This window comes from Clostridium sp. UBA5712, assembly GCF_002419845.1.
Lineage (GTDB): Bacteria > Bacillota > Clostridia > Clostridiales > Clostridiaceae > Clostridium_J > Clostridium_J sulfidigenes.
In genome coordinates this window covers 173014-230684 of sequence record NZ_DIGW01000014.1, presented here as the reverse complement: position 1 = coordinate 230684, position 57671 = coordinate 173014, and the positions used below count along the sequence as shown (strand labels likewise).

At 29.5% G+C, this 57671-nt stretch carries 66 protein-coding genes; 8 read left to right on the top strand and 58 right to left on the bottom strand.

All coding sequences use genetic code 11. The features are described 5' to 3' along the window. Positions 1–236 precede the first annotated feature (236 nt). The 3 genes from B3B03_RS12160 to B3B03_RS12150 form a co-directional block, all read right to left on the bottom strand. Positions 237–1064, bottom strand: coding sequence for a CAP domain-containing protein (locus B3B03_RS12160; protein WP_346877431.1), 828 nt, complete (start codon positions 1062–1064; stop codon positions 237–239). A gap of 381 nt (positions 1065–1445) precedes the next feature. Beyond that, entirely contained in the window at positions 1446–2111 is a 666-nt protein-coding gene (locus tag B3B03_RS12155) for a CpXC domain-containing protein (RefSeq protein WP_346877430.1), read from the bottom strand. A gap of 210 nt (positions 2112–2321) precedes the next feature. Beyond that, entirely contained in the window at positions 2322–3503 is a 1182-nt protein-coding gene (locus B3B03_RS12150) for a site-2 protease family protein (protein ID WP_346877429.1), read from the bottom strand. 249 nt (positions 3504–3752) lie between these two features. Here B3B03_RS12150 and B3B03_RS12145 point away from each other — a divergent pair, with 249 nt between their 5' ends. After that, positions 3753–4154, top strand: a complete 402-nt coding sequence (locus B3B03_RS12145) for a hypothetical protein (RefSeq protein ID WP_346848000.1) — start codon at positions 3753–3755, stop codon at positions 4152–4154. A 114-nt stretch (positions 4155–4268) separates the two neighbouring features. On the opposite strand, the gene B3B03_RS12140 is transcribed toward B3B03_RS12145, so the two are convergent. Further along, on the bottom strand, positions 4269–4985 hold the full coding sequence (locus tag B3B03_RS12140; protein ID WP_346847999.1) for an EcsC family protein: 717 nt from the start codon (positions 4983–4985) through the stop codon (positions 4269–4271). A gap of 88 nt (positions 4986–5073) precedes the next feature. After that, entirely contained in the window at positions 5074–5457 is a 384-nt protein-coding gene (locus B3B03_RS12135) for a hypothetical protein (RefSeq protein WP_346847998.1), read from the bottom strand. A gap of 161 nt (positions 5458–5618) precedes the next feature. Between B3B03_RS12135 and B3B03_RS12130 the strand changes: the two genes are divergently transcribed. After that, positions 5619–7016, top strand: coding sequence for a putative DNA modification/repair radical SAM protein (locus B3B03_RS12130; RefSeq protein ID WP_346847997.1), 1398 nt, complete (start codon positions 5619–5621; stop codon positions 7014–7016). A gap of 30 nt (positions 7017–7046) precedes the next feature. Next, positions 7047–7787 (top strand): TIGR03915 family putative DNA repair protein, encoded by a 741-nt coding sequence (locus B3B03_RS12125; protein ID WP_346847996.1) that lies wholly within the window; start codon positions 7047–7049, stop codon positions 7785–7787. 66 nt (positions 7788–7853) lie between these two features. Here B3B03_RS12125 and B3B03_RS12120 read toward each other — a convergent pair whose 3' ends face one another. From B3B03_RS12120 to B3B03_RS12000, 25 genes are all read right to left on the bottom strand, one after another. After that, on the bottom strand, positions 7854–8066 hold the full coding sequence (locus B3B03_RS12120; RefSeq protein WP_150843745.1) for a hypothetical protein: 213 nt from the start codon (positions 8064–8066) through the stop codon (positions 7854–7856). 176 nt (positions 8067–8242) lie between these two features. Further along, a complete protein-coding gene (locus B3B03_RS12115) occupies positions 8243–8974 on the bottom strand; it encodes a DUF2087 domain-containing protein (RefSeq protein ID WP_346848215.1) in 732 nt (243 codons plus the stop codon). Positions 8975–9086: 112 nt separating this feature from the next. Next, entirely contained in the window at positions 9087–9350 is a 264-nt protein-coding gene (locus B3B03_RS12110) for a DUF2087 domain-containing protein (protein ID WP_242844065.1), read from the bottom strand. A gap of 250 nt (positions 9351–9600) precedes the next feature. Beyond that, positions 9601–10134 carry a putative ABC transporter permease gene (locus tag B3B03_RS12105; RefSeq protein WP_346877428.1) on the bottom strand — a complete coding sequence of 178 codons (534 nt, stop codon included), beginning with the start codon at positions 10132–10134 and terminating at the stop codon, positions 9601–9603. A 199-nt stretch (positions 10135–10333) separates the two neighbouring features. Next, entirely contained in the window at positions 10334–12298 is a 1965-nt protein-coding gene (locus B3B03_RS12100) for a hypothetical protein (RefSeq protein WP_346847994.1), read from the bottom strand. Between the two features lie 2 nt (positions 12299–12300). Next, positions 12301–14379: an efflux RND transporter permease subunit gene (locus B3B03_RS12095; RefSeq protein ID WP_346847993.1), complete on the bottom strand. Its 2079-nt coding sequence runs from the start codon at positions 14377–14379 to the stop codon at positions 12301–12303. Between the two features lie 449 nt (positions 14380–14828). After that, positions 14829–15296, bottom strand: coding sequence for a hypothetical protein (locus B3B03_RS12090; RefSeq protein WP_346847992.1), 468 nt, complete (start codon positions 15294–15296; stop codon positions 14829–14831). Positions 15297–15376: 80 nt separating this feature from the next. Continuing rightward, complete coding sequence (locus B3B03_RS12085; RefSeq protein ID WP_346877427.1) at positions 15377–15508, bottom strand: GNAT family N-acetyltransferase; 132 nt, start codon at positions 15506–15508, stop codon at positions 15377–15379. 277 nt (positions 15509–15785) lie between these two features. Beyond that, positions 15786–16181: a hypothetical protein gene (locus B3B03_RS12080; RefSeq protein WP_346847991.1), complete on the bottom strand. Its 396-nt coding sequence runs from the start codon at positions 16179–16181 to the stop codon at positions 15786–15788. 321 nt (positions 16182–16502) lie between these two features. Next, a complete protein-coding gene (locus tag B3B03_RS12075; protein WP_346847990.1) occupies positions 16503–16721 on the bottom strand; it encodes a LexA family protein in 219 nt (72 codons plus the stop codon). Positions 16722–16825: 104 nt separating this feature from the next. Then, positions 16826–17734 (bottom strand): glycoside hydrolase family 25 protein, encoded by a 909-nt coding sequence (locus B3B03_RS12070; RefSeq protein WP_346877426.1) that lies wholly within the window; start codon positions 17732–17734, stop codon positions 16826–16828. Between the two features lie 51 nt (positions 17735–17785). Next, a complete protein-coding gene (locus B3B03_RS12065) occupies positions 17786–18031 on the bottom strand; it encodes a phage holin family protein (RefSeq protein ID WP_346847988.1) in 246 nt (81 codons plus the stop codon). A 15-nt stretch (positions 18032–18046) separates the two neighbouring features. Next, positions 18047–18280, bottom strand: coding sequence for a hemolysin XhlA family protein (locus B3B03_RS12060; RefSeq protein WP_346877425.1), 234 nt, complete (start codon positions 18278–18280; stop codon positions 18047–18049). 194 nt (positions 18281–18474) lie between these two features. Next, positions 18475–18633 (bottom strand): hypothetical protein, encoded by a 159-nt coding sequence (locus tag B3B03_RS12055; RefSeq protein WP_346877424.1) that lies wholly within the window; start codon positions 18631–18633, stop codon positions 18475–18477. Between the two features lie 202 nt (positions 18634–18835). Further along, a complete protein-coding gene (locus B3B03_RS12050; RefSeq protein WP_346847985.1) occupies positions 18836–18982 on the bottom strand; it encodes an XkdX family protein in 147 nt (48 codons plus the stop codon). Beyond that, the gene (locus tag B3B03_RS12045) at positions 18983–19288 is read right to left on the bottom strand and encodes a hypothetical protein (RefSeq protein ID WP_346847984.1); all 306 of its coding nucleotides are present in this window, start codon (positions 19286–19288) and stop codon (positions 18983–18985) included. It abuts the gene before it with no gap. A gap of 16 nt (positions 19289–19304) precedes the next feature. Continuing rightward, the gene (locus tag B3B03_RS12040) at positions 19305–20492 is read right to left on the bottom strand and encodes a gp53-like domain-containing protein (RefSeq protein ID WP_346877423.1); all 1188 of its coding nucleotides are present in this window, start codon (positions 20490–20492) and stop codon (positions 19305–19307) included. Between the two features lies 1 nt (position 20493). Continuing rightward, positions 20494–21546, bottom strand: coding sequence for a siphovirus ReqiPepy6 Gp37-like family protein (locus tag B3B03_RS12035; RefSeq protein ID WP_346847982.1), 1053 nt, complete (start codon positions 21544–21546; stop codon positions 20494–20496). Positions 21547–21549: 3 nt separating this feature from the next. Beyond that, positions 21550–22404 carry a phage distal tail protein gene (locus B3B03_RS12030; protein WP_346877422.1) on the bottom strand — a complete coding sequence of 285 codons (855 nt, stop codon included), beginning with the start codon at positions 22402–22404 and terminating at the stop codon, positions 21550–21552. Then, positions 22397–24568: a phage tail protein gene (locus tag B3B03_RS12025; protein WP_346877421.1), complete on the bottom strand. Its 2172-nt coding sequence runs from the start codon at positions 24566–24568 to the stop codon at positions 22397–22399. The genes B3B03_RS12030 and B3B03_RS12025 overlap by 8 nt, the downstream gene beginning before the upstream one ends. Before the next feature lie 261 nt (positions 24569–24829). Further along, on the bottom strand, positions 24830–25426 hold the full coding sequence (locus B3B03_RS12020; RefSeq protein WP_346877420.1) for a bacteriophage Gp15 family protein: 597 nt from the start codon (positions 25424–25426) through the stop codon (positions 24830–24832). Beyond that, positions 25426–25767: a DUF6673 family protein gene (locus B3B03_RS12015; RefSeq protein WP_346847978.1), complete on the bottom strand. Its 342-nt coding sequence runs from the start codon at positions 25765–25767 to the stop codon at positions 25426–25428. Before B3B03_RS12015 ends, B3B03_RS12020 begins: the two co-directional genes overlap by 1 nt. Before the next feature lie 15 nt (positions 25768–25782). Next, complete coding sequence (locus B3B03_RS12010; protein WP_346847977.1) at positions 25783–26277, bottom strand: hypothetical protein; 495 nt, start codon at positions 26275–26277, stop codon at positions 25783–25785. Further along, complete coding sequence (locus B3B03_RS12005) at positions 26270–26710, bottom strand: chloramphenicol resistance protein (RefSeq protein ID WP_346877419.1); 441 nt, start codon at positions 26708–26710, stop codon at positions 26270–26272. Before B3B03_RS12005 ends, B3B03_RS12010 begins: the two co-directional genes overlap by 8 nt. A gap of 466 nt (positions 26711–27176) precedes the next feature. Next, complete coding sequence (locus B3B03_RS12000) at positions 27177–27611, bottom strand: sigma factor-like helix-turn-helix DNA-binding protein (RefSeq protein ID WP_346847975.1); 435 nt, start codon at positions 27609–27611, stop codon at positions 27177–27179. Positions 27612–27941: 330 nt separating this feature from the next. Between B3B03_RS12000 and B3B03_RS11995 the strand changes: the two genes are divergently transcribed. The 3 genes from B3B03_RS11995 to B3B03_RS11985 are packed head-to-tail and all read left to right on the top strand — an operon-like array spanning position 27942 to position 28866. Next, entirely contained in the window at positions 27942–28385 is a 444-nt protein-coding gene (locus B3B03_RS11995) for a helix-turn-helix domain-containing protein (RefSeq protein WP_346847974.1), read from the top strand. 53 nt (positions 28386–28438) lie between these two features. Then, entirely contained in the window at positions 28439–28690 is a 252-nt protein-coding gene (locus B3B03_RS11990; protein WP_346877418.1) for an ImmA/IrrE family metallo-endopeptidase, read from the top strand. Between the two features lie 35 nt (positions 28691–28725). Further along, a complete protein-coding gene (locus B3B03_RS11985; protein ID WP_346877417.1) occupies positions 28726–28866 on the top strand; it encodes a hypothetical protein in 141 nt (46 codons plus the stop codon). Positions 28867–28963: 97 nt separating this feature from the next. Here the strand turns inward: B3B03_RS11985 and B3B03_RS11980 are convergent, their stop codons facing one another. The 3 genes from B3B03_RS11980 to B3B03_RS11970 all read right to left on the bottom strand — a co-directional run bounded on the left by B3B03_RS11980 (position 28964) and on the right by B3B03_RS11970 (position 32458). Next, positions 28964–30241, bottom strand: coding sequence for an FAD-dependent oxidoreductase (locus B3B03_RS11980; protein ID WP_346877416.1), 1278 nt, complete (start codon positions 30239–30241; stop codon positions 28964–28966). Beyond that, the gene (locus tag B3B03_RS11975; protein ID WP_346847971.1) at positions 30238–31275 is read right to left on the bottom strand and encodes a sulfide/dihydroorotate dehydrogenase-like FAD/NAD-binding protein; all 1038 of its coding nucleotides are present in this window, start codon (positions 31273–31275) and stop codon (positions 30238–30240) included. Before B3B03_RS11975 ends, B3B03_RS11980 begins: the two co-directional genes overlap by 4 nt. 67 nt (positions 31276–31342) lie before the next feature. Beyond that, a complete protein-coding gene (locus tag B3B03_RS11970; RefSeq protein WP_346847970.1) occupies positions 31343–32458 on the bottom strand; it encodes a D-alanyl-D-alanine carboxypeptidase family protein in 1116 nt (371 codons plus the stop codon). 127 nt (positions 32459–32585) lie between these two features. On the opposite strand from B3B03_RS11970, the gene B3B03_RS11965 reads away from it, so the two are divergent. Together B3B03_RS11965 and ytfJ are read left to right on the top strand one after the other, a co-directional pair. Next, on the top strand, positions 32586–33167 hold the full coding sequence (locus B3B03_RS11965; RefSeq protein WP_346847969.1) for a DUF2953 domain-containing protein: 582 nt from the start codon (positions 32586–32588) through the stop codon (positions 33165–33167). Then, on the top strand, positions 33168–33596 hold the full coding sequence (gene ytfJ, locus B3B03_RS11960) for a GerW family sporulation protein (protein ID WP_346847968.1): 429 nt from the start codon (positions 33168–33170) through the stop codon (positions 33594–33596). A 133-nt stretch (positions 33597–33729) separates the two neighbouring features. Here the strand turns inward: ytfJ and scpB are convergent, their stop codons facing one another. The 25 genes from scpB to spoIIIAG form a co-directional block, all read right to left on the bottom strand. Then, positions 33730–34464 (bottom strand): SMC-Scp complex subunit ScpB, encoded by a 735-nt coding sequence (gene scpB, locus B3B03_RS11955; RefSeq protein WP_346847967.1) that lies wholly within the window; start codon positions 34462–34464, stop codon positions 33730–33732. Continuing rightward, positions 34457–35203: a segregation/condensation protein A gene (locus B3B03_RS11950; RefSeq protein ID WP_035129401.1), complete on the bottom strand. Its 747-nt coding sequence runs from the start codon at positions 35201–35203 to the stop codon at positions 34457–34459. Before B3B03_RS11950 ends, scpB begins: the two co-directional genes overlap by 8 nt. A 361-nt stretch (positions 35204–35564) precedes the next feature. Then, entirely contained in the window at positions 35565–36761 is a 1197-nt protein-coding gene (locus B3B03_RS11945) for a D-alanyl-D-alanine carboxypeptidase family protein (protein WP_346877415.1), read from the bottom strand. 210 nt (positions 36762–36971) lie between these two features. Then, a complete protein-coding gene (locus tag B3B03_RS11940) occupies positions 36972–38276 on the bottom strand; it encodes a pyrimidine-nucleoside phosphorylase (RefSeq protein WP_346847965.1) in 1305 nt (434 codons plus the stop codon). 55 nt (positions 38277–38331) lie between these two features. Next, positions 38332–39147, bottom strand: a complete 816-nt coding sequence (locus B3B03_RS11935) for a purine-nucleoside phosphorylase (protein WP_346877414.1) — start codon at positions 39145–39147, stop codon at positions 38332–38334. 248 nt (positions 39148–39395) lie between these two features. Continuing rightward, complete coding sequence (locus B3B03_RS11930) at positions 39396–40568, bottom strand: phosphopentomutase (RefSeq protein WP_346847964.1); 1173 nt, start codon at positions 40566–40568, stop codon at positions 39396–39398. Between the two features lie 195 nt (positions 40569–40763). Next, complete coding sequence (locus tag B3B03_RS11925) at positions 40764–40982, bottom strand: hypothetical protein (RefSeq protein WP_346847963.1); 219 nt, start codon at positions 40980–40982, stop codon at positions 40764–40766. Positions 40983–40986: 4 nt separating this feature from the next. Further along, on the bottom strand, positions 40987–41625 hold the full coding sequence (gene spoIIM / locus B3B03_RS11920; protein ID WP_346847962.1) for a stage II sporulation protein M: 639 nt from the start codon (positions 41623–41625) through the stop codon (positions 40987–40989). Positions 41626–41705: 80 nt separating this feature from the next. Then, a complete protein-coding gene (locus B3B03_RS11915) occupies positions 41706–42224 on the bottom strand; it encodes an NUDIX hydrolase (RefSeq protein WP_346847961.1) in 519 nt (172 codons plus the stop codon). Between the two features lie 182 nt (positions 42225–42406). Further along, positions 42407–43240: a sporulation transcription factor Spo0A gene (spo0A, locus tag B3B03_RS11910; RefSeq protein ID WP_150844952.1), complete on the bottom strand. Its 834-nt coding sequence runs from the start codon at positions 43238–43240 to the stop codon at positions 42407–42409. A 252-nt stretch (positions 43241–43492) separates the two neighbouring features. Next, a complete protein-coding gene (gene spoIVB / locus B3B03_RS11905; protein WP_414632284.1) occupies positions 43493–44647 on the bottom strand; it encodes a SpoIVB peptidase in 1155 nt (384 codons plus the stop codon). 236 nt (positions 44648–44883) lie between these two features. Beyond that, entirely contained in the window at positions 44884–46581 is a 1698-nt protein-coding gene (recN, locus tag B3B03_RS11900) for a DNA repair protein RecN (RefSeq protein WP_346847959.1), read from the bottom strand. A 16-nt stretch (positions 46582–46597) separates the two neighbouring features. Continuing rightward, positions 46598–47047: an arginine repressor gene (locus B3B03_RS11895; protein ID WP_346847958.1), complete on the bottom strand. Its 450-nt coding sequence runs from the start codon at positions 47045–47047 to the stop codon at positions 46598–46600. After that, a complete protein-coding gene (locus tag B3B03_RS11890; protein ID WP_346847957.1) occupies positions 47028–47897 on the bottom strand; it encodes an NAD(+)/NADH kinase in 870 nt (289 codons plus the stop codon). The genes B3B03_RS11895 and B3B03_RS11890 overlap by 20 nt, the downstream gene beginning before the upstream one ends. Further along, positions 47894–48718, bottom strand: coding sequence for a TlyA family RNA methyltransferase (locus B3B03_RS11885; protein ID WP_346877413.1), 825 nt, complete (start codon positions 48716–48718; stop codon positions 47894–47896). The genes B3B03_RS11890 and B3B03_RS11885 overlap by 4 nt, the downstream gene beginning before the upstream one ends. Before the next feature lie 2 nt (positions 48719–48720). Then, entirely contained in the window at positions 48721–50598 is a 1878-nt protein-coding gene (dxs, locus tag B3B03_RS11880) for a 1-deoxy-D-xylulose-5-phosphate synthase (protein ID WP_346847955.1), read from the bottom strand. Between the two features lie 5 nt (positions 50599–50603). Further along, positions 50604–51188 (bottom strand): hypothetical protein, encoded by a 585-nt coding sequence (locus tag B3B03_RS11875; protein WP_346847954.1) that lies wholly within the window; start codon positions 51186–51188, stop codon positions 50604–50606. An 857-nt stretch (positions 51189–52045) separates the two neighbouring features. Next, entirely contained in the window at positions 52046–52912 is an 867-nt protein-coding gene (locus B3B03_RS11870) for a polyprenyl synthetase family protein (RefSeq protein WP_346847953.1), read from the bottom strand. 23 nt (positions 52913–52935) lie between these two features. Continuing rightward, positions 52936–53154, bottom strand: coding sequence for an exodeoxyribonuclease VII small subunit (xseB, locus tag B3B03_RS11865; protein ID WP_035129370.1), 219 nt, complete (start codon positions 53152–53154; stop codon positions 52936–52938). A 1-nt stretch (position 53155) separates the two neighbouring features. Next, positions 53156–54358, bottom strand: a complete 1203-nt coding sequence (xseA, locus tag B3B03_RS11860; protein WP_346877412.1) for an exodeoxyribonuclease VII large subunit — start codon at positions 54356–54358, stop codon at positions 53156–53158. Beyond that, on the bottom strand, positions 54348–55193 hold the full coding sequence (locus tag B3B03_RS11855) for a bifunctional 5,10-methylenetetrahydrofolate dehydrogenase/5,10-methenyltetrahydrofolate cyclohydrolase (RefSeq protein WP_346847951.1): 846 nt from the start codon (positions 55191–55193) through the stop codon (positions 54348–54350). The genes xseA and B3B03_RS11855 overlap by 11 nt, the downstream gene beginning before the upstream one ends. 8 nt (positions 55194–55201) lie before the next feature. Beyond that, positions 55202–55603, bottom strand: coding sequence for a transcription antitermination factor NusB (gene nusB / locus B3B03_RS11850; RefSeq protein WP_346847950.1), 402 nt, complete (start codon positions 55601–55603; stop codon positions 55202–55204). 237 nt (positions 55604–55840) lie between these two features. Then, positions 55841–56239 (bottom strand): Asp23/Gls24 family envelope stress response protein, encoded by a 399-nt coding sequence (locus B3B03_RS11845; protein ID WP_035129363.1) that lies wholly within the window; start codon positions 56237–56239, stop codon positions 55841–55843. A 187-nt stretch (positions 56240–56426) separates the two neighbouring features. Further along, positions 56427–56915 carry a SpoIIIAH-like family protein gene (locus tag B3B03_RS11840; protein ID WP_346847949.1) on the bottom strand — a complete coding sequence of 163 codons (489 nt, stop codon included), beginning with the start codon at positions 56913–56915 and terminating at the stop codon, positions 56427–56429. A 42-nt stretch (positions 56916–56957) separates the two neighbouring features. Beyond that, a complete protein-coding gene (spoIIIAG, locus tag B3B03_RS11835; RefSeq protein ID WP_346847948.1) occupies positions 56958–57662 on the bottom strand; it encodes a stage III sporulation protein AG in 705 nt (234 codons plus the stop codon). Positions 57663–57671 lie beyond the last annotated feature (9 nt).

Below are 57671 nucleotides of genomic sequence, written 5' to 3'. Positions count from 1 at the left end.
TTTTATCCTCCTTACCCCTACCTCTAGACATATCTTCCTCCTAAATTAATAATTTATATAGTAAAATATATTAATCTTCATAGAGAAATATACTGAATTTACTACTACAAGAAATAAAAACTAGTAAAATTAAAGTTAATAAAAATATCCCTCATTGCAGCTTTACTATCTGCAATAAGGGACATTTTTTAATTTTATGGGAAAATGTATATTTGATTTTTAAAATTTATCTGTTATTATTTATAGAACTCTTGAGTTGCATAAACTCTATTACCAGCTTTATATACACCTACACCTATACTTTCAAAATTAGTTGATAATATATTTTTTCTATGACCTTCTGAATTCATCCAGTTAGTCATAAATTGATTAGCTAATGCAGTTGGGTCAGATACGCCCCCTATATATGCTATATTTTCTCCCCAAGCTCTATATGAAACTCCATCAGCCTTCATTTTAGTTGTTATAAGATTTCCACTTAAGTCTTGGTGACTAAAATAATTTTTATCTCCCATATCTTGAGATTTAATTCTAGCATATTTTTCCATAGTCTTGTTATAAGTTAAAGGCGCTACTCCAGCTTTAGATCTCTCTTCGTTTACTTTATTAAATATAGCTTGTTCAACTTGAGCCATAAACTTCTCATTAACAACTGGTGCCTCTGGTACTACTGGTGTTTCAGGCACAACTGGTGCTTCAGTAACAGGAGTTTTAGTTGCCGTATCCTGTCCTGTTGTTGGTTGTGTCGTTGGCTTGGTAGTTGGTTCTGTTGTTGGTTGTTCCACTACTGGTTCCTTTACTTGGTCTTTTGACGGTGTACTTGGTACTGTAGTACAATTATTTTGATTTATTATAATCTTTTTCATAGCTTCAAAGTCAGTTGTAAAGTTTCCACTCATAAATTTAGTATAATCTACATTGCCATATTGATTGTTACTTATAGTTCTATAACTCACAGTTTTCACTTGACTTCTAGTCTTTACAGCAGCTTCAGCTTGTACTCCACCTACGAATGTACTTCCTACTAATAATAATGTTAATATTGATAATGTTCTCGATTTCATTTCCATTCCTCCTATATTTGGACTTAATAACTTGTCCACTTTTCTAGTAGTTAATGTACTTTTACGTCTAACCACCTTGTCCTATATTTATAACATATAAATTTTAGTTTTATAATGGTTGATAATTTCTAATGAATGATACATTATCCTCCAAAGGTAACCATTATCCATAATGGATTTATTAACCAAACCCAAAATAAGAATATTACTGGATTTCAGGATTTTTGTAAAAATATCCATAGATAAAATTACTAAAAATAATTTTATAAGATTTATGAATATCTGAATGTTTTTCATTATAATTTTCCACATTTTTTAAATATCTTTGAAGAATTAATAATAAAAAGGCGGTATTTATACCGCCTTAATTATACTAAATCATTAATTATTATATTCATTAATCCCAATTGCCCACTGTTCATCAATAACTTGAAAACCCTTGTATACCTTTTTCTCTATATTATTTAAGTATTTATCTCTTATAAAATTATATATTTTCATATCTATATTGTACAATGGTGTTTCCCCTTTTTCATCTATAAGTATAAAAATCATACTATCTTTAATAATATCATAATCAAAATATATCTTTTTAGTACAAAAATCCAAATTAGTGTCTACTAAATTAGTAATATAATATAATTTATATATTTCCATAACTCTATCATCTAAATTACAGTCTAAAATTTTAATTTTTTCTATTAAATCATAGTTACTAGTTACAATTCTAAGTTTATAATCATTACCAAATTGAGGCAAGATTTCATCTGATAATGCTTCTAGCTCTTTAGCTAATTCATCGTTATCTCTACTATAATTTGTTATTAAATATATCATCTCTCTTTTATTCATATCATGATACAAACAATCATATTCAAAGGTTGATACATGTCCACATATAGGACATTTAAATTTAAAAAAGTCATTATCTAATACTTTCTCTTTTATTCTTTCATCTATAGTTACATTAATACTATTCCATAACTTAATGTTGCTTTTTATCAAACAATTTGGACAGGTTACTTCCACATTCCTCTTTAAAGCCATAAGTATCCCCCTCTTTTTATTAATATCCTTAGAAAAAGTTTTATATCTATATTGTATATTTTATCACATTACGTTGTAAATGTAACTGCATTATTTTCTAAATATTAAAACTTTTATCTCCAATTTTATTCTTTTTCTATAAATACAACAGAAAAAGCTACATCTTATATAGACATAGCTTTCAACTCCACTTGAACTGGTAGTCATGGATTAAATATTCTTCATCTCCTTAATCCAATTTACTAACATTAACTCCATTTCTGCATCCCCTTTAACTGGATACTTCTCAGATAGCTTTATGGCCTCTTCATAATAACCTAATGCTTTTTCATTATTATTATTATAGAAAGCTTCATAAGCCATCATTATTCTCTTTTTTCCTATCATAAATTTAGAAGCTTTTATATATTTTTTAAGATTTTTATCATATATGCTATCAATAAACTCCTTATTACAATCACCTATGAGTTCTAAAAAAATTTTTTCGCAATTTATTTCATTCTTATACAATGGGATTATCTTATTAAGCCATGGTGTAAAATCTTCAATACACCTTCTTGCCCTTGCAAAGTCCATATTATCCAAATACCAGTTGTACTCCATAAGTTTAAGTGAAGAATTAAGTGGATTCACTAAGTTACTTCCTTCATTTAACTTAAATTCTTCCAATTCCATATCTTTAATTCGCATTCCTTGTGATTGTAATCCATTAACCCTAAGCTGTAAATAAAACCCTCTTCTTGCATCTTCATCTTTCAACATGGATATAACATTATATCCATCATTAGAAATTCCTCCAACCTTTAAAGGAATTATGTTAGTAAGGGCTGCAAATATACCTGCTCCACTAATCAATATTAGTATTGTTGAAATCCAAACAGGAATTCCTTCTATTAAAACAACTAGTAGTATCCCCACTCCTGCTACTATTAAATTCATTATTCCTCCGCCATAGTTATACATTATGAAGGGATATCTTCCATCCTTTATTTCTGGAGACATCATAAGACACTGACCTGCTGTGCCTGGTATACCAAACTTTTTATAGCTTATTTTATCTTTGTCTTTAATTATAGTTAAAGATCCTATCCTAAAGGATACAAAAGAATATCCTGTCATAAATCCAAATAAAAGATGTCCTGCTTCATGAATAATAATATGAATTATATACCCTAAGAAAAATATTAGTATAAGTCCATAGTATTTAAGTAATTCAAAAAGAAAATTATCACTTTTGATATAGGTATTCATAAAACCTTTAAAGTAACTTGCAGATAAAAACCCTATACCAGCTCCAATAGCTCCGCAAACTACTAAAAACATAAGCCCAGATAAAAAGTTGCCTTTCTTTTTATTTCCCTTTTTAGTTATTTCTTTTTTTTCATTAATCATTAAAAACCTCCGTTTTATTAACATTTAATATGAAAACAAGTTTGTATTTATATTAAATTATATATTATCTTGTCTACATATACTATGATTTATATAGATAATATATAGTACATATGTTTCTTTTAAAGTATATTATGTACTTTTAGTAAATAGCTCTCTTAAAATTTAAAAATATAATTTATAGATAATTTAGGCATAATTTTTTATTATTTTTATATAATATATTAGATGTGTATGTGGAGGTTATTTATGGCTAAAAAAACTAAACTCCTACTACTCCTATGTATATTAATTACTATTGTGCTACTCAACAAATGTTCAACCACTGATGGCAACTACAAAACTAGTAAAGCTAAGGAACACTCTTCAGATAGTTCTATAGAAATGACCTACAAAAGCTTTAAGGGTTATAAATATAAAATTCTTAAGTTAGACATGGATGACCAGTTAACTCTTAATATAAAGGTTGAAAATGAAAGTGGAAACTTGGCTATATTGCTAATTGATGAGGATGATCACACATTATATAAAACTGAAAACATAGATAATTCTTTAATTCAAACTATAGTCATACCTCATGATGGGAAATATAAAATACAAGTTGAAGGAGATCATAGCGGGAGTTTTAAAATAAGTTGGGATGTAGATTAAACTTCACATTCCGACTTTTTTTTCTTTAACTTAAACTATGCTACAACAATATAATATTTAAGAGGTGTTCTCTTAAGATATTTTATTGAAATTAGAATTGTAAATTTTGCTGCTCTAATGAAAATACCTTAATCTATATCCATTCATAGCAGTATCACCTAGCTTTTCTACTAACTTATAATTAGCTACAGCTCCTACTGCTCCTCCTATAACTGGTACAAGCTGAAAAAACTTAGCTAAATCTATATAATCCCTATACTCCTGTTGAAAGATCCTCCAATCAAAGTTTTCTTTATCCAAAGGCAACTTATCTGAATAGGATTTCCAATTATTTAATATGTGAAATACTTCTATTCTTCTTTTATCACTACAGAAAGCAATTTGAAATATGTAAAGAAGATGTAATCTTTCTCTATAATCTTTTGTGTCATAACCGTATATACTAGCAATCTCATATAACAGCTTAATTTTTATACTTAGCAAAATAGGAAAATCAGCTAGCCCTATAAAAAAACCACCAAATCCTGTGCTAGCTCCACTTACTGTTGCTACCTTTCTATATAATTGAATCTTTTCCTTTACTAACATTTCTCTTTCTATTATTGACATATATGTTATAGGTTCCAATGTAGTATATTCAGACCCTAAAATAACTACTTTAACCATATTTTTTATAACTTCTGTAACCATAACATGAAATTTTTCTGGAATAAATCCGTTCATTTTATCTTGTATATTTTTAGAAAGCTTATTTCCAATAGTAGGTTTCCTCATCATTTCTCTTTTCCACTCTATTAGCTCTCCATATATTATATCTTCGTACATATCCATCTCATCACCTTATTTCTTAAATATATACTTTATTTTATCACACTTCATATATTTTTAACCAATTGTAAAAGAGCAGATTACTCTGCTCTTATTTACGATTTCTTTGATTAGCACAACAATCTACTATGCTATCTACTAAGTTCTGAGACATACATAAAATTGTACACATTAACTGACGATTTGAGCACATCATGTAATTTAGCATTTGACTATTAATACATCTATAGTATTGAGAGTTTGTATATACATTTTGACAATAAAGAAGTATTAATATTAATATTAGTAGTCTATCTTCCTTTCTTTGACATCTAACTTCCTTCGCATCAACAACTCCACCTACTCCACCGTCAGTGGAATCACAATCACAATCACAATCGCACTCATAATTGCAATCATATTTACAATCATCGTTGCAATTGTCATTGCAATCACATTTATCCTTACAATTATAGTTATCTTTACAATTGTTCATTTAATAACTCCATAATTCTTGCTATATTTTATGTTATGTATGATGCTTCAAATAAGTCACACTATATTACAAAAAATAAATTTTATTTTGTTGACCGCGAACAAATGTTCTGTTATAATTCTTATATGGATTATCTATTTTATTGTAGAAGGTGAGTTTAAATGGAGATTAGTAAAAAGCTTAGGATATTAAGTGGGGCAGCAAAATATGATGTATCATGCTCCTCATCTGGTTCTAATCGTCGAGGAATCAAAGGTGCTTTAGGTTCTTCTGCTCCTAGTGGTATATGTCACTCCTTTACTCCAGATGGAAGATGTATATCTCTTTTAAAAATTTTATTAACTAATTACTGCATATACGATTGTGCCTATTGTATTAATAGGCGGACTAATGATGTAGAAAGAGCTGCCTTTACCGTAGATGAAGTGATAAACTTAACTATGAACTTTTATAGAAGAAACTATATTGAAGGATTATTTTTAAGCTCAGCAGTAATTAAAAATCCTAATTACACTATGGAACTATTAACATCAGTTGTAAAAAGGCTAAGAAATCATTTTAACTTTCGTGGATATATTCATCTTAAAGCTATTCCAGGAGCTGATGAAGATCTAATAAAAGAAGCTGGCCAATATGTAGATAGAATGAGTGTTAATATTGAACTTCCATCTAATAATTCCCTAAAACTTCTAGCCCCTGAAAAAAATAAACAGGATATATTTACCCCTATGAAATCCATAAAAAATAACATAATTATAAGTAATGGAGAGAGAAAGCTGTCTAAAAAAGCTCCTTTATTTGTACCTGGTGGACAAAGCACTCAATTAATCGTAGGTGCAACTAAAGAAGATGATTTAGATATTTTAAATCTTACAGAAAATCTATATAACAACTTCTTACTAAAAAGGGTCTATTATTCAGCCTACATTCCAGTGAATAATGGTAAAAATTTACCCAATTTCAAAACCCCACCTACCCTTAGAGAGCATAGACTTTATCAAGGAGATTGGTTACTACGGGTATATGGTTTTAAAGCTGAAGAACTTCTTAATAAACAAAATCCAAATTTTGATATAAATTTTGATCCTAAAACTAATTGGGCTCTAAATAATCTTCATATCTTTCCTTTAGAAATTAATACAGCTTCCTATGAACTATTAATTCGAATACCTGGTATAGGTATTCGAGGCGCTAAAAAGATAATTAGTGCTCGAAGAATTGGTTTTCTCACCTTTCAGGATTTAAAAAAATTAGGAGTTGTTTTAAAACGAGCTCAATACTTTATAATATGTAAGGGTAAGTATTACGGTTCTGTGGATTTAGATGAAGAAAAAGTAAGATCTGTGCTAAAACCTAAAATTGACTTAAACTATATTGAAAATGAAAGGTATGAACAATTAAGCTTTCTTGGCTTTAACTATAATAACAGTTCTATACCAATTTTAGGTAATGAATATAATAAACTTATATTATCCTCATCCTCCCAAGATGATATAAACTCCTTAGATAAAACTTTACTTCTAGAGGATAGAGGTTCCTATATAACTGGAGAACTATAAATATAATAAAGTTATAGGTGGTGTTACAACATGAAAGAATTTTTATACGATGGTTCCTTTGAGGGACTTTTAACTACAATTTTCTATGCCTATAGTTATAAAGAGGAAGTGAAAATTACCAAGTCTTCCTCATATGTTCCTAGCTTAATTACAACAACAGAAGAAATAACTACTGAAGAAGACAAATTTAATAGAGTATATTCTAGTATAAAAGATAACCTTAGCTACTTAACACTTAAAAATATATACTATTTATATTTAAGTGCTCTCCCCTCTTCTGAGGATTTAATATTTAAATACATTAAACTTTGTTACAAATTTGGAGATAGCATTAATTTAGCTAAAAATAATGACATTATCTTAACTGTAGATAAATATTGCAGAAGAGTCTCTTTAGAAGCTCATAGATTTACTGGATTTGTTAGATTTAAAGAAATAGCTCCCTTTACCTTTTACTCAGTTATAGAGCCTGATCATAATATTCTTCCCCTTATTCAGACTCATTTTATAGAAAGATTTTCTGACCAAAATTTTATAATTCATGATATAAAGAGAGAGCTTGCTTTAATATATAATAAAAAAGACGGTATTATCTCATCTTTTTCTAAAGCTAATGGTGAATATCTAGAAACTTCCTCTCTTAATGATAATTTTGAAAGCCTTTGGAAAGAATTCTACAATGCTATAAATATAAAGGAACGAGAAAATCTTAAATTAACACGTAGAAGTATGCCCACCAGATATTGGAATCACCTACCTGAAGTAAAATAAGGTCATATACAAAGTTTATTCTTTGTATATGACCTTATTTCCATGCAATAGAAACTCTACCTTCCATTACTTTATTTTTTCTAGAAATTTGTACTCTCCTTGAGCATGTACTTGTTCAAGTAAATTATTATATAAGTCTTTTAATTCTTCAGGAGTAGTCATACCTATTTTATCTATTTCATTGGTATGCTCCTTAAAATATAACTTTGTGCTTATATATTTACCATGAATACTGTCTAATACATAAAGTATATTTTTATCATCTAATTCTATTTTCATATTGTCACCCAGTATAGATAAATTTATATAAATTTTCTATACCATTTCCTTTCTATAAATTACTAATTAAAATCTACTTCTATTTAAGTTTATACTGTAATCTAATAATAATGTATATTCTATATAAATACTATTTTTCCTTCAATTTAATTTAAAGTATTCACACTTATAGTATTTTATTCTTTCACCCAATATTTTTTACAATCATTAGATCTGCTTAAAAATCCATATTCAATTAATGCTCTTCTTACAGTGGCATAGTCTTCATATATCCTAGCCAATATTCTATTTATTTCTTTCTCTGGATAAGTTTTTCCTATAGTAAAATTTCTTGTTATTTGCTCTAAAACTATAATCTTTTTCTTTTCCTTAGATGGATATCTTTTCAAACTACCATCTTCATTAATATAATTTTGTATAACTTGAAGCTTTTCTTCAGTAGTTATATTAAATCTATCATCTAAAGTAGTAGCAGTCTTATGAGCATCACAAATAATTCCCTCTTCTAATTTATTTATCTTCTTATTAGTACTTTCATTTAATAATTCCATCATTGCTAAATATAGCTTTGCCTGCTTTTCTTTTTCCCTTAACTTATATCGATGATTTCTTATAGTAGAAGTGGCAACTCCTAATCTACTGGCTATTTCTTTATCTGATATACCTTCTGCAAAAAGCTTTAATACTTCCCTCTGTGCATCTGTAACCCCAGTAAAAATTCCATTCATATTTAGTAGATATTCCAACATGGAATTATGAGCATTCTGAATATGAAGCTCTGCTGCTTTCCATGATTCATAAAATTCTTCATCTATTCTATATACTTTTCCATTTTGGAATGTTTTACCACAAATTAAACATTTAATAATATCTCCTTCTTGAATATATCCCTTTTTAAGCTCTTCCATGGTTGAATTCCAGAATATTTCATTAGATTTTACTTCTAAAACTCCACTGTTTTTAATATCTTTATTTTCTGTATCAACACTCTTTATATTACTTTTTTTTATATCTATTTTATTATTCATGGGTTTCCTCACTATTTCTCCAATATTCTGATCCATCCTTTTTTCTACATAAAAATTTATAATCTATTAAACTTCTACGCAGCAAAAAATAATCTTCAAAAGTATGCCATTTTTTAATAATATCATTAACTTCCTTCTCATTATATAAACAGTCATACTTAAACTTAGTAGCTAAATATTTCAGAATCTCAATTTTTACTTCTTTCTTCTTTGGCCATATTTTTATTCTACCTTCATCATCAATAAATCTATCCATCTTTTCCACTATAATACCTCCCTTAATCAAATATTATTCAATTATTCTATAATATAATAATATGATATATTCAAGTTTTTGTCTATGTATTTATAGATATATTATAATTTTGTTTGTACTTATACTTTTGTCTTATAGATTAAACAAACTATTATTAGGATTTATTGAAAAATAAACAGGCAGTTATACTAACTACCTGTTTATATAATACTTTATAAATATAGACCTTATTCTACTACTATGTCTTAATTTAATTTTGGATAATTTTTCCCTTTTCTCTAAACTCTCTAAAAGTAATAATCTCATCAATAAGTAAAATTATTAGTAAAATCGTAGAACAAATTGGCCATATTGGATAAATTATTTCATATGCTTGATTTATCACTACCTGCAAATACTTTACTCCAATAAAGCTTAATAAAGTCCAAGCTATAGAAAACTCTAAACATATAATTCCCTTAAAATTATACTTAAGATCAGTATAGTCCCAGTAATTTTTGTTAAAATGATTTCTCATTATTATTCCCGTTAAATATTCCACAGTAGTTGGAATTATAAAACATAATGGCATTAAATAATAAACATTAATTGTAAAAGTAGATTCTATTACTACTAAAATGCTCATAGCTATGGCATACATAGGTTTAAATGGTCCACTTAGAAAGCCATCCTTTTGAAAGTGACCTCTAATACAATAGCAAAACAAATTCTCAATTATCCACCCTACAAATCCATAGAAAAAGAAATTAAATGTAAAATATAATAAAAAACTTACAATATCCATAAATACTCCTCCTTCGGTAGTATTTTTACCTACATTTATGAAATTATTCTAAGTTTTTCTACATTATTATTAGAATTTTTCTTAATAATCTTTCATTTAAAATACATACTATTAGTTAACACTGATAATATATTTTAAATATAAATATAAGGGAGGTTCTTAAGAACCTCTCTTGTTTTTAATATTACTATACATAAATCTATTTTTTAAATATATCTAATAAACTTTTAAAGAAACCTTTTTCCTCTTTAACTTCTTCTTTTACTACTACCTTCTCTTTATCTCCCTTATTATCTGCCTCTGCTTTAACTTCCTCTGTTCTCATAACAAATTTAACTTTTCCATTCATAGAATTATTCATACCTGAAAAAGCACCATATTCCTTAGAAAGTTTTACAAGCTCGTCCTTAGCTTCAACTACCCCTTGTATATCCTTTATAGCAGTATTACCTTTTTCATTTAACTTATCTAAGCCTTCTTCTTTTAATTTAACAACACCCTTATAAAGTTCTGTGTTTCCTTCTTTTAATTGATTTATACCTTTTAATAATTTCCCTGAATTATCATATAGTTCATTACTTCCATTTAATAATGATGAACCTCCAGCTCTTAACTTATTAGTACCATTTACTAAAGAACCAATTCCTTGAGATAGTGCTGTACTTCCATTATACAACTCTGTTGAAGCTCCATTAAGTTTTGCTGAACTTTCCTTTAAAGTGTTAGTACCTTGTAATAAAAGTTGCCCTTTATTTTTAAACTCATTTGACCCCTTAGATAATCCATTTAATCCTTCTTCAAGGTCACCTGCACCAATAGAAGCACCTTTCATTCCTTGTTGTAGTTTTCCTATGCCATCCTTTTGTCCCTGAGATACAGCTTTAATTCCACCACTTGCCTTTGCAATATTATTTGCTAATTCAGGATTAACCTTTGCAACTGAAGCACTCATTGCATCTAATTGAGCTGCTATTGTATCTAAATTTGCTGTAGAATTATTTAGATTAGTTAAACCTTCATTACCTGCAGCTAATCCTTCTTTTAGCTTTGTTGAACCAGTTAAACATGAATTTATCCCTTTATCTATGGAATTATAGGCTGTAAATAATTTAGAAGCGTTGTCTTCATAAGTTTCTATTCCTTTAGAAAATTGTCCTTGAGCATCTTTTAATTGTGAAAGTCCATTTTGTAGCTTATCAGCTCCAGCTTTTAAAGTAGGAGTATTATTAGATAAGCTGTCTATTCCATTACTTAAATCAGCAACTCCATTTTTTAAAGTTCCTACTCCATCATTAAATTTAGCATAGTTGGAACTTAACTGCCCTTGACCATCTACTAGCTTTTTAGAACCTTCTAACAATTCATCCCCACCATTTTGAAGTTGAACAAGGGAATCTTTCAAACTATCTAAACTATCATCATCACTAATATTTTCTAAATCTAGTGCTTCTGTAGTTGCAACCATCATAATAGCTGGTACACTAAAGTTTGTAGTTGTTCCTTCTATTACTAAAGTATCTTTAATATCTAATATACTTCCTAAATTTAAAGACTCTTTTAATCCTGGTGCAGAAACAAAGGTAATTGAGGAATTATTTCCATCTTGAATAAGTTTACCATTATCCACCTTTACGTCCTTAAATTTATCATTAGATAACATAATTTCTGAAACTGTGACAAAAGGAACATACAAAGTTCTATTTTCTCCATTGATTTTAACTGTTCGTGATTCATTATTTTTTACTGTTAAAGTTATTTTAAAATTACCTGATTGTCCTAAAGCTTCCTTAGGCTCTACTTTTTTTCCATTAATCTCATAGTTTAGACTAACTGATAAAGGTAATTCTCTCTTACTTTCTCCTTCATAATAAAGATCTTTTCCATCTACCTTCCAAGTTAGTTCCTCTCCACTTATAGTTGGAGTTTCTTCACCCTTAACATTTTTTATATTATCTAAATTACACTTGTCCTTAAATTCTCCTAGATTTTCTTCACCATTTATCCAAGTGGATACTATCTTTTGTTCTGGTTTTCCATTACTATCTAAAATTACATATACTGTTTCATCCTTATTTATTTCTTGTGCCATTGCCACTGTAGAAGTCATCATAGCTGCTACTGTAGCTAACACTATAACTCTCTTAGATAATGCTTTTCTTTTCATTTTTATGCAGCCTCCTCAACATTTTTTATAAAACCTTTACTTGTTTTTATTATTACTTTCTCACTAATTAGCAGAATCCCTGGTAATACAAATAAAATTACAAACATACTTATAATTGCTCCTCTAGCCATTAATGTACATAGAGAACTTACCATTTCCAGTTTAGATATAATACCAACTCCAGCTGTAGCCCCAAAGAATGTCAAAGCGCTAGTAATAATTGATCTAGATGAGCTTTGAACAGCTATTCTCATAGCATCCATTTTGTTTGATGACATTTCAAGTTCTTCTTTAAATCTAGAGGTTAATAATATAGCATAATCCACTGTAGCACCTAATTGTATTGTTCCTATCACTATTGACGCTATGAAAGGAATTACACTACCTGTATAGAAAGGAATACCTAAATTTATAAATATAGCAAGCTCAATAGCAATAACTAAAATTATCGGCAAACTTAATGACATAAATACTAGTGCTATAATTATAAATATAGCTACTATAGATGCAATACTAACATTTTTAAAGTCTATATCTGAAATTTTGATTAAGTCATTAGTCAATGGAGCTTCTCCACTTACTAATCCATCAGAATCATATTTTTTTACTATGTCGTTTATTTTTACAAGTTGTTCCTTTACCTCATCAGTTGCTGCCTTATATTCTGAGTTTACTACAAAAAGCTCATAGCCTCCTGATCTTATCTTTTCTAATAAATCTTTTGGTATAAAGCTCTCTGGTACCCTTGGTCCTAATATTTTCTCTAGGGCAATTACTGAGGATACCCCATCTACCTGTTCTAGTTCATCAGCCATGGCTTTAACTTTATAGTTATCAAGGCTATCTTTAATTAAAATCATGTTTGTAGATGTCATTCCGTAGTCATTCTTCAACTTATTGGTTCCCACGATAGATGGTAAATCCTTTGGAAGGGACTCATCTAAATTGTAATATACTTTAGCATTAACCTTACCTATAAATGCAGGAATAAATACTAAAATTCCTATTAGTACACAGGCTTTATGGTGTTTTACCACAAATTCAGAAGTCTTCTCAAAGGTTGGTAGTAAAGTTTTATGTCTGTATTTATGAATAACCCTATCAAATGTAAGAATTAAAGCAGGTAAAACAGTTACTGTACATATAACTCCAAGTAATACTCCTTTAGCCATAACTAGCCCTATATCTTTACCAAGAGCTAAGTCCATTGTACAAAGAGCTAAAAATCCAGCTATTGTAGTTAATGAACTTCCTGCTACAGAAGTCATTGTATTTGCTATAGCATTTGCCATAGCTATTACTTTGTCCTTTTGAACTTCTCTTTCTTCATCATATCTGTGAAGTAAGAAAATTGAATAATCCATAGTTACTCCAAGTTGCAATATTGCTGACAGAGCCTTAGTTATATAGGATATCTCTCCGAAAATAATATTACTTCCCATATTATAAATTACTGCAATTCCTATACTCCCTAAGAATATAACTGGTATTACCACTGAATCCATAGTCAGTGCTAGAACTATTAAAGATAATACTACTGCTATTAATACATAAAATGGAGTTTCCTTATCTGATAAGTCCTTAGTATCTTTAACTATTCCAGCCATCCCACTTAGAAAGCTTTGTTCTCCAGCAACCTTTCTTATATCTTCTACAGCACTTTGTGTAATAATATTAGCACTACCTTCCTCTAGCATTATTACCATCATAGTTGAATCCTTAGCATAAAACACATCTTGTATGCTACTAGGAAGTATATCCTTAGGAATTGGTGAATCCAAAACATCATTTATCCATAATACCTTTTGTACTCCTTGAATTTTTTCCACCTTTTCCTTTATTTTTGCTACATCCTTATCTTCCATACCTTCTACTATCAGCATACTAAGTGATCCACAATCAAAATCTCTTTTTAGAATCTCTTCTGCTCTTACAGTTTCTAAATCATCTGGTAAATAGCTTAGTATATCGTAATTAATTTTAGTCTTAATAAACCCCAATACAGATGGAATAAGTAATAAAAATGCTAAAACTAAAATTATAACTCTACTCTCAGCTATCTTCTTAGATATCTTTGCCATAGTTCATGTCCATCTCCCTTTCATTAATATCTCTCAATTTTATACCGACTAGTCAGTTTCATCAATTGTCACTTACCTTAGTTTTCTTCAACTTCCCACTATTTAAAACGTTTTCATGGCACATTATCTTAATTTATCTTCACTTTTCATAGCATAATCTCTTTTTAAAGTAATATTTTTACAACAATGAATTTCTAATCCTATTTTCCTTCAATAAAAATTAACTTTATTCTTTATCTCCATTGAGAATCGTCATTCTGATCCCAATGAAATTTTCTGAAAATTGAACCTACATTTCATATATATAAATATCTTCATTAAAAGGAAAAAGTACATTAACAAATTATTTACTTATTAACAATTAGTAACAACATATGCTTACTATTAATATCTATTTTCTTTATAAAAATAAAAATAGCAAGAATTAATTTCTTGCTATTTTGCATACACTACATTGCCAAATCTATGAGAGAAGATTTAATTATTGGCATACCTTTTTCATTTTCCCCTTCTAATACCCCATAAATCCTAACTACATCTCCGTCTGATATTTTTAAACTTTTAAAATTAAGTTTTCCTAATTCCCATGTAACTACATAAGACTTGGCCTCTTCTCCTTCATTTTGTGTGATTATGAAATTAGTTTTGTCTATATTCTCCCCTAAAGAATCTATTGAAGATACAACTCCTACTGCAAATACTTTTTCTCCTTCTAATTCTCCACTTTCTACTTGTGAACTTTGAACTTGTATTGCAGTATCTCTTATATCTATGTTTACATTATTATCTTCTACTGGTTCCTCAATTTGAGTTCCATTGCTTTCATCTTTGTTAGAGTTTTTAATAGACTTATTGCATCCTACCATGGAAGTAACGACAACACCTAAACACATTATAATCAACAATACTTTTTTCATTTTTTCATCTCCTATATTTTCTCTATAAGCTATATATATCAATGTCAACGTGAAAATAATACATTATTTTTAAAGATAAATTATGTATATGTATCATAATGTTCATATTTTACAACTTTGGAATTAGATAAATATTCATATAAATCCTCATGGTCATCTATTGTAAACTTACGCAGTAAAAGCCTATCAGTATATAAATATTGTTGCTCCATTTTGTAACCCTCCATTTAAAATTATTATTACAATATTATGGTACCTAACTCCCACCGCTTGGTCAACATTTTTTTCTAAATTTTCTATTATTTCCATAAACAATTTTATACTCAATTTAAATGAAATAAAAATAAGGCTAGTAAGACTTTCTTCAGTCTACTGCCCTTAATTTCACTTTTGGTAAATTATATAAATATATTTTATAATTAAAACATTTTTAATTTAGCTAATTTAAAAATTTATCTTGAAAATATGATAGTAGCACTTTTAGAATCACTAACCAATTCCTAATGCTACGTTTACCATTTTATTTGTCCTTGTAGATGCTGCTATTATCTTTTCATAGAGTTCATTGTCATTATATCCTTGATTTAAATATTTATTTTCATAATACTCAAAAGGTAGATTAGTATTATTAATACTTAATTTTTCTGCCAACATTCTATCTGCCATTAGCTTTCTAGCTTGTGCTCTATACTTATTTCTTAAAAAGTGAGCTTGCTTTGCTTGTTCTTTTATTGATAATGATTTATCTATTTCATTAATAATGTTTTTATCACGTTTATTATACCATATTCTTACTTCTAAATTGTTTAATTTCCCTATTAATTCCGTGTATCTATTAAAATTATTTGCTGTTCTTACCGCTTTAACCTTTCTTATATATTTCATTCTTTACCATTATATCATATTTGTTAAAATCTTTCAAATTGCACCTTTATATACCCCCTTTACTCACATCACCTATAATCTGAATTCCTTCAAACCTGCATGAATAAAACAACTATTTAAATAGTTAAATAGTTTCCTATATAAATTATAAAGTCAGTTAACATTCATTTAGTCATTTCTTTGTACTACTTATAAATATCTAATGTAGTTTCTTTTAAAAACCACATATAAACTTAACATCTATATTTCATATTTAAAAGACTAGGTCTCAGTATAATTAACCTAATCTTTACTCGTATAAAATACAATCCTATTAAAAGTCTATATGTTGTATTCTTTTACTACTCTTATACTCCTTGGAGATTCTCTTTTTCTTGTTATATATCCCTTTTCTTCAAGCTTATTTAAATGTGCATGAACTGTAGATGTAGATGTTATACCTACAATATCACATAACTCTCTAACTGTTGGTGAAATACTCTCCCTCTGTACATATTCATTTATGGCATTAAGAACTATCCTTTGCTTTTTAGTCAACATTTTATAACCCCCTATAAATACATTTTGTCAAACATTTGTTCCCTTTTCAATTATGTGTTTATAATAAGACTAATAAATATTTTACTCCCTACTAGCCTTAAATATTATTTACCTAACTTCTTACAATAATCTATAGCCTTATCTAATGTTTCCTCTCTATTCTTACCCTGGATAAGTACATTTGTATAACCACTCTTATTCTTAGCCTCTCCTACTGCAATAACTGTTTTATATTGTCCATAATGTGCATATGGTCTTAAACAGTTTATTGTTGGACAGTTAATCCTATCAGCTATTACCTCAGCTATTGCCTGGTCTGTTGCATTTGAATATTGTATAATATAATCCATTTTATTTTCCTCTTTACTATCTGTATTAAGTTTTGGTTTTTCTGGTTTATCTATGTTATCTTTAGAATTAATTAGTCCAGGATAATCAACATAGCAATAGTTCATATCTACATTACCACTAATGCCATTTACTCTTCCATCACTAACATATTGCCACATATCATGTTTACCTTTATAGGTACAAGTCGTATTATATTGAGCCACCCACTTAACCCATTTATTAAACCTGTTATCTGTTAGCTTATTATTAAACCAGGATGTATTAGCATAAATACCTGCCCAATAACCAGTCTTTTCTATAGCATTGCAAAATACCTCCGCCATATCTGCTATAATTTTATTAGAGCACTTTCCTGTAGTTCCTGCATCTTCCAAATCATAATAAACTGGATAATCTAATTTATAACCTTTTAATAATCTTAATACATGATCTGCCTCAGACTTAGCTTGAACTGTTGATGTTGCATAAGAATAAATATAAACTCCAAATGGTATTCCAAGTCTTGTGCATTCCTTAGCATTTCTATGGAATTGCTTGTCATCCTGGCTTGTTATGTCATCACCATAACCTACACTTAAAATTGCATAATCTATTTGTCCTTTAACTTTATTCCAGTCTACATTCCCTTGATGATGTGATACATCTATACCTCTTAATTTCATAATCCATTCCTCCTTAAATATAAAAGAGTGAGATTGCTTCTATTCTGTAAACTACTTATTAATTTGTTTTATAAGTTGATTTGTATAAACACTAACACCTACTACTAGAACACCTTGAATTATAGCATTTATATTAATGCCCATAAGTGCCATAGCTAGACCTATACCTATAGGTAATAGTATTAATGGTATATATTTATCTTTTATTCTTTCAATTCCTTTTAAAATCATACCTATAATATAAAGTACTGGTATTAAAATTAAAGCATTTTCTGTAATGTAATTAATAATATTCATAATTATCTCTCCTTCCTATTTAAATAAATTAGTTTGAATTGCATGAAAAAAGAACCCTAGCAAACTTGTAGCCATAAGTCCTATTAACCAATTTATACTCTTTGTCTGTGCCTCAAGCTTTTCGCAGAGGTTATCCATCTTAACATCTGTAGCAGCTCTTCCTCTTTCAAGTTCATCAATACGCTCGCTATGATTATTAATTCTTTTCTCATGTATTTCTAACTTATGCTTTATTAATTCATCATTCATATTTCACCTTCCTAATTTTAAACTTATTCTTATGCTTATTTCTATTATCTATATACAAACCCTATACCTATAATTAATTTATACACGCCCTGCGTTATTACTGATATATTCATACTTAAATATTTTACTACTACATCTTTTATTTTGTGTGATATAAGTAACCTCCCCTCGCAATTCTCTAATAATTAAATACTTTAATTATCTAAATAAAAATAGCATACAAGAGCTCTAGATATCCTTGTACTAGCATTCAAAAGTCCATCCAATAATACTTTAACTATAAATATAACAGATTTTCTAACAACACCTTTAAATACAACATCACCTAATACCTTTTTGTAAGATAAACTCATATTCCTTATCTATTAGAATTATTACAATATTTAATGTTCCTAATAGCCATGTTATTCCAATTCCTATGCCTACTAATATAATCTTTATATAATTTTCACTTATATATCTATCTTTTAACTATACTTATATACTTTGTTATAAGCAAAAGAGACTAGAATTAAATCTAATCTCTTTTCTATTAAATCATTTCACAATATACTTCTATTGCTCCTGAACTTGTTTCATTGCTACTATTTCATTATACTCTTCCTGGGTTATTTGATTCTTACCAACTCTAGCTTGAAGATACTCTTCATCAGCTTTTCTCATAATCCACATATTTTTTAAAAAGTTATAAAAAGGATTCATCTATATCACTCCCATCATTAACGTTTCAAGAGCAGCAAGCCTTTCTTCTAGTAAAGGTTGTTGAGGTTTAGTATCTACTGGTTGTATTATTTTCTCAAATAAATCTTTATCTAAAATAGTATATTCTCTTTGTTCTACTGTACCGATAAATTTACATTCTTCTACAACTAACAGATGCTGCCATAGTTCTTCATCTACTAATAGTCCCCCTTGTGCTAGTATAGTTTCACATTTTTCTATCCCATGTATATCTTCTGTATAAAATCCATTATTTTTTTTTTCAATATCCAAATCCATATACAACATATTATTACCTCCCCCTTTAATATCCTATCGCTATCCAATGAAACGGCCTTGTGGAATCACTAGGACCATTAGCAACACAGCAACCTTCTGCATTAAATTGAGTTTTGCCTGTATTTGCTATTGATAGCGTATATTCTCTAAATCCTGATACAGCTACTACATTTAAACACGTATTAGGAAAAGCAATAGGAAAATACCCCACACCTGTTTTAAATGAAGCTCCATTTGAAGAATAATTTGTTGCTAATAAATTGCTAGTACCCCATTGTAATATCATTCCATTAGAGATTTTTGTGTACCCATTAGTTTTCCTACTGTAATTTCCCATATATAAATCTTTTCCCACTTCTATATACCCATCTTTTTCCATCATTATATCATAATCCCAAGAACCATTAGCTAAATATTTTTGTATTTTGAATTTTCCATCAACTCCAGTTGAAAGTACTATTGCATTTCCATCATCTTGTTTAACTGTAATTCCATTTGTACTTACCTTACCTGATACTCTTCCACCATTATTAAAGAAACTCATGAAATCTTCCAATTCCGAAGTATGTGTATCAATCTGTTTCTGTAAATTTCCAGCTGCATCAGTACTTAACTGATCTTTAACATGTTGAAACCATACTTCAAAGGAATTATCATATTGAGCAAATAAATCCGTAGTATCTATATTTTGCATTGGATTATATACATAACCACAATATTCTTGTATAGGTCTCAAGTCTGTTATATTTGCTTGTACTATTTGAGTTATCCCCTTTTTAACTAATACATCTGCAAGTCCTAACTCCCATATATCATCATCTCTTTGTAGGCTAGGTGCTGAATATGAAACAGTTCCATAGGCACCCTTTTTTACTTCTATAGATATTTTTCTATTTATCCTATCTAATCTTGTTACAATTCTATCTATTCTATTTAAATCTGAACTTGCTGGCTCAAGAATTATTTCTCCATCAAAATTATCATAGGCATAATAACCATTTATAAAACAGCTACCTGCCTTTACTTTCAATTTCATCAAGTCATTAACCATTACTTGAAAATTATTTGATGGATTGGCATATACCCCATTACTTAAAAATTCACTATGATATTTTGCAAAATATTCTTCATCCACAGCCCTATCATAAATAGGAAGCCCACTTTCGTCTATATCTACAATTTCGCTAGGAAATATTCCACTTATAATTGACATTTTATTTCACCTCTCTATTTAATTTTTGCATTATTGTTTTTTCTTCTTTACCAAATACTATAGAAATATCGTGCTTATTATTTTCATATACTTCAGTTATTTCAGTAATTCGCTGATTAACTACTATATCTAACTCATTATCCACATAACTACATAAATCACCTAAATCATAATCTACTTTATATTTAAGATTAGATAGAGAATTAACTGTCGTATTAACATTTTCAACAACTCCATAATCATATAGTTTTTCAATTCCCTTTTGATATAATACTTTTTTATACTCCTCTAGTGTCAATTCATCTTGTTTATCTCTGACTTCAAGGAAAATCTCTCTACGCTCATTACCATTGGTTAAATCTATAGCAATAATTACTTTAATACCTTCCTCTCCTTCACCAACTACATAAGCAAAGTTTTTATATTCTTTATGATTACACTCATAGGTAGACGTAGAAATGTTCTCATATTCATCACTAAATACAACAATTGAATTTGAACTTTGATTTTCCGTTCTATCTATTCCTTGCCACACTTCAAAATACATTTTATCCTCTTCATAATTGTATTTAACTCTTATAGATAAATCCTGAGTAGCTACAATATCATATATTTTTTCGCATAGATTTTCATATTCAACTTGTAATGCAATACTTGCACCTAGTCCATTCGCATTACCTAATTGAAGTTTATTTATAGGTTTATTAACAATTGCAAAGTTGTTTACAAGATTTCTAACAATATTTTCAGCTGTTCCATTCAGATTTTGTATTTTATCTATAACTCTATAACTAAGTAAAGCCTCTATAAATCTACCTTTAATAGTACATTGACTATCTTCCTTTATATAAGAATAAGTTTCTATAATTCCAACTTCTCTGAAGCTAGAACTATAAATATATCCTCCCTTTCTTAATAACTGAAAATATTTTGAATCTATATATAACTCATACTCCCCAACATTGTAATATCTTCTAGTCCATATAAGAGATGTGAACTCATCTATAAATCCTATTGGTTGAAATTTGTTATTTAGTATAATTAGTTCTATCATGTCCTACACCCCAAAGAATTCAGCTGTCCACTTTGGATAAACATTAAGATTTGTATATCCTTTATCAGCACTATATTTTAATATATTTTCTCCTACCTGCATGTCAATAAAAGAGCTAGAACGATCCATTTTTTGAGAAATATTTTTCCCATTTAGTTCTATCATCTTATTCCCTTTATTCGTATTAATTGTGAGAATATCACCAGGCATCAAGTCCACTACTATCCTTAAAAATTTTCCTGTAGTTAAGTTTTCTATCTTTGGGTTGCTCACCTCACCCTTTGCTATAAATGAGATAATCAGCCCTGTATCTTTATCTCCATTATTAATTATTGTAGCCTCTTGTCTCAATACTTTAGCCGACATAATCATACCACTTGCCGGAATAGTGAAAGGTACAGTAATACTATTAATTTTACCAGCCATATTTTTACTAAACTCTCTCTCATCTTTAAAAAATGGATTAGGACATATCAGATTAATAATAAATTTAAGTGGATCATATAAATTCTCTCTACTATCTTTAAATCCTGCTACCTCATAATTAATTACCCTCTTAATTCCAGAGTAGTTTACATATAACTTTCCAGTTAAATAAGGATTAAAAAATCTAATTAGGTTTTGTCTTCTAGTTTCTGTATCTTCTGTTGATGGATATTCTGCTGTAATAGTTATAAGTCTTGATTCTACTCTTTTACTTTTAACAGTCCCACCATCAAATTGTGCATTATTTACAATATCTACACTATATTCTGAGCTAGAGATTCCTTCTATATTTATTAATTTGTATAATTTATCCTTGCCAATCTCTAAAATCTTGCCATTACATTCTAATTTAATATCTATATACTTATCCAAATGCAAGCTCCTTTCTTTGTATTTTTATTGCTCTTGCAACTTCAGATGGTGATTTTACTGGTTGGTATATATTAATAATTTCATTTACACCGTTATCATTATTATTTACTATGGAATATGGAGTTTCCATAGCAGCTCTATAACTAGAGTTCATTGCCATATTGCCAGAAACCTTAGTAGTTTCAAAATCAATTGTAGCTCTCATTTTTCTTGTTAGATCCTCTAGATTACCACCTATTTCTTTTTCAAGATTTGGAGTTTCTATATCAATACCTAAACCGATACCTTTAACAAGGTTTTTACCTATCATATCTCTAAATAGAGTAGATGGTGAATGGATTCCAAAAAAGTCTTTAAATCCATTTGCTATACTACTGGCTACATTTCTTACTGTATCAACTACTGCACTAACCCCTGCTATAAGACCATTTTTTAAGCCCTCCAAACAGTTTGTACCAATTTGTTTCCAATCAGCTTTAGCAAAAGCTCCTATAATTGCAGCTATTATAGTGGGTATATTACCTATTAACGTAGGAATTGCTATAATTAGTCCTTGTATTAAAGCCATTATTATTTGAATTGCCGCACTTATAATTGCTGGCAAATTATTTATGACTGCTAATACTATTCCATTTATTATCTTTGGTATTTCCATAATTAATTGTGGTAATGCTCCAATTATTCCTTGTATTAAAGCCATTATTATTTTAATAGCTGCATCTATAACTTGTGGAAGATTTACTATGAGGGTATCTACTATATTTAACAAAGCTTGTACAGCCATTGGAATTAACTCTGGCAACATTGCTGCTATTCCATTAATAAGTGCCACAAGAATATCTATACCACTCTGAAGTATAAGTGGTAAATTTTCTCCTATAGATGTAATAATAGTTGTTATGGCTTGTATTACTAGCGGTATTAACTCTGGCAACATTTCAGATATTCCATTTATAAGTGCTAAAACAATTTGAAATCCACTTTCCATAATTAATGGCAAATTTTCCGTTATCAATGTCATAATACTTATAATAGATTCTTGTGCTAAAGTTATTAACTGTGGAATAGCTTCTACTAATCCTAATAACAATTCAGATATTAAAGTAATTCCTAGCTCAAATATACTAGGTAATATGGTAATAATACCCTCAGCTAGCTGCATTATTATCTGTATTGATGATTCTGCTATTAACGGCATATTTTCTTGGAATCCAGCTATTAATGATTCTATAATCAAAACTGCAATATTCATAAATTCAGGAGCCTTGTCAGCTATGCCTGTAATTGCTTGAGTAAATACATCTCCAACACTACCTGCAAGTCCTTCAAATCCACCTTCTTGGAATGCTGAAGATAGCTGTCCAATCATCCCTGTTGCTGAAGCTGTTATTTCTTTTAATGGGCCATCTATGCTATCACCCATATCTTTTCCAAGACTCATAAGTGAGCTTTTAAATATAGTAACTTCACGGCCTAATCCATCTTCCATAGTTGCTGCTGATACATTTAAGTCTTCTATTTCTTTCCCTGCATTTTGACTAAAATCAGCTATTTTAGATACTCCTTGTGCAAACTGTTCTCCAGCCTTTATTCCATAAGATCCAACTTTTCCAATAGCTTTAATAGTACCACTAAAAGCCGTTGATGCTACCTTTCCAACTTTAGATGATATATTTATAAGCGCACTTGCTCCTTCTTTACCGACCCCAGTAGCAATCTTTAGAAAAGCTCCTTTTCCTGATATTCCTACTTCAGAGCCTATTCTTTCAAAAGCCTTTTTAGCACTATCTATAGTTGAAGATGCCATTTTAAACCACTTTGTTTCTTTCATTACATCTGTTACTAATATTGTACAAAGCTTAATATCAGTTTTTAGTGTATTAAAAGTTCTTCTTACTTTTTCTGAAAGCCCTCCTACTTTTTCTTCAAAAGTTTTCGCTATAGACTCAAAGAAATTTATCTTAGAAAACCCTTTGTTTAACCCTTGTCCAATTTTACCCATAGCAACGGAGTTAGCCTTAATTATTTCTTTTCCTGCTCCAGTAACTAATTTAGAAATGATTTTTGTACTTTTCTCTTTAGCTTCTTCACCTTGTGATTCTAAATTTTCTAATATACTTTTTAATGTTAAATTTATCTCTTCATTTATACTTGTATTTGACATAATATCACCTGCCTTTTATAAAGCAGGCTATGGCTCACTACTCTATGGTGTGGCTCTAAGCTCTGGCTTTTTTATTTCTATATTTATTAACCTCTTACATCTACTACATTTTATTTCTCCTTTGATGTAATCAGCTTTAATTAATAATTTATTACAAAATGGACATTTTACTTTTACTATGCAAATCACCTACCTTTACTAATAAAAAGTGCCTAGTTTTATAAGCACTTTTTATTAGTTTTTATAGTTAGAATACTAAAATCAAAGTATTCCCCTTAAGTCTCCATTTTCCATAAGAGCATTTTCAATTTCTGTTACCTTTTGTTTTTTAGATTTACTCATTGGAATAGCATAAATTCTCTTCATATTACTATAAAAATCCTTTTGTTCTTTGCTCATATTGGTATTTATAGTCATAGATCTATATCCCATAATCTTAACTATTTCATTGTTTTCCTTTAAAGCTCTAAACATGGCTTTAAATTTCCACCAATGTAAATCTTCTATATCCTGAAGGTCTATGCCATATTGGGTTAGAAAAGCGGAGTAAATATAGTCATCGTCATATTCAAAACTATATGCTCTTGTACTCTTGCCCATAGATACTCCACTACTTCCTTCATTAATATCTTTTCCACCTCTATAAAACCAAAGAATTTGTTTAATTGCTTCTTCTAAATTATCTGGTATTACTGGATAATATAGAAGAAGAGCATTATATATTTTTTCTTTATCATCAAGCTCATCATCCTGAATCATTATCTCAAACAAAATGGATGTACGAAAATCGTAATTAATCTTATACTCTCTATTATCTATTTCAACTTTTCGAGGTAAAATATCAATTAAAATATTCATTATTTTTTAGAACGTCTTTGAATTCTATTAGAAGAATACTTATTAGCAATGAGTTCAATTTCTTTATTTTTCTCATTTATGCCTGTTATTAGAGCCTCAAAAGCCTTTAAACATTCAAGTAAGTTAACTTTATCTCCAAATACTCTTTCATGAGTACCTTGTCCAAAAAGTTCATCAAAAACTTTAAAGATGGCTTTGCACTGAGTTCTTATCCCTTCTCCAATTGACATACCCTTTGTTTCTTCTTCTATATTCATTACTTTTTTTATTGCTTTATCATATTTTTCTGCAACATCGGCATCAAATATATCTAATTCTAGCTCAATTCCATTAATATTCATTAAATATTCCTCCTACTAAATTGCAGTAAATGTTTTTGTTGCAGTATTGAATGTACCTTCTATAAAATCTCCTACTGCATTTAAGTTTCCTGATACCACAATAGTTTCTCCGCCTGCTCCAGCTAATCCAGCAACTTCACAACTTACTATAAATTTTCTAGCCTTATAAGTATTCTCACTTCCTTCTATTGGTTGAAATAGTTCAACTTTAACATAGTCAAATTGTGCATCTGCACCTGTAAGATGATTTCTTCCAACATTGTATAATGCCATTACTGCCCCTTCACTTTTAATTAAATCTGATGTGAATGGGAATTGTGTTTGGTATGACTTAATTGTAGTTGACGATGATTTATCGTTAATATAAACTTTAGTATCAAGTTGAGCTGCTGGATTTTCATCTAATGTATTAAATCCAGCTCCCATTAATTCATATTTTTCTACACCTGTTGATCCACCTATATTTATATAATCTGCTATTTGATGTCTTTGTATTGATTCTCTACTCATTATTTTTTCCTCCTTCTTGGTAATATACCAATCTACATTCTATTTTATATTGTGCTTTATCTAGATTTTTTTCGAAAACATAACCACTTGTTAATGCTTCTATTTTTTGTGCCACTCTCCCCCTATCTAGTACTGGTAGATTATTAAGCTCTGATTGAAGTTCTAGCCACTTAGCAAAGTTTTCATAGAATTTACTATTAGCTATATTTTGTACTACATCTTGTCCGCATACTTCCCTACTGACAAACATGAAACAGTATTGTCTAAGACTAGTTCCATCAATATACTTTTTTAAAATTTGTTCTCTAGGAAGTTCTTCTATCATATAGGATACTGTATTTTCACCTAAGTAATTAATATTAATACCATCATTAATATTTGCTAGATAAGGACAGGTTCCTATATATTCTTTGATACTTTCTACTATATTCATTTCTACCTCCTCTACTGATTTATATATTTTTAATATCTATTAGCTATTTATTAAAATCATTGTCACAGTTTAAGACTTTGGTTACTAGTTTTTAAAATTGAAATGGTTTATCTAGATCCTATTTAGCTAATAAAATTTAAATATATATTTTTATTTACTTTAAATTAGAGGCTATTCTTTCTTTTTGAATTATCCTAATGTATTTCAAAGAATTTATAAATCTTAATATGAAAGTCACCGCATTGTTATCACCCCTTTCCTTTAGCTCCATTTCTTATTTGTTAATAAAACTTTTTAACCATAACTCATAGTGATAAATTAGTAATCTAAACTTTATTATTCTTATTTTAAAATTTAAAACTAATTTATTATCTTAAGACTCAACTTTTAATAACTTATCACCACTGCGATGATATTATTCTAGCACCGCTTTAACCCGATTATATAAAGAGAGTTTAAAAGGAATTTATAAAGAATTTATAAAGAATATATTTGCAAGAGATTTAATAGCTTTTGACTTTATTGCTGATACATATTCTTCTGTAATATAAAGCTTTGCTGAAATATTTCTATTACTTTCCTTCTGAAAATATCTCATTTCAATAATACTTCTTTCTCTATCTGTAAGAATTTCTAGAGCATTTTCAATCTTTTTTATTTCAGCTTCTTTAACTTTTATAGCATAATTTAATCTGTTAATTTGAGCCTCTTTTCTTATTATCATGTTTTCCACTGTTGAAGTAATTTTATTAGTTTTTCCTGTCTTCTCCACGTAATTTACACCAATTCCGTCATCATATTCATTTTCTAATAACTCTATATCTAGTTTTATATTTTTAATTTCTGCTTTCGTTTGATTAAAGTTATAAAGCATAGTTTCAATTTTTTTATTCATATTCATACCGATCCCCCTTGAATTTAATTCAATTTTTATTATTTGTTGTTGAAATATTATATTGATTTAAATTCAATATAATATTTCATTTGTTAAAGACATATTTCAGCCTGCACTCTAATTATAACGTGATTTACTATTATTGAGTTATTTCTCTAAATATACTTCATTTCTTATACAACCCCCATATTTGAATTTAATTCAATATTCATATTTTGATTTTATTGAATTAAATTCAAATTGTCAAGTCATATTGAATTTTTTTTGATTTTATTTCAACTTATATTGATTTTACTTCAAATATGGTTATAATATAATTATAGGAGGTGTAAATATATGAATACACTGGGTATTAGGTTAAAAGAACTTCGAAAAAAACATGGATTAACACAAAAATCATTAGCAGATATTCTTTTAATAGATAATAGCTCAATTTCTAAATATGAGAATGATAAAGCAATACCAGAAAATGAATTGCTTCAAAGAATTGCCGATTTTTTTTCCGTATCTGTAGACTACTTACTTGGTAGAAGTGATATATCATCACCTAAAAAATCAACTTTTGATGATTTAGAATTAAATCCCAAAGATAAAAAAGATATTGAGAAAATTTTTAACAGTACCTTGGAGTCTTTAGAAAATCAAGAAGGACTTATGCTTTCCGGTAATCCTATTAATGATGAAGACTGGGAATTATTAAAATCTGCTATTCAAAATGGAATTGAGTATGCTAAGAAAATGAATAAGATAAAATATACCCCTAAAAAATATAAAAAATAATTTCAAACTTTATTTCGTAAAATTTGATGATGTTTTTGTGGGGGAATATAATTTTGGAAATTTCAAATTTAGTAAATAACTTAGTAAAAAAATATAAAACTAATGATCCTCGAGAATTATGTGATGCTCTTGGAATAAATGTTATGTACGAAGATTTAGGATCTATTCATGGATTTTATCAATATGCTCCAAAAAATAAAATAATTCACTTAAATATTAGATTAAGTGAAATCGATATGTTATTTACTTGTGCTCATGAACTTGGCCACGCTATATTGCATAGTAATCTAAATATACTTTTTTAGAAAGTAAAACTACTCAAGTTAAAGGTAAATATGAAATGCAAGCTGATCAATTTGCAGCTGAGCTGTTGATTGATAAGTCAATAATACTTAATTACGAAGGTTTATCTATAAACACTATTGCTAAATGCGAAAATATAGATATAAAATTTTTAAAACATAAATTTTTATATAAATAAATTATTGAAAATTCATCAATAAAACCATCAGGATATACTAAATCATATATCTTGATGGTTACTGTTAAATAGATTTATATTCTAAATTTGATGTATTCTATACTAATTTTTGATTAAAAATATTATCTAACTCCAACTTCCTCACCTTTTTTTGAATTTCTTCTGACTCTAAAATATAAAGTTCATTATCCTTCATTCTCTTAAAGTACTCGGCTCCTGCAAAGGTATATCTATTTCTTCTACCTTCTGTAGTTTGAACCTTTTCATTAGCATAAGCTATAATGTCTCCAGTAGCTAAATTTCTTGGAAGGGTTAAAAGTGGCATTCCAAGCTCATTTCTAACAGCATTATGTCCTGCTAATGAACCAGTTGTTATAGCTTCTGTATGTCCTACAAAAAGCCCACTTTTTTCTCCAGCACAGAATAAATTATCAAGTCCTACAACTTTCATCTGATTACTTCTTGGTGCAACTGATAAATATCTAATGGAGTTTCCTTTACCACCTGCATATGGATCTACAAATTTTGCCTCTTCAAGACCTTCAATTTTTCTAAGTTTATCTAAGGGATAATAAGAAGTCATTAACTTAGCATGACCAGTATCTAAAAGTACTATATTTTCCGCAAATTCCTTTAGTGCATATTGTTGACAAACCTTTTGCTTTAACTTATCCGTATTTATATCTTCTGGTGGAACCTTTAATACTACTACTCCTGTTTCATCTAACTGTTTTACTATTTTCTCTGATAAGCTATCCTTCTCCAACTTGCATGATCCACTGAAAGCACCAAATACATCTTCCTGTCTTTCACCTTTTATATCTTCTATACCTGCTCTATAACTAATACTTACTCTTGGTCCAAAGGCTGGGCATCTTAAAATACACATAGAACAACCATTTCCATAGCGTAAGCAATTTCCCATAGGTCCTGTAGAACCAGTAGTTTCTACAAAGGCATCTGCTTCTATATATTCACCATTACTAAGATAAATTCCCTTTATATTAATCCCTTCCATATTTACATCTACTACACGGCTTACAAATCTAACTTTTATTCCCATTTTTTCAATGTGTCTTCTTACCGCTGGCTCTATTCTATTTACATTGTAAAGCCATGCATGTTCATGTCCTGGAAAATCTATATTTTTGTGGAGTGTATTAGCATCAGTTATGTTGATTAAATCTCCAGCTCCTAGAGCTATAAGCTCCTCTGCTGCAGTATACCTTCCATTATTCCTCATAATTCCGCCAACATTTCCAAGTCCTAGTAATAAATCTGTTTTTTCAAATATTTCAACTTCAGCTCCGGCTTTACGTGCAGAAATTGCAGCTGCACAACCAGACCAGCCTCCCCCTATTATAACTATCTTCAATACAATCTTCTCCCTTCAAATATATATTTAGGACTGGTTTGCATCTTACACAGTCTTCTCAATTTTTCATCATCATTCATAATTGTACAGCAACCACAAACCCCTTCCCCACAACACATTTTTGCATTATTGGAACAAGAAAATTCAATATTCTTATCGTAAGCTTCTACTATTTTCATGATTTGATGACTAAGCACATCTGCACTGTCACAATGCACTAAAGCAACATTACCCTTAGTTAAAATTCCTTCTAAAATCTTTCTACACTTACAATCAAGAATTCCACCCATAAGCAGTGTATTGGTTTTAATTATTTCTGTAGCAAATTTTTTCAATTCCTTTTCTATAAATATTGTATCTAAAGTTCCTTCATCAATAATTACTGTAATTGTATTTTCATTATTGTATAATTTCTCCATAACAGGTACCATAGGTGCTTGACCTATACCTCTACATACTAAAACACAATGATTTCTTTTAATGGTATTCACTGAATTAAGTCCTAAAATTCCATTCCAAAAAGGACCTTTAATTAAAACATATTCATTGATATTTACATCTTTAAGTATCTTTGTTTTAAGTCCCTTTAATTCAATAGCCAAGGTAATAACATCATTTCCCGTATCACTATCCATTACACAAATTGGGGTATCAAAGGCTTGTTCACAATCCTCTTTTCTAATAAATACAAAGGAACCAGGACCAACTAATTCGCTAGCTAGTTTTTGAGTAACTTTAATCTTTAATATCATAAGCTTTTCATTTATTAGTTCTTTATCTATAATTTGAAATCTTTGATGTTTCCTTCCTTCCTTTGCCTTAAAATTGTTTTGCATAAATTCCTGATATATACATACTCCATTCCAATTTACGCAATCACAAAAGTCTTTGCCATCTAAGTGAGAACAAAGAATGCAATTTCCTGACTCAGCTAAATGACATGGACAGTATTCACTTCCACAATCTATACAGTTATATGGTTCATAGCCCATTACCTGTGCCTCCAAAATTACTATATTATCAGAATATTTCACAATAAGTTATTTGCTACTATTTCCATGAAAAAAACCAAGGTTTTTACCTTGGTTTATATTATTTATTCTATTCATCTTTATTAATCATGTATTTAATGTAATCCCATATTCCAATTTTTTCAATATCTTCTTTGAGATGAAGGGTTATTGCGTATTTAGAGTTTAATTCATTGGTTATGGTAAGCATTCCTATATCATCTGTAGTTCTAATTGGTGTAGTTAACTCATAATTAGGTAGAACAATATCTTTGACTATTTTTTCTTCATTTCTAACAGGAAAAATTAAATCTTCTTCAGCAACTAATGGTATTCCCTTGTCTTTTCCTTTAACTTTTATATCTCCTATAACTTCACCAGCTTCTATAACTTTTTTATATTCATAATTATCTTTTACATATTCATAAATTCTCTGACTTTCTTTCCATCTTGGAACACAATTTAATGTTACTACAATTATTTCATTTTTATCTAGTTTAAAGGAACTAACAAGACATTTTCCAGCCTGTCCTGTATATCCAGTCTTAACTCCAGTACAATTAGGCTCTGAATATAAAAGTTTATTTATATTATTAAATTGTTTTGTAAATTCTATTCCTTCTTCTCCCGAGATTAATTTAGTAGACACAATTTTATTAAATTCTTCAATCTCCTTAGCTTTTTTAGTTGCTATAGCTAAATCATAGGCTGAAGAGTAATGGGAGTTACTATCTAGACCATGAGGTGATTCAAAATGACTATCTAACAAACCTATTGATACTGCAAATTCATTCATGACTTCACAGAACTTTTCTACAGTCCCACTAGTTCCTTCAGCAATAGCAATGGCACAGTCGTTACCTGACTTGAGCATAAGACCATATAAAAGTTCTCTTATGGTTACCTTATCTCCAGCCTTATATCCTACTTTAGAGCCTCTTATAGATGCTGCATTTTTAGATATTTCCACAACTCTATCTATATCTCCATACTGTAAAGTAACCAGAGCAGTTATTATCTTTGTTGTACTTGCCATAGGTATAACTTTATGGGCATTTTGATCAAATAAAATAGTTCCAGTAGCTGAATCTATAGCTATGGCAGATACTGCATCTACTCTTATTGGAGCTGCATCTACGTTTTTCATAGGAATACTCACTATAATAAATAAAAATATTAATAGGAAACAACATACTCTTCTTTTCATCCTTTTACACTCCCAACTTAAATTTGTGACTTATTCTCAAATAGTTTTATTTTTTTATTTACCATGAATATATAAATCATAGTTGGATAGAATTGCAGATATAAAACTATGGAGGTTTAGTATACTAATGAAATGTTTTTTATGGATTTTAGCCATAGTTACACTGGTCTTATTATTTCCTATTCCAATAAAAATAACACTTATATATGCTAATGAAATTTTTACCTTAAAAATATATAATAAAGTAATAATTCCATCAAAAACTAAAAAAAATAGGGCTAAAAATGAAAACAAATGGAGTGATTATGTAAAAACTCCTAACGAAGAAAAAATTTCAAAATTAAAATTTAAAGATTTGAAAGGAATAATAGAACTCTTTGTTAATTCTAAATTTAAATTTACTATACGCACTAAATTTAGAGTGGATTACTCTATAGAAGATGCTGCTATAAACGCTATTACTTACGGCTTTTTATATCAAATTACAGCATTTATTTCAACAATTTTAAATCTATTTTTTAAAGTTAAAAATTTTACTCCTACTATCAATATTAAATATAATAAAAATTTCTTTAAATTTGAAAGTACTAGTATAATTTTTATAAATATAGCAAAAATTATATACATGGTTATTGTAATTTTTTATCACCTTATCAAAGTACGAAAAACTTCTTCCTTTGATAAAGTGAATTTAAAGGAGGAATTTTAGATGGACGGTCATCCAATAGAAAATTTAATGAAGTCGACTATGGAAAATATTAAAAATATGATTGATGTGGATACAGTTATCGGTAATCCTGTAAGTGCACCTGATGGTACCACAATCATTCCAATTTCAAAGGTATCCTTTGGTTTTGCCTCAGGTGGAAGTGAATTTAAGGATACTAACTTAGATTCCTCTAACAGGCATCCCTTTGCTGGTGGATCTGGTGCTGGAATCTCCTTAAAACCAGTGGGGTTCTTAGTAGTACACAAAAATACCATAAGATTTCTTTCCGTGACTGAGTATAATCCATACGATAAGATAATGGATGCAATGCCTCAAGCCATTGATATGATTTCTGGGCTATTTAACAAAGATAAAGTCAATGGTGATAATTATTCTGAAGTCTATAACCCATGCGACCCTTGTGATTAACTCTAAGAAAAAAGGCTATCTTAAAATAATTCATTAATCTTTTTATAATATTGAGGTGTATTTTAATACTATAAGTACATCCTCAATATTTATTTAAGATTTAGATTTTATTTTAAATATAGCCATAATATTATTAGAACTTCTTTTCTTCAATATCCTTTTCCTCTAATTCTACTAGCTCTTCATCTTCAATAAAATTATCTAAAGATGGTAACTCTCCTAAAGATGTAAAATCAAAATGCTTTAAGAATTCGTCAGTAGTAGCATAAAGATTTGGTCTTCCTATAACACTTTTCTTTCCTGATTCCTTTATAAGTCCTTTTTCTACTAAAGTACTAATAGCTCTATCACTTTTAACTCCTCTTATGTCTTCAATTTCTATTCTAGTTATTGGTTGTTTATAAGCAATTATAGATAGGGTTTCAAGAGCAGCCCTAGATAAGGATTGTCTAATATTTGTCTTTAACAGCATTTGAAGATAATCACTATTTATAGGTTTTGTACCAAGCTGATAAGCCTTATTGATACATATTAGTTTTATCCCCCTAGACTCATCTCTTTCATATACCTTTTCTAAAACCTTTAAAAGTTCTGTAGCAAATTCTACTGAACATTCTAAAATACTTGCTATAGTGTCTACTTCCAATGGGTCTCCAGTTACATATAATAAAGACTCTATTATAGAAAAATATCTTTCATATTTAGATTCATCTATAAGATAATTTAACTGATGTTCTGATTCTTGAAGAACCTCTTCTATTTTATTTCTAGGATCAATATCTATGCTTCCATCTTCTTTATTTACTCTACTTAAAATTTTATCATTAACTTCTACATCTTCATGATTTAAATTAGTATGTTCATTCATCCCCCATCACTCCTTCTAAATATATTTCACCAAAGTTACCATGTTGAACTACTCGTACATCCTTAAGCTTTATTAACTCTAACAAGGCTAAGAAGGTTACAATGATTTCCGTTTTACTTTTGCTCTCCTTTATTATACTAGTGAAGGTAGTATTTTTACTATGCACTAATACGTCTTTTAAGTAATCCATCTTATCTTCTATTTTAAATAACTCAACCTGTACTCTGTCTTCTATGTTGAAGGTTTCATTCATCTTATTTTTATATATTTCCATAAGTTCAATATACATATTATATAAATCCATCATGGTTATGCCCTTAAGTAGCTCTTTGGCATCTTGCTTTTTTTCTCTGGTATCTTCAATTATTTCAGGCCTTTTAGTAAATATAATGCCTGTATTCATTTGTCTCTTGCCCAAAAATTCAGCTATATTTTTAAATTTTTTATATTGAACTAATTTATCTATAAGCTCTTGTGTATCATCAACCTCTTCAATCTCTGGTTCCTTATTTTTAGGAAGTAATACCTTAGATTTTAATTCAATTAATGTAGTAGCCATAACAATAAACTCTGATGCAATATCTAAATCCAATTCCTTCATTTCATTTAGATATCCTATATATTGATTTGTTATATCTAAAATACTTATATTATATATATCCATTTGGTTCTTTTTTATTAAGTGTAATAAAAGGTCAAAGGGCCCCTCAAAGTTTGAAGTTTTAATTGTTAATGCCATGATTTCACCTTCCTTACAACAAATTTATCTGCATACTAAAAACTTCAATATATATTTTAGCATGAAAACACTCATTTTAAATTATACTCTAAATTTAGTTAAATTTACAATAGTAAAAACCACATCTTTCAATTATGACAATTGTTATTTTGGAATCAAAAATTACTGTAGTTCATTTAAAAATAAAAAATCACCCTAAAAATTTTAGAGTGACTTTTTATATCAGCATTATACATTTGGGGTTGTATATTGTAACTGATAACTATAGCATTAAACTGAATTTTAAATTAACCTTTATATATATTTTTTACAGATATTTATTTTTTATTCTATATTATTAATATTTAAAGATTTAATATACTTATATTGAATGATCAAATATATTTGAAAATATATCTTTAACATTTTTAAAGAACTGAGATTGTTTTACTTCCCTATCACTATATAATTCTACTTTTCCTAGTAATTCATCTCCATTATAAACTTCACAATATCCAACAACATCACCAGCATTTATTTTTTTCAGTTCAGGATTAATATTTACTTTCTTTGTTAATTCTTCCTCAGTGCCTTTTTCTATGGTTACTTTTAAATCATCTTTTGCTTTTGCTATAAAGAAAGAATCACCTTTTTTATTTAATGGTATTTGTTGCACATCTACATTTTTAGCTACTATAGTTTTACTTTGGTATTTAGAAAATCCAAAATCCATAAGCTTACTTGCATCTGCATTTCTTTGTTTATATGTAGGTGCTCCCATTATTACTGCAAGCATCCTTACATTGTCTCTAGTTGATGTAGCAGATATACAATACATAGCTTCTTGTGTAAATCCTGTTTTTAGTCCATCACACCCTTTGTAAAATCTCACCAACTTATTATGATTAACTAATTCAATTGGTGTTTTTCTACCTTCTGATATAGTTTCCATATATATAGATGAATATTTTAATATTATTGGGTGTTTTAAAAGCTCTCTAGACATTATGGAAATATCTCTAGCAGTACTTAAATGTCCTGGAGCACTAAGACCTGTAGCATTTTCAAAGTGAGTATTAGTCATTCCAAGTTCCTTAGCTCTTTCATTCATTTTTACTGCAAAAGCTTCTTCACTGCCTTCTAAAAACTCCGCCATTGCAACTGCTGCATCATTTCCTGATGCTATAGCTATACCTTTTAGAATTTCTTCCACAGTTCTTACTTCTCCTGTGTCCAATATCATACTACTACCGCCCATGGATTTAACCTTTTCACTACAAACTATTTTATCTTGAAGAGTTATTCTTCCATCATCTAAGGCTTCCATAGCAAGTAGCATAGTCATTATCTTAGTAACCGAAGCAGGTGCAAACTGTTCATCTGCGTTTTTTTCATAAATAACTTTACCTGAATTAGGCTCTAATAGTATTACAGATTTTGCCTGTGGCTCAAATCCTATTACATTATCTGCAGGCTCATTTTTTATTTCATCATCAGCAAAGGCTGTTGGAAGGATTATAGCCTGCAATGAAAGTAGTACGGATAATAATAAAGTTAAAACAAATTTATTCTTTTTCATAACCGACCTCCAAAACAATTATTATGAGGTTATTTTTACCTCAATCTTAAAAATTATCCTAGAAATTTAGAAATTTTATTTTCTAAATTTCTTCCTATTTAGAGTTCCCTAATATAGAATTTATATCCTCAAGGTGCATATATTACTTTAAAAATAAAATGAAGCTATATAAAATNNATTTTATATAGCTTCATTTTATATTAATATATACTAACTAATTACTTCATGGATTAGTGGTATGTCATTTTTATAGCCTTCAACTATTTCATAGTTTTTTAAGATACCCTCATTAGCTTTTTCAATAAGGCTTTCATTATTACTATGAATATATGCTATGGTGTCACCCTTTTCTACTTTATCACCACGTTTTTTATTTAAAACTATTCCCACTGCTAAATCTATTTTACTTTCTTTAGTGGCCCTTCCTGCTCCAAGTTCCATTGCAACTATTCCTAAGTTTTCAGCATGGATTTTTTTAACCACTCCACTATTTTCTACAATTACCGGTACTACATACTTAGCTTTAGGTAATAAATTTGTATTATCGATACAGTCTATATCTCCACCTTGAGCTTTAACAAACTCTTTGAGTTTTTCTATAGCTGCTCCTGAAGTTATAGTCTCTTTTAACATAGCTTCAGCTTCCTCCGCAGTACTTGCTTTTCCTGCTAACATTACCATACGACTTCCCAAAACTAAAGAAAGTTGTAATAAGTCCTCGGGACCATTTCCCTTTAATGTATTTATGGCTTCTTCTACTTCTAAAGCATTACCTATAGCTAAACCTAATGGTTGGTCCATATCAGAAATTACTGCCATAGTATTACGCCCAATATGTTTTCCTATAGAAACCATTTCTGTAGCCAATTCCTTAGCAGATTCTGTATTTTTCATGAAAGCTCCATCTCCAACCTTAACATCTAAAACTATAGCATCAGCTCCTGAAGCTATTTTTTTGCTCATAATGCTAGATGCAATTAAAGAAACATTATCAACGGTTGCTGTAACATCTCTTAAGGCATATAACTTCTTATCAGCTGGTGCTAAGTCTCCAGTCTGTCCTCCCACAGCAATTTTAATAGTGTTAACATTATTAATGAATTTTTCTGTTGGCATCTCCACTGAAAAACCTTTGAAAGCTTCTAACTTATCTATGGTTCCTCCAGTATGCCCTAGGCCTCTCCCTGACATCTTAGCTACTGGTATCCCCAATGCTGCTACCATAGGTGTAAGCACTAAAGTCGTAGTATCTCCTACTCCACCTGTACTGTGCTTATCTACCTTAACGCCTTGAATTTCACTTAAATCTAACATATCTCCAGAATGTACCATTGCCATTGTTAAGTCTGAAGTTTCTCTCTTATTCATCTTTTGAAAATATATAGCCATCAAAAGAGCTGATACTTGATAATCTGGAATTTCTCCCTTTGTATAGCTCTCTACAAAATAATTTATTTCCTCTGTAGAAAGCTCTCCACCATTTCTCTTTTTTAGAATCAAATCATACATTCTCATAAATCACACCCCGCTCTATACCTTTATATTTAATTTTGTTTGTAATGGCCCACTATTATAATTCTCTAACTATTCCTTTCACTAAAGAAACAAATTTTGATTTTACTTTAGCAGAAGTTTCTATTACTTCTTCATGATTTAATGGTTGGTCTAAGATTCCAGCTGCCATGTTAGTTATGCATGAAATTCCTAGTATTCTAAGACCACAATGATTAGCTGCAAGAACTTCAGGAACTGTTGACATTCCAACTGCATCAGCACCTAGTATTCTTGCCATTCTTACCTCTGCTGGAGTTTCATATACTGGACCTGTAAACATCATATAAACCCCTTCTTTTAATTCTATATTAAGAGATGCTCCAACTTCTTTTGCTAGTTTTAAATATTCTCTATCATAAGCTGTAGACATATCTGGGAATCTTGCTCCTATTTCTTCTTCATTTTTACCTATAAGTGGATTTGTACCTGCAAAGTTTATATGATCTGTAATCATCATTAAATCACCTGGTACAAAGCTAGTATTAACACCACCACAAGCATTAGTTACTATCAAGGACTTAACACCCAAATATTTCATGATATGGATTGGAAGTGCTAATACGCTCATAGGATGGCCTTCGTAATAATGAAATCTACCTTGCATCATGATAACCTTTTTACCTTCTAAAGTTCCGCATACAAATTGTCCTGCATGACCTTGTACTGTAGATACCGGAAGATTAGGTACTTCTGAATACTTTACTACCACCCTATCTTCAACCTTGTCAGCCATATCACCAAGACCAGAGCCTAAGATAATACCTATTTCTGGTTGGAAGCTTAACTTAGCCTTTATGTATTCTACACTCTCATTAATTAATTTAATATCCATTATAATTTCTCCTCTTCTTCACAGTTATATAATTTTATTTAGTTATACTCTATATTATCAGCTTATTAATTTATCTTAATGTTATTTGTTTGACTAGTTAGTTAAATAAATAATATTAACAACAAATTACAATATATTATTACCTTTAAGGAATTTATATATTGTAATTTGTGTATTAAAATTTTTATTATTCTTATTGTCTTTATATTTTTATACTATCTAAAACTCTTTTAAACCTAGATTACTAGCTATACAATTAAATCTTTGAAGCTTTTTCCTACTAAATCATTTTCAATATCAAGTAAATCTAATACAGTTTTACCTATATCGCAGAATCCATTTCTAGTTCCAAGATTTATATCTTCCTTAAGATTTCTTCCATATACAAGTACAGGCACATATTCTCTGGAATGATCTGTACCTTCTGTAGTTGGATCACATCCATGATCTGCAGTAATGATTAATACATCATTATCTCCTAAAGCTTCTTTAATTTCTGGTAATCTATCATCAAATTCTTCTAAAGCCTTAGCATATCCTTCTACATCATTTCTATGTCCAAATTTCATATCAAAATCTACTAAGTTTGTAAATATGAATCCATTAGAATGAGACTTCATCATTTGTAAAGTTTTATCAACCCCATCCATATTGTCCTTTATAGATACTGATTCTGTAACACCTTTTCCTGTAAATATATCTTTAATCTTACCTACAGCTGCCATAGGTAAGCCAGCTTCACTGACATACTCAAGAGCAGTCTTATTAAAAGGCTCTAGTGCATAATCATGTCTATTAGCTGTTCTTACAAACTCACCTTTTTTCATACCTTTAAATGGTCTGGCAATTACTCTACCTACCATCTTATCTCCAACTAACATTTCTCTTGCAATTTTGCACATATTATATAATTCTTCTAAAGGTATTACATCTTCGTTAGCTGCAATTTGGAATACACTATCTGCAGAAGTGTAGATTATAGGGTATCCAGTTCTTATATGTTCTTCCCCTAATTCCTCAATGATGGCTGTACCAGAAGCAACTACATTTCCTAAAGTCTTTCTTCCTATCTTAGCTTCAAATTCATCCATAATTTCTCTTGGAAAACCATTAGGATAAGTTTGAAGAGGTGTTTCTAAAATTACTCCTGCCATTTCCCAATGTCCTGTAATAGTATCCTTTCCTTTTGAAAGTTCACTACATCTTCCATAAATTCCTTCTGGATTTTCGCACTTAATAAGGTTTTCCACGCCTTCTATGGAACCAATTCCTAAAGCTTCTAAGTTTGGAATAGAAAAACCTTTAACATGTTTTGCTATATTACCTAAAGTATTACTACCTTTATCTCCATAAAGCTCTGCATCTGGAAGTTCTCCAATACCAACACTATCAAGCACAACTAAAACTACTTTTCTATCCATGATATACTTCCTTTCTTCTTAGTCACTGATATATTATATTTTACCACAGTTGTTTCAAAATATATAACTAAATAAAATAAATTATGTGTCACTGCTAAACTTCCATCTTTTTTAGCAATGGCACATAATATAATAGTACATTATTATTGAAATATGTCAATTTATTAGTTGAATTTATTTATCTATATTATTCCTTTATCTCAATATGGAATTAAATATATGAATATAATTATATAATATTTCTAAAGGTTTTATTAGTTCATTGCCAACTAAAATACTATTTTCATAAATTCCAGGTTTATAAAAATAATTCAGTACATAATCTAATATATTAGGCAGTACTCCCCCCATGACAAATATAATTATAAAGCACTCTGCGTATATAATTAAGAACTTTTTAATGTCATCTTTCATACTTTTATGCCCCTAACCCCTTTAGTGCAAAATTTATAAGTATAGGCGTTATAAAAGACTCAAATAAAAATCCAATGAACATAACTCCTGTGACAATTAAAAACATCATAGTATAATTTTTTACTGAACCAGTATTAGGTGAATATTTCTTTGTAAATTTTTCTTTTACTATACCTATAGAAAATTCAATAGATAATACTGATAAAAATATTAAACATGGTATATATATAAGGTTTTGTGGTAAAACACCTAAAAGTGATAAGAGTAATCCTTTTTCTTTTAATCCATATATAAAAAAACTAAAAGTAAATCCTAAAGAAAATCCTTTGTAAATATTAATCAAAATAATTATTGGAAGTCCTACCACTGTTAATCCCAAGAACCAAAATCCAATTATAATGGGTATATTATTTTTTAAAGTACCCATTAATATTTCTTTATTAGATAATCCATCTAAGGTCGATGATGATCCAAAAGCAGTTATATAGTTAATTAAGGTACTCTTGTCCACATCCCCCATATATTTAACACAATAGAGACCTAGAATCATCCCAGTGGCAATAAATAATATTGTTAATAAATACATCCAAATATTTTCATAAAAATGTTTATTAAAACTATCTATTATGCTTCTTAATGTCATACATATTCCCCCTTAGTTTATTTAAGAATTAATTTATATTTATGCCTAACCCAAGGGTAATATTCCATTTTGTTTAATTTTTACAAGTATGCTAAAGCTGCAATGGTCTTTCCGTCTATAACTTCTCCACTTTTAACCATTTCTTTAATTTTATCTATACTATATAATTTTACATTTATAAATTCATCATCATCTCTATTAACTTTCCCTTTATATAACTCAGTAGCCTTATATAAATATATATATTCATCTGAAAATCCAGGTGCTGTAGCTATTTTACCTAAGAACTGAAATTTTTTAGCCCTATATCCAGTTTCTTCTTCCAATTCTCTAATGCCACATAGTTTAATATCTTCTCCCTTTTCTATTTTTCCAGCTGGTATTTCTAAAATTGCTCTATCTAATGCTTTTCTAAACTGTTCCACAATAAGTATAGTATCTGAATTCAAATAAGCTACTATACCAACTGCTCCTGGATGTTCTACAAGTTCTCTTTTTCCCACTTTTCCATTAGGAAGTTCCACTTGTTGCACTTTTAAATTTATTACTGTTCCTTTAAACTTATATTCTTCACTAATAGTTTTCTCAAAAAGTTTCATCATCACCACTCCTCACAATATATAATAACCTATCATACATAAAATAGACACCTTCAATTTTTTCAAATTAAAAGATGTCTATAATTTTTAATTATATATTGTTGGTGTAAAAACAATTTGTTGCCTTAGCTTTAATAATTAATCGACTTAAATTTTACTATAAACCTAATAATATTAAACTTCTAGCATACTTTATTTTTAAGTCTTAGCTTGTCTGCTACCATTGCAATGAACTCTGAATTTGTTGGTTTACCCTTTTCATTATGAATAGTGTATCCAAATAACTTATTAATAGTATCAACCTGTCCTCTACCCCATGCAACTTCTATAGCATGTCTTATAGCTCTTTCTACTCTACTTGCAGTAGTATTGTATTTCTTAGCTATTGCTGGATATAGTTCTTTAGTTACTGCTGACAATAATTCTATGTCATTTACCACTAAAGTTATGGCTTCTCTTAAATACATATACCCTTTAATATGAGCTGGTACACCAATTTCATGAATAATATTAGTAATTTCTGATTCTAAATCCATAGATCCACTATTTGATTTGGGTTTAGCATCCATCATTAATGATGAAGAACTAGTTGTATTAGTAACTGGTGTTTTTCTAACTGTATCACTTGAAATTGAATTATTAAACATATCTCTAATTCTATTAGATAATACGTCCATATCAAAAGGCTTAACTACATAATAATCAGCTCCTAAAGATATAGCTCTTTGAGTTATTTTGTCTTGACCTACTGCTGATAATATAATTATTCTAGGCATTGGATTTAAATTCATTGTATTTAATCTCTCAAGAACTCCTAATCCATCTAAATGAGGCATTATAATGTCTAGAACTACTAAATCAGGGTTAGTTTGTTCAATAAGTTCTAAAACCTCTACTCCATCTTTTGCTACACCAACTACGTTGATGTCCTTTTGACTTAAAAAATAATCACTTAAAATATTGCAAAACTCCTTATTATCATCTGCAATTAGCACATTAATGCTTCTTTGCTCCATTCCACAACTCCCCTTTTTGTAATTTTTACCATATCATAGATATATAATTTCGACAAAAGTAATAAAACTCCTTCTACTACCTAAAAAAAAATAAATTTTTTTAAAATTCAACCTTTTCTTATATTATAACATCATTTTGAGTCAAATAAAAACAACCTATTGTAATTTTATATAAATAGATTGTTTTTATTTAATTATTTATGATTATTATATAGCCTTTTGTATTTTTTAAGTGTAATTGATAATATTTATTTATTTCCTAATGTCTGCTTCATTTATCATCCAATCCATATATATTCCATATCCTGTATCAGGCTTATTGACAAGAACATGGGTTACTGCACCTACTATTTTGTTATTTTGAATTATTGGACTTCCACTCATACCTTGAATAATCCCACCTGTTTTCTCTATGCACAATGGATCTGTAACTTTTATTATCATACTTTTACCATTTGGTTCTTGTTGATTTAATAATTTTTCTATTACTATGTCAAATAATTGAGGCTCTTCTCCATCTATAGTTGTAAGAATTTGTGCTTTTCCTACCTTAACTTCATCTTTAAATCCTACCTTCATAGGCTTATTATAATTATTGCATATTAAATTATCATTACCTTCTCCAAATACTCCAACAGGGGTATTTAATCTAATTATTCCTAAGGTCTTATTACTATCTGTAAAAATCCCCCTAAGTTCACCTGGACTACCTTTAGCTCCTTTCCTAACTGACACTATATTAGAATCTACAATTTCACCTTTCCCAACACTCATAATAGTATTGGTATCCATATCTGTTATAGGATGTCCTAGTGCTCCAAACTTCCCACTTTCTTTATGATAAAATGTTAAAGTTCCCACACCTGCCACAGAATCCCTAACCCATAATCCAATTTTATAGTTTTCATCCTTCTTACTGACCACTGGATTAACTACAAAATTCATTTCTTCGCCTTTTCTATTTACTGTAATTTTAACCTGCCCTCCCTTTGCTCTATTTACATAAGTAGCTATATCTTCGGCACTTTTTATTGTTTCATTGTTAATTTTTGTAATACTATCTCCTATAGCTATTCCAGAAATAGCAGCTGGGCTTTGAACCTTATTACCATCTACCTCAATATCTGACAAAGCAATAACAAGGGCTCCTTTTGTATTAATTTTAATTCCTAAAGGTTTTCCTCCTGGGTAAACCATTATGTCGGAGGTTTTAGCATAATTAACCTTTTTTAGACTAGTAGCTTCTGAAAAATTTAATTTATAGTCCATAGCACTTGAATAATTATTTATTGAAGGCACTGCTTCATTAAAATATCTATTAATTATATCAGTATAGCAATTTATAGATATTAGTATGAAGGTTGTAGTAAATATCAAGAATAAAATATTACTAAATTTTTTCATAATGCTTTACCTCCTGTAAAGAATGTTTAACTTTAATTTTCCCCTATGAGAAATTTTTATGTTAGAGTTCTTTTTCTTTTAAACCCAAAAAGATTTCCTAATTGAATTTTTTAGAACATGAAAATAAAACACTATAAACTAAAGTTATACTTAGTTTATAGTGTTAAACATTTTTATAGTATATATTCACATTTTAATTTTTATTTTTTAAAATTTATAATAAAATCTAAGAACTCTGTTTATTGTCTTAAATCACTTTTTATTTCTTTTGCTTTTGAAATCATCTCTCTTGCATTTTCAATAGTTATAGCCGTAACTTCGCTACCACCAATTATTCTAGCTACTTCTTGTTCCACTTCATCATCCTTCAGCTTCTTAACTTTTGTAAACGTATTTACTTCATCGCTGTTTTTTTCAATTAAATAATTCACATCTGCTAGTGCTGCAATTTGAGGTAAATGAGTTATACAAAATACTTGATGAGCTTCAGAAATAAGCACCATTTTTTCTCCTACTCTTTGAGCTATCCTACCACTTATTCCAGTATCTACCTCGTCAAATATTACAGATGGAATTTGGTCTTTATCTACAAACACAGTTTTAAGTGCTAGCATAATCCTTGATAATTCTCCACCCGAAACCACTTCTTCTAAAGGCTGTAATGGCTGTCCAGGGTTAGTGGAAATGTTGAACTGTATCTTGTCTCTACCTTTATAATTAAGATTATCTGTATATGCTACCTCTATTTTAAATCTACTTTTTTCAAGACCTACATAATCTAATTCTTTTTTTATTTCTTTTTCTAGTACTTCACTTATTTCTAATCTTAAATTATGTAATTCCTGTGCTATTCCTTCTAATTTTTCATATAACTTTTTCTTTTGTTTTAATAATTCTTCTATAATCTCTCCACTGTTTATTAATTCGAAATATTGTTCTTCTATATTATTTTTATACACTAGCACATCTTCTAAAGTAGGTCCATATTTCTTTTTACAAGCAGATAATTGATACATTCTAGAATTTATAAATTCCAATTCACCTATATCATAGTCTGTATTATCCTTTAAGTCACTAAGAGTTCTAGTATTATCCTCTAACAAGTAATATGATTCCTCCAGAGAATCTACTATGGATTTAACTTCTTCATGATGAGCTTCAATAGACTTAAGTTCTCTAATAACATACATTAAGGAATCTATAATAGAAATCCTACTTTCATCATTCTCTTTAAGTAGCATATAACTTTTTTCTAACGCCTTTTTGATTTTTTCTCCATTAGATAACATATTAAATTTTTTTGATAACTCTTCATCTTCACCTATTTTAGGTTTTATGCTATTAATTTCATCTATTTGAAACTTTAGAAAATCTATTTTTTTCTCTCTTTCTCCATCGTTTCCTTGAAGTCTATTTATTTTTTCTTCAACTTCACCATATTTTAAATAAAATTTATCGTATTCTTCAAGCTTATTCACCAATAAATCTTGGCCAAATGAGTCTACATAATTTATGTGCTTTGAACTATCTAATAAATTTTGGTTTTCATGTTGACCATGAATATCAATTAAAGTTTCACTAACCTGCTTTATTTTAGATAGCAATAAGGTTTTATTATTTACTTTTGCTATGGTTTTACCTGAGTGAAAGCTTTCCCTACTGAGTATTACTATTCCCTCATCAATAATATCTAATTCTTCTAAAATAGCCTTAGTTCTTTGATTTTCAATAGAAAAAACTGCTTCTACTACAGTTTTATCTTCTCCTACCCTTATTAAATTCTTATTAAATTTACCTCCAAGAACAAAGCTAATAGCATCAATTAATATAGATTTACCTGCTCCTGTTTCTCCTGATAAAACATTAAATCCCTTAGAAAAATCTATGGATAGTTTTTCTATAAGAGCAAAGTTCATAATATTAAGTTGTAAAAGCATTTATACCATTCCTCATTTACTTTATTAATTTTTCTATTTCTAATTTAAGTTCCTCGGCTTTTTCGTCAGTCCTTACCAAGATAAAAATAGTATTATCTCCAGCTATCGTTCCTGCAATTCCTTCTAATTTAAAAGAGTCAATTGCTTCAGCTGCAACTTGAGCTGATGCTGTAATTGTTCTAACAACCAAAATTTTATCTACTTTTTCAACAGATATAGCTGTATTTGAAAATATGTATGCCAATGCACTAATAGTTGAGTTGTTATTTGAATTTACTTGTGCATACTTGTATCTTCCTGTATGAGATAAGGTTTTAATTAAGTTTAATTCCTTTATATCTCTAGATACAGTTGCCTGAGTTACATTTATATTTTTAGCTCTTAATCTATCAGCTAAATCTTCTTGAGTTTCAATATCTTCATTTTTTATTATATCCAATATTATACTATGGCGATTTTCTTTCATATATTTTCTCCTCACAATCCATAGATCTTGAAATTATTTTCGTTCTTAATATTTTAAAATAATCATAATCCTTAAATTGAACAATCTTACACTTATCTTCAATTGTTTCAATTATCATCTCATTGTATTTATCTGATTCTAATTCTAAATGCCCATCACAGGTTAAGAATACGTTATCTTCATTAGTATTTAATATTATTTTTATCTTGTTATGAGGATCTAAAATAATCGTCTTTACTCCATTAGATATAGGACAAATAGGAGTTAAACTTATTAGCTCCATAGTTGGATAGATTATTGGCCCCCCCGCTGATAAAGAATAGGCTGTAGAGCCTGTAGGGGTAGATACTATTAACCCATCAGCTTTATAGCTACTATAAAAGCTTCCATCTACAAATATATTATAAGTCAACATTCTGCTTAGAATCCCTTTGGTTATAACTATATCATTTAAAGCTACATGGACATTTTCACTATCTTTTTTAGGAATAGTAACCTTTATCATCATTCTTTCCATGATTTTAAATTCATTATTTTTAAGTTTTTTAATAGCTTCACTAACTTCTGTTAGTTCTACACTAGTTAAAAAACCTAAATGGCCTATATTAACTCCAAGAATTGGTACTCCATATTTATATATCTTTCTTGCTGCTCTTAAGATAGTTCCATCCCCACCTAAGGTAACGAGTAAATCTAATTTTTTGTTTTCTTCTAGCTCCAATCCCTCAGCATCTTTAAATATGTGTAATTCACTTTCAGGAAATTCTTCCTTTATTAGATCATGAACATAGTTTAGTATTGTATTCTTCTTATCTTTAGATGAATTTATGTTAATACCTATACTCTTCATATATCCTCCACAGTAAGTTTTTCATGAGCATTTTTTACAATGTTTCCTATACTATTGCTGTTAAAATTTCCAATTCTATTAAAATCTTTAGTAAAATTAATCAGATATTCTATATTTCCATTAGGACCCTTAATGCCTGAATAAGTTAAATTTAATATATTAATGTGACTCTCCTTCAAAAAAGTTACTACATTTAAAATAACCTCTTCATGGATTTTACTATCCCTTACTACCCCTTTTTTAGAAACTTTTCCTCTACCAGCTTCAAACTGAGGTTTTATAAGTGCTACCACTTCTCCCACGTCCTTCAAAAGTGGAATAACATGAGGTATTACTTTATCTAATGAAATAAAAGATACATCTATAGATGCAAAATCACAGGATTCACCAATTTGTTCTATTGTAAGATTTCTTACATTTGTGCTTTCCATAGAAACAACTCTTTTATCCCCTTTAAGTTTGTCTGCCAATTGATCTTTACCTACATCTATTGCATATACCTTAATGACTCCACTAGTAAGCATACATTCTGTAAATCCTCCAGTAGATGCTCCTATATCTAAGCATTTAAGCCCTTTAAGATTTATATTAAAATCTTTAAGGGCTTTTTCTAATTTAAGTCCACCTCTACTTACATAGGGAATTACTTCCCCACACATTTCAACTTCAGCAGTTTCTTCAACTTTTAGCCCGCATTTTCTTTCTTCTTTTCCATTGACATATATTTTTCCAGATAAAATATATTCTCTAGCTTTTTCACGAGAAATTGCTAATTGCTTTTTTACTACTAATAAATCTAATCTAACTCTTTCCTTTAACATGCTTACTCCTTAGTTAAAAATTCCTCTACACTACTACAAATTCCTTCTGGGTCTAATTTGTTAAGATTATATAATATATTAACATCTCCATGCTGTATAAATTTATCCTTAAATCCTAATGTTAAAATATTATTCTTAAGTAACCCTTCCCTATTTAAATACTCTAATATCTCACTTCCAAGACCACCAGATATCATATTATCTTCTACAGTAACTAAATCATATCCTGACTGTACTAGTTCTTTTATCAATTCAGTGTCTATAGGTTTTACAAAACAGCTATTTACTATTGTACAATCTATATTTTTCTCCTTTAACATTTCTTTAGCAATAATTACATTCTGAACCATTTTACCTACTGCTATTATTGCCACTTTTCCAGATTTATTACCTAAAACTTCCCACTTACCTTTTCTAAAGAAAGTCATAGGTGAAAGTTTAATATTAGATAAGTCTCCACCCCTTGGATATCTTATAGCTATAGGATAGTTTTGTGTAACTGCAAACTGTAGCATATACCTTAACTCTTCAGTACATTTAGGACTCATTATTGTCATATCTGGTATGTGTGTTAAGTAAGATAAATCAAATACCCCTTGGTGAGTTTCTCCATCTTGACCTACAATACCCGCTCTATCTATAGCAATTACCACTGGCAATTTTTGTATTGCTACATCATGAATAACTTGATCATAGGCTCTTTGAAGAAAAGTAGAATACACTGCAAATACAGGCTTTAATCCTTGTGATGCCATACCTGCTGCCATGGTTACCGCATGTTGCTCTGCTATACCTACGTCAAAAAATCTCTTTGGGAATTCCTTAGAAAATCCCTCAAGTCCTGTTCCCTCTGGCATAGCTGCAGTTATAGCTACTAATTTTCTGTTTTTTTCTGCTAATTTTACCATAGTATCACCAAAAATTTCTGAATAGGATTTGCTAGCCTTTGAAGGTTGCTGTCCATTTTCACAATTAAAAGGTCCTACTCCATGAAATTTATCTGGGAACTCCTCTGCATACTCATAACCTTTACCTTTTTTAGTTATTACATGAATAATTACTGGGCCTTCTACCTGTTGAGCTTTTTTTAGTACCTTACTCATCTCTTTAATATCATGGCCATCTATTGGTCCATAATATTTTAAACCCATATTTTCAAAAAGCATTCCAGGAACCATAAGTTGCTTTACAGAATCCTTCATCTTATTTATAGAATTAATCATACTTTTTCCTACCTTTGGTATCTTCTCCAAAGTAGCATTTACATCACTTTTAACTCTATTATAAGCATTTCCCATCCTTAAATCATTTAGATATGTGGATATTCCTCCAACATTTGGTGAAATAGACATTTGATTATCATTTAATACTACTATCATCTTAGTTTTATTATATCCTATATCATTTAAAGCCTCCATAGCCATTCCGCCAGTAAGGGCTCCATCTCCAATTACAGCTACCACATCATGTTTCTCATTTTTTATGTCTCTAGCCCTTGCCATCCCTGCCGCTGCCGATATAGATGTACTACTATGTCCTGTATTGAACATATCATACTTACTTTCTTCTGTTTTAGGAAATCCACTAAGACCTTTATATTGTCTAAGGGTATCAAATTTTTCTTTACGTCCTGTTAATATTTTATGAACATAAGATTGATGTCCTACATCCCAAATTATCTTATCCTTGTTAAAATCAAATACGTTAAATAAACTCATAGTCAATTCAACTACACCTAAATTAGATGATAAGTGTCCTCCCGTCTTGGAGACTTGAGTGATCAGAAATTGACGTATTTCTTCTGCAAATTCTTCCAATTCATTTATTTTCATGTTTCTTATTTCATTAAAATCTTCATATCTATCTAAATACTTTGACATTTGCCTTAACCTCGTTTTATAAAATATATTACTTTTGCAACTGCATATAATATATTATTACTATTTGTAATTGCGAATTTTTTTCCTATTGCTTTTCCACCAACAGTAGCTCCTGCTATCATTGCACTAATACCAGATGCTATTAATATTTCAGAACCATAAGGGTAAAGTTGCAATATTTTTGCTACTATTACTACACCTACAGCTCCACTTATAATACCACACACATCTCCTACCACGTCGTTACAAAAGTTTGAAACCTTACTTGCATTTCTTATCATCTTCACTGCTATCTTTGCTTCTTTTATCTTCTTTGCAGCCATGGCATGAAATGGAATTTCATTTGCTGCCGTAACCGCTGTACCTATCACATCAAAAATTACGCCTAAAAAAATAATCAACACTAATATGGTAAACGCTAAGGAAGCATTAACCCTTGGAAGTGTAGATTCTGATAAAAGTGAAGCAGTTCCACTAATAATTATAGTATAAATTGTAATTTTAGTTATCCATAATGCTTCTTTTGTATTTTTTTTCTTACATTCTTTGTTTTTGGCTTTTTTATTCCGCCTACTACTATCGCTTTCCAATTTTACCCTCCAAAATAGATAAAGGTGGTAGCATACTAAGTAAAATTTGCGGCTTAGGTCTAGCAGGATTTCCCATAGAGTAATCAAGATGTCGCCATCTTGACGGTTTCCCTTTAATGCTCTATCTATAGTGTTTCCAACTACAGGGCTAGATTACCACTTAGTCCACACTGCAATCCTTAATATGCTTCACATGGAACAGTCTAGGAGATTTCCTCGACAGTTAGGTACTCTCTTATCCTCTTTTGCAACATGGGTTTTAGCAAGCAATAGCCCCATTACCCTGGCCGGGGTAACAAGATTTGTTCTCACCTCTACCCACCTCACTCAAGGCAGGCTACTCTGCACATAGCTCGTTTACCACAATGCAGGTTTAATCCAGTGCCGTACCGTGGGTATCTCTCCCAAAGCACAAACATTGGTCTCCACGATTGTAGGGTCGATGTCGCATGCCTTTGCGGTCGCCCCACAACCTTACTCCCAGCACAAGCCCACAACTGGGCGTTACAGGCCAGCACAAGGAACTTCATCGATGTGCCCTTCAACGGATTTTTAGCCCCGTCCTCAAAAGTACTTACCTGACTAGAATACTGCACCACCTCATTAAATTAATTATAGCATAACTATAATTAATTGACATTACTTTTTTTATTAACAGATTTCTTAGCTTCCTTGAAACTTACTAACAGAATTCTAAGTGTCAATTAATTTGATACTTAGAATTCGTTGTCCTTTAGGAGAAATCGTTATCCAGAGACGTACCAGCTCTTAACTCCCGATTTGAAAAAGATGGGAGTATTAGAGCTGGTAGTCATCGGATAAAGTTAAATGTGCTTAGAGTCATTTGTTTTAGTAGATTAGTATTCTCTCTCCAACAAAAACTTAGTTATATCTTCTAGTTCTTTTGTATCTCTTTCTATGCTACTTAAAAGCTCATAACATTCTTGAGTTAAATTGTTACAAAACTCTTTACACTTATTAATTCCATACATGGTAATAAAATTCGCTTTATCATTTTCTCCATCACTTTGAGTTTTACCTAGTAATTTCGAATCTCCTTCAACATCTAAAATATCATCTTTAATTTGGAATGCAAGACCTAGTTTTTCTCCAAAAGATTTAAGAGTTTCCAAATCTTTTTCTGGAGCCTCTCCCATTGTAGCCCCTGCAATAATAGAAGCTGATATTAGCTGACCTGTTTTATTCTTGTGCATCTCTAAAAGAATTTCTTCATTTATTTTTTGACCTTCACTTCTTATATCTATAATTTGACCCTTTATCATACCATCTATACCTGATGACTTTGAAATAATCGCTGCTGCTCTAATTTTTTTCAATTCCCCACTTAGACATTGTGAAAACATAACATTCATAGCCTCATTTAGTAAACTATCTCCAGCTAAAGTAGCCATAGCTTCTCCATACACCTTATGATTTGTTGGTTTACCTCTTCTTAAATCATCATCATCCATACATGGAAGATCATCGTGTATTAATGAATAGGTGTGTATCATCTCCATAGATGCAGCAAAAGGAAGGATTTCATCTATACTATTATTATACATATTATAAGTACAAATCATAAGAATAGGTCTTATTCTTTTACCCCCAACCTTTAAGCTATATATTATAGGTTCTAACATGGAACTATCACCAACATCTTTAGTTTTAAAATAGTTTTCCATCCAACTTTCTATTTTTTCCTTATAGATATTAATATTCATATTTAATCCCTCACAAAATACAATTAATCTTCCTGATGAAAATCTTCTTCACCTTTATCTGTCAATATCTTTATTTTTCCTTCTGCTTCTTGAAGAGTCTTATATAAATCACTATAAAGCTTCATTCCCTCTTCATATTTACAAATAGCCTCATCTAAAGTAACTTCTCTATTTTCCATTTCAAGCAATATTTCCTCTAACTTGAGGACCTTACTCTCATAAGTTTCTTTTTTCTTAGCCATGTTATTCCTCCACCTGTTCTATTTTAAATAGTCCATGACCATCTTTCATGGTAATCCTTACAACTCCATACTTTTTCAATTTTTCTAAAGATTCTATAGGCTGATTCTCTGGACTTTTTATAATGCTATACCCCTTTTCTAATATGTTTAATGGGTTATTTCCAATTAATCTATGGCTTATAACCTTTAATCTATTTCTTTCCTCTTGAAGCCTTAACTCCATAGTAAACACTAGTTTACTTTTTAGATTATCTAACTTATCATATTGATTTACCACATAATTCTCAGGGCTATATAACAATAATCTATTAAGCATATTATTAAGAATATTAAATTTATCATTAATATTTTTACTTATAGCATATTTTATTTCTTCTCTTAATCCATTTAATTTTTCCTTAAAACCCTCTAAGCTGTATACTGCAATTTCAGCAGCATGGGAAGGAGTGGCTGCCCTTAAATCAGCTGTAAAGTCAGCTATTGTAAAATCTGTTTCGTGTCCTACTCCTGTAATAATCGGAATTTTAGAGGCTTTAATAGCCCTCGCTACCTCTTCCTCGTTAAAGGCCCATAACTCTTCGATTGAGCCACCACCTCTAGCTAAAAGTATCATATCTACATCCTCAATATTATTAAGAGCTTTTATACCAGCAGCTATATCTCTACTGGCATTGATCCCTTGAACTAAGGATGGATATATTAAAATATCAATGTTTGGGTTTCGTCTAGTTGCTACTTTAATTATATCCCTTACTGCTGCACCAGTAGGTGAAGTAATTACTCCTATTCTTCTTGGCATGGATGGAATTGCCTTTTTTAAATTATTATCAAAAAGTCCTTCTTTCTCTAACTTTTCTTTTAATAAATTAAATGCAATAAAGAGTTCTCCTTCCCCTTCTACCTCCATAGTGTTACAGTAAAGTTGGTAGGTTCCTTCTTTCTCATAGATAGATATATTCCCAGACACTACTACATTCATTCCATCCTTAGGTATAAATGTTAAATTCATGGCTCTTGTCTTGAACATTACACATTTAAGCTTTGTAAAACTATCCTTTAATGAAAAGTATATATGACCACTGCTATGGATTTTTACATTAGATAGTTCTCCTTTGATATTAGAATTTTTAAGTATAAAATCATTATCTATTACTTTCTTTATATAGCTATTTACTGCTGTCACTGTTAAAATTTTACTGTACATTTTTTAACCATGCCTCACAGGTATTCTTCATAAGCATAGTTGTTGTCATAGCGCCTACCCCACCAGGTACTGGAGTTACTAAACTAGCCACTTCTAATACTTCTTCAAAGTTTACATCGCCTTTGACCTTACCTTCCACCATAGTAGTTCCTACATCTATAACTATGGCTCCCTCTTTAACAAAATCTTTAGTTACAAAGCCAGGTTTTCCTATGGCAGAAACTAAAATATCTGCTTTTTTACAAACACTTTCTATATCTATAGTTTTTGAATGACATATAGTAATAGTAGCATTTTCTTTAAGAAGTAAAAAAGCTGCTGGCTTTCCAACTATGTTGCTTCGTCCAATTATTACTGCTTCTTTTCCCTTTATATCTACTTGAGATTTAATAAGTTCAATAACACTCCTAGCTGTACATGGCATGAAAGATTTTTTATCTTTATACATCTTTCCTAGATTAAAATCTGTAAGTCCATCTACATCCTTTTCTACATCAACAGCATCTAAAACTCTTTCTTCATTTAATGCTTTTGGAAGAGGTAATTGAATTATTATTCCATCAACATAATTATCTTCATTTAACTCTTTAATTTCATCAATAAGCTTATCTTCCGAAATATTTTCTGAAAACATTTTTGTTTCATACAATATTCCAAGCTCCTCACTTACCTTTTTTTGTCCTCGAGTATATGAAATAGATCCTCCATCTTCACCAACAATTATTGATACTAGCCTTGGAGGTCTTTTCCCTTTTATTACTCTGCTTGCAATTAATTCTTTAATTTCGCTTTTATGTTGAACTGCCAAGTCTTTTCCACTTAATTTTGTTCCCATAAATACACCTACTTTTTAATTAAATTATTTAACACCCCATTTATAAATGATGGTGCATTATCATCTCCATACCTCTTTGCAAGTTCTATAGCTTCATTAATAGTAACTTTGTTTGGAATATCTTCATCAAATAAGATTTCATAAGTTGCCATTTTCAGTATAGCTAAGTTCATCTTTGGTAATCTTTCTAATTTCCATTTTACTAGATACTTAGTAATAGTTTCATTAATTTGAGCTTCATTTTCAGATACTCCCTTTAATACTCTTATTACATATTCAAAGTCTATATCCTCTATTTTTTCCTCTGTATTTTCGCGAAAATTTTCAATAATGTCTACATAACTCTCCTTGTTAATTGACATTTCAAATATTAACCTAGTTGCTATCTCTCTACTTTTTCTTCTATTCATATATATACCTCCATAAAATATCTCTTGTTTGTTATTTATCCTAATAAGTTTTTTGTAACCTTTTATAAATGAATTATCTATATAAAACCACTTAAATGGGAGTTTCTTATGTATAAGCTCCTTATATCTTCTTATTAATATATTATGTTTTTAAAATTGAAATTAAACTCCACATCATGACATGGATAAGTTAATTTTACACATGGAAACACCCTCTTCACTAGAGGGTGTTTAAAATTACTCTATTTCCTCTTCTTTGTTCATCTTAGGAAATATAATATTCTGCACGTTAATATTAACTAATGATACATTTAAACCTGTCATAGTTTCAACAGTGTTCTTAACATTTTTCTGCACCTTTAAACACATATCCGGTATCTTTATACCATACTCCACGGACATATGTAAATCTATTACTGCAGAATCGTTATCCATAGTTACTTTAACGCCCTTTGATATATTCTTTTTACCAGTAAGCTTTTTACTTATATCTTCTACTAATCCAGCACTCATACCTGCAACACCTTCTATTTCTGATGCTGCAAGACTAGCTATTACACCAATAACTTCGTCAGATATTCTTACTATACCAACTTCTTCCTCTGTAGGAACTTCATTTAATATATTTTCTTCCATAATTCACTACCCCCTTACCAGTGTGATTAATAATATTCATATTATATCAGATAACAATTTCTTTTACAAATTTTATAATAGAAATACTCATTATTTTTATATTACCCACTTTTATAAATATTACCCTATAAACATATTAAAAACAGCAGATTTTTACTCTACTGTTTTTAAAACAAAATATGTTTAGTTATTCAGCTACTTTTATTTCTATATCTTTTATATCAGCTTTACTCATAACTACATCTTTAATTTGTCTAACTTGTTGGTCTGAAAGCTCTCCTTCATGTTTAACTACCACTGTAGCCTTTTCCTTATCTAAAGTACAAAGAGCTTCTTCAAATCCTTGAGCTTTAAGTGCTAATTCAATTTTAACTTCTTTATCAGATTGAAGTGCTAAATTCTTATATTCATCAGCAGCCTCTGCCTTTTGATCTTGTGGAGTATTTTCATCATCTAATAAAGCCTTTAAAGTTTGAAGAGTTTTAGTGGCATTGTTATCACGTTGTAATCTTGCTTCTGTAAAATAATTTGCATTAGTTGATGCACTAATTGTAGTTCCATCATTTCCCTTTGTATCATTTACATAAAGTGGTCCATTTACTTGAGTCGCTAAATAACCTGCAAATAAAATTAATACTACTAGTGAAGAAATAATTATAGTTTGTTTTTTATTCATTATAGTTCCCCCCGAATTTTTTATTTATATCACATTTATATGCTACTTTTTCATAGGATATACCTGTACTTTATTATCTGAAAGACCAAATAATTTAATTACTGCTTGGCGTATCCTTAATTCTGTCACTGAATTCCCTGCTCCTTCAGCTACTACACAAATACCTGTAATGGTTGGATTATAAGTTTTTGTTATAAAGGGTTGTTGCTGATTTTCCTTGTTTTCCATAACTACTGTACTCCCATCATTTTCTTGTGTTATCTCCCTTTGTCCCCCACCATTGTCCTTTTCACTAGTAACACTAGTTGAAGTTTCTTCATTAAATACTGGTACCTGTTCTTGTCCACTTTCAAAGTAAATCATAGAGTGGACTTTACCTACACCTTCTATTTTCTCTAATAAACTAATTAATTCTTGTTGCATCTTCTCCTTATAAGCCTTATCTACAGCTGAAGATGTAGTATCTGTATTCTTTTGTATTTCATCACCACCTATTGCCACTACATTAGCAGTTCCACTGTCACTTCCCTTTGGACTATTGTCCTTTGTAAACATACTTCCTACTATTAATAATAAAACTCCAACTAAAAATACTATGGCTAAATTTGTTAATAGATTAGAATTTATCACCTTGGGCTTTTTACCACTTTCTCCTATAGTAGTTTTAGAATCTTTATCTTGCTGTTTGTTCTCACCTCCTTTTCCCTTAAAAATATCTTCAAATATTTTTTTAAGATTATTTGACACTTTTATCCC

Bases quoted from the DNA above. Each gene is read 5' to 3' on its own strand.
- B3B03_RS12100 (WP_346847994.1), bottom strand. From the start codon at position 12,298: ATGAAAAGAAAAGCATTATCTAAGAGAGTTATAGTGTTAGCTACAGTA.
- B3B03_RS12075 (WP_346847990.1), bottom strand. From the start codon at position 16,721: ATGTTGACTAAAAAGCAAAGGATAGTTCTTAATGCCATAAATGAATAT.
- B3B03_RS11970 (WP_346847970.1), bottom strand. From the start codon at position 32,458: ATGAAAAGAAGAGTATGTTGTTTCCTATTAATATTTTTATTTATTATA.
- B3B03_RS12015 (WP_346847978.1), bottom strand. From the start codon at position 25,767: ATGAATATTAATGGAATTGAGCTAGAATTAGATATATTTGATGCCGAT.
- B3B03_RS12040 (WP_346877423.1), bottom strand. From the start codon at position 20,492: ATGTCAATTATAAGTGGAATATTTCCTAGCGAAATTGTAGATATAGAC.
- B3B03_RS11945 (WP_346877415.1), bottom strand. From the start codon at position 36,761: ATGAAAAAGAATAAATTTGTTTTAACTTTATTATTATCCGTACTACTT.
- B3B03_RS11930 (WP_346847964.1), bottom strand. From the start codon at position 40,568: ATGGATAGAAAAGTAGTTTTAGTTGTGCTTGATAGTGTTGGTATTGGA.
- B3B03_RS12105 (WP_346877428.1), bottom strand. From the start codon at position 10,134: ATGGATATTGTAAGTTTTTTATTATATTTTACATTTAATTTCTTTTTC.
- B3B03_RS12005 (WP_346877419.1), bottom strand. From the start codon at position 26,710: ATGAATATAGTAGAAAGTATCAAAGAATATATAGGAACCTGTCCTTAT.
- B3B03_RS12145 (WP_346848000.1), top strand. From the start codon at position 3,753: ATGGCTAAAAAAACTAAACTCCTACTACTCCTATGTATATTAATTACT.
- B3B03_RS12090 (WP_346847992.1), bottom strand. From the start codon at position 15,296: ATGAAAAAAGTATTGTTGATTATAATGTGTTTAGGTGTTGTCGTTACT.
- B3B03_RS11915 (WP_346847961.1), bottom strand. From the start codon at position 42,224: ATGAAACTTTTTGAGAAAACTATTAGTGAAGAATATAAGTTTAAAGGA.
- B3B03_RS12055 (WP_346877424.1), bottom strand. From the start codon at position 18,633: ATGAGTTTATCTTACAAAAAGGTATTAGGTGATGTTGTATTTAAAGGT.
- B3B03_RS12065 (WP_346847988.1), bottom strand. From the start codon at position 18,031: ATGAATATTATTAATTACATTACAGAAAATGCTTTAATTTTAATACCA.
- scpB (WP_346847967.1), bottom strand. From the start codon at position 34,464: ATGAATGAACATACTAATTTAAATCATGAAGATGTAGAAGTTAATGAT.
- B3B03_RS11940 (WP_346847965.1), bottom strand. From the start codon at position 38,276: ATGAGAATGTATGATTTGATTCTAAAAAAGAGAAATGGTGGAGAGCTT.
- xseB (WP_035129370.1), bottom strand. From the start codon at position 53,154: ATGGCTAAGAAAAAAGAAACTTATGAGAGTAAGGTCCTCAAGTTAGAG.
- B3B03_RS12080 (WP_346847991.1), bottom strand. From the start codon at position 16,181: ATGAAATATATAAGAAAGGTTAAAGCGGTAAGAACAGCAAATAATTTT.
- B3B03_RS12135 (WP_346847998.1), bottom strand. From the start codon at position 5,457: ATGAACAATTGTAAAGATAACTATAATTGTAAGGATAAATGTGATTGC.
- B3B03_RS12070 (WP_346877426.1), bottom strand. From the start codon at position 17,734: ATGAAATTAAGAGGTATAGATGTATCACATCATCAAGGGAATGTAGAC.
- B3B03_RS11965 (WP_346847969.1), top strand. From the start codon at position 32,586: ATGAAATGTTTTTTATGGATTTTAGCCATAGTTACACTGGTCTTATTA.
- B3B03_RS12010 (WP_346847977.1), bottom strand. From the start codon at position 26,277: ATGAGTAGAGAATCAATACAAAGACATCAAATAGCAGATTATATAAAT.
- recN (WP_346847959.1), bottom strand. From the start codon at position 46,581: ATGCTTTTACAACTTAATATTATGAACTTTGCTCTTATAGAAAAACTA.
- B3B03_RS11885 (WP_346877413.1), bottom strand. From the start codon at position 48,718: ATGTTAAAGGAAAGAGTTAGATTAGATTTATTAGTAGTAAAAAAGCAA.
- B3B03_RS11935 (WP_346877414.1), bottom strand. From the start codon at position 39,147: ATGGATATTAAATTAATTAATGAGAGTGTAGAATACATAAAGGCTAAG.
- nusB (WP_346847950.1), bottom strand. From the start codon at position 55,603: ATGAATAGAAGAAAAAGTAGAGAGATAGCAACTAGGTTAATATTTGAA.
- B3B03_RS11845 (WP_035129363.1), bottom strand. From the start codon at position 56,239: ATGGAAGAAAATATATTAAATGAAGTTCCTACAGAGGAAGAAGTTGGT.
- B3B03_RS12110 (WP_242844065.1), bottom strand. From the start codon at position 9,350: ATGGATAGATTTATTGATGATGAAGGTAGAATAAAAATATGGCCAAAG.
- B3B03_RS12000 (WP_346847975.1), bottom strand. From the start codon at position 27,611: ATGAATATGAATAAAAAAATTGAAACTATGCTTTATAACTTTAATCAA.
- B3B03_RS12120 (WP_150843745.1), bottom strand. From the start codon at position 8,066: ATGAAAATAGAATTAGATGATAAAAATATACTTTATGTATTAGACAGT.
- B3B03_RS12160 (WP_346877431.1), bottom strand. From the start codon at position 1,064: ATGAAATCGAGAACATTATCAATATTAACATTATTATTAGTAGGAAGT.
- B3B03_RS12050 (WP_346847985.1), bottom strand. From the start codon at position 18,982: ATGAATCCTTTTTATAACTTTTTAAAAAATATGTGGATTATGAGAAAA.
- B3B03_RS12060 (WP_346877425.1), bottom strand. From the start codon at position 18,280: ATGAATGATGAATTAATAAAGCATAAGTTAGAAATACATGAGAAAAGA.
- B3B03_RS12035 (WP_346847982.1), bottom strand. From the start codon at position 21,546: ATGATAGAACTAATTATACTAAATAACAAATTTCAACCAATAGGATTT.
- B3B03_RS12045 (WP_346847984.1), bottom strand. From the start codon at position 19,288: ATGTTGTATATGGATTTGGATATTGAAAAAAAAAATAATGGATTTTAT.
- B3B03_RS12130 (WP_346847997.1), top strand. From the start codon at position 5,619: ATGGAGATTAGTAAAAAGCTTAGGATATTAAGTGGGGCAGCAAAATAT.
- B3B03_RS11985 (WP_346877417.1), top strand. From the start codon at position 28,726: ATGCAAGCTGATCAATTTGCAGCTGAGCTGTTGATTGATAAGTCAATA.
- ytfJ (WP_346847968.1), top strand. From the start codon at position 33,168: ATGGACGGTCATCCAATAGAAAATTTAATGAAGTCGACTATGGAAAAT.
- dxs (WP_346847955.1), bottom strand. From the start codon at position 50,598: ATGTCAAAGTATTTAGATAGATATGAAGATTTTAATGAAATAAGAAAC.
- B3B03_RS11950 (WP_035129401.1), bottom strand. From the start codon at position 35,203: ATGGCATTAACAATTAAAACTTCAAACTTTGAGGGGCCCTTTGACCTT.
- B3B03_RS11925 (WP_346847963.1), bottom strand. From the start codon at position 40,982: ATGAAAGATGACATTAAAAAGTTCTTAATTATATACGCAGAGTGCTTT.
- B3B03_RS12115 (WP_346848215.1), bottom strand. From the start codon at position 8,974: ATGGAAGAGCTTAAAAAGGGATATATTCAAGAAGGAGATATTATTAAA.
- B3B03_RS12150 (WP_346877429.1), bottom strand. From the start codon at position 3,503: ATGATTAATGAAAAAAAAGAAATAACTAAAAAGGGAAATAAAAAGAAA.
- B3B03_RS12125 (WP_346847996.1), top strand. From the start codon at position 7,047: ATGAAAGAATTTTTATACGATGGTTCCTTTGAGGGACTTTTAACTACA.
- B3B03_RS12155 (WP_346877430.1), bottom strand. From the start codon at position 2,111: ATGGCTTTAAAGAGGAATGTGGAAGTAACCTGTCCAAATTGTTTGATA.
- spoIIM (WP_346847962.1), bottom strand. From the start codon at position 41,625: ATGACATTAAGAAGCATAATAGATAGTTTTAATAAACATTTTTATGAA.
- B3B03_RS12020 (WP_346877420.1), bottom strand. From the start codon at position 25,426: ATGAATATTTTAATTGATATTTTACCTCGAAAAGTTGAAATAGATAAT.
- B3B03_RS12140 (WP_346847999.1), bottom strand. From the start codon at position 4,985: ATGGATATGTACGAAGATATAATATATGGAGAGCTAATAGAGTGGAAA.
- B3B03_RS12085 (WP_346877427.1), bottom strand. From the start codon at position 15,508: ATGGAGCAACAATATTTATATACTGATAGGCTTTTACTGCGTAAGTTT.
- spo0A (WP_150844952.1), bottom strand. From the start codon at position 43,240: ATGGAGCAAAGAAGCATTAATGTGCTAATTGCAGATGATAATAAGGAG.
- B3B03_RS11895 (WP_346847958.1), bottom strand. From the start codon at position 47,047: ATGAAAGAAAATCGCCATAGTATAATATTGGATATAATAAAAAATGAA.
- B3B03_RS11840 (WP_346847949.1), bottom strand. From the start codon at position 56,915: ATGAATAAAAAACAAACTATAATTATTTCTTCACTAGTAGTATTAATT.
- B3B03_RS12095 (WP_346847993.1), bottom strand. From the start codon at position 14,379: ATGGCAAAGATATCTAAGAAGATAGCTGAGAGTAGAGTTATAATTTTA.
- B3B03_RS11890 (WP_346847957.1), bottom strand. From the start codon at position 47,897: ATGAAGAGTATAGGTATTAACATAAATTCATCTAAAGATAAGAAGAAT.
- B3B03_RS12025 (WP_346877421.1), bottom strand. From the start codon at position 24,568: ATGTCAAATACAAGTATAAATGAAGAGATAAATTTAACATTAAAAAGT.
- B3B03_RS11855 (WP_346847951.1), bottom strand. From the start codon at position 55,193: ATGGGAACAAAATTAAGTGGAAAAGACTTGGCAGTTCAACATAAAAGC.
- B3B03_RS11995 (WP_346847974.1), top strand. From the start codon at position 27,942: ATGAATACACTGGGTATTAGGTTAAAAGAACTTCGAAAAAAACATGGA.
- B3B03_RS11870 (WP_346847953.1), bottom strand. From the start codon at position 52,912: ATGAATATTAATATCTATAAGGAAAAAATAGAAAGTTGGATGGAAAAC.
- xseA (WP_346877412.1), bottom strand. From the start codon at position 54,358: ATGTACAGTAAAATTTTAACAGTGACAGCAGTAAATAGCTATATAAAG.